The organism is Duffyella gerundensis (assembly GCF_001517405.1).
GTDB classification, from domain to species: domain Bacteria; phylum Pseudomonadota; class Gammaproteobacteria; order Enterobacterales; family Enterobacteriaceae; genus Duffyella; species Duffyella gerundensis.
In genome coordinates, this window is the sequence record NZ_LN907827.1 from 3,039,709 (window position 1) to 3,097,379 (window position 57,671).

Below are 57,671 nucleotides of genomic sequence, written 5' to 3' on the forward strand. Positions count from 1 at the left end.
AGCCACTGCCCTGCACATCCATCATGAAGTTGTCGATCAGTGAGTTGCTGTAGCCCGCAATATAACGTTCATCGATGGCGCCGCTGTAAATCTGCGCACGGCTGGGCAGTTTTCTTCCTTTACTGCGCGGCGGCATGCGGTAGATCGGATACTGGAATTCACCCTGACGGGTATAGCGCGCCTGCACTACCGGCGTGTAATAGCCGGTGAACTGCACGTTACCGTAATTGTCGACGCCTTCCATCTGGAACGCATCCAGCCCGAACTGGCGAAGCTGACGCGTATCGGCGCCCGCCATCAGCCAGCTTTCCACTGCGCTGTAGGTGCTGCTCTGTCGGGAATAGAGCGATGAGGAGGCGAATTTGATCTGCCCCACCTGATCGCCAAAATCTTTGCCGTTCACCGGTCGTCCCTTGGCGTTAGGCTGATTCACCAGCGCCAGCGGTTGATGCAGTTTTCCGTCTTTATATTGCTGACCGCGATCGGTCGGTTTTGACGAACATCCCGCCAGTAGCGCCAACAGCGCGCCAGTAAATGCAAGCTTTGCCCAACGTCCTTTCATTGCGTTCTCTTTATTGCTGATGGTGGCTGATAAATGCAGGCTGAAGATAGCAAAGAGCCGCGAGGATTTAAACGCATCGCCGGGCCGCAACGAGAAATTGCGCAGAAAAAAATCGTATTGTCGATAAAGCCAACACTCTGTTCCCGTTTGTTAATTTATGCAAAAAAAGGGTTGCGTCATAACGCCGAAAGAGTATAGTGCGCTTCCACGGACGCGGGATGGAGCAGCCTGGTAGCTCGTCGGGCTCATAACCCGAAGGTCGTCGGTTCAAATCCGGCTCCCGCAACCAACTCACGAAAGTGAGCGCAGTAAAGAAACAAGCTGTTGTGATGGAAGCAACAGACACGGACGCGGGATGGAGCAGCCTGGTAGCTCGTCGGGCTCATAACCCGAAGGTCGTCGGTTCAAATCCGGCTCCCGCAACCATTTAAACACCCAATCGGGTGTTTTTTTGTATCTGAAATTCGTCATACCACCTGCCGTTCAGGGCTTCCCTGCCCATCTCACTACTTATGCGCCGCGCCCGATGCCACCCAGGCTTTGATGCCAGCCAGAATCGCCTCTGCCACCTGCTGCTGATAACGCGTGGTGCGCAACTTCCGCTCTTCGGCAACGTTACTGATAAATGCGGTTTCCACCAGAATCGACGGAATGTCCGGCGCTTTCAGCACGGCAAAGCCCGCCTGATCAACAGTGCGCTTGTGCAGATGATTAATTTTTCCCATTCTGGCCAACACCTCTTTACCCAGCTTCAGGCTGTCGGTGATAGTTTGCCGCTGCACCATATCCAGCATGGTGTGATCGAGATAGCGATCGCCGCTCATGCTGACGCCGCCAATCAAATCCGCCTCGTTCTGTGACTGCGCCAGAAAACGCGCTGCGGCTGAGGTCGCACCGCGGGTCGACAGGGCAAACACCGACGAACCGCGCGCCGCCCGGCTGGTAAACGCATCCGCATGGATCGACACAAAGAGATCGGCCCGCTGTTTGCGTGCCTTTGCCACCCGGACTTTTAGCGGAATGAAGACATCTTCGTTGCGCGTCATGTAAGCGCGCATCTTCGGCTCTTTGTCGATCAGCGCCTTGAGCCGCCGTCCGATTTTCAACACGATATCTTTTTCGCGCGTTTTGTATTTGCCGTGTGCGCCCGGATCTTCGCCGCCGTGACCCGGATCGATCATGATCACAATCGGCCTGTCGCGCCCCGCTTTGCCTGGCAGCGGCGCACTGACCGGCTGGGTTTTCTCCAGATCGCCCTGGTTATAATCTTTCAGCAACGCGAGCAAGGGGTCGTCATGCGCCACTTCAGTTTGCGCATAGAGATCGACCACCAGTCGATGGCGAATACCGGCCACTGGCGCCAGGGTGAAGATCTTCGGCGCTACGCTGCGCTTCACCTGAAACACAATGCGCACCGTATTGTGATTAAATTGCCCGACTCGCGCCTCTTCAATAAAGGGATCGTCGCTGCGCACCAGTTTGCTCACGCCTTTCAGCACGTGGTTCAGCTGCGCATGCTCAATGTCGATCACCAGCCGATCGGGATTACTCAGGAAAAATTGCTTATATTTCAGCGGAACCGTCGATTCCAGCGTAACGCGCGTATAAGTTGAGGAAGGCCAGATGCGAATAGCCACCACATGGCTGCTGGCCGCCAGACCATCACGACTGATGGTTAACATCCATGCGGCACCAATGCCTTGCAGTAATCGTCGTCGGGATAAAACAGGGGTTGATTCGGACATGCCACTCCATGCTGCTGTGTACGTCTAAAAAATAGCCAACAGAAAAAAAATCAAAGCGGAACTTTAACGAATCTCAATTTTCAAGTCATCCCAAAATTGCCAGAAAATGCAGGTCGTTAGCGCGGCGGAGCGGAGTTAACCGTTGCGCCGCCAGCAGAATTGGCACTTGCAAAAACCCTCATAAAAGAATAAAAATACAAAAAATACGAATAAAAATGCAATGAGGTTGGCCGTGAAGGAACGTAGTACTGAACTGGTTCAGGGTTTTCGCCATACCGTTCCCTATATCAATGCCCATCGGGGCAAAACCTTTGTCATCATGCTGGGTGGCGAGGCGATCGAGCACGAAAACTTCTCCGGAATCGTCAATGATATTGGCCTGCTGCATAGCCTGGGTATCCGGCTGGTGGTGGTTTATGGTGCACGTCCGCAAATTGATGCTAATCTCGCGGCACATCAGCTTGAGCCGCAATATCACAAACATACGCGCGTTACCGATGCGCAATCGCTTGAGCTGGTCAAGCAGGCCGCCGGGCGTTTGCAGCTCGATATTACCGCCCGCCTTTCAATGAGCCTGAACAATACGCCGCTGCAGGGCGCGCATATTAATGTGGTCAGCGGCAACTTTATTATTGCTCAGCCGCTGGGCGTGGATGACGGCGTGGATTACTGTCACAGTGGCCGTATCCGTCGCATCGATGAAGAGGCGATTCATCGCCAGCTGGACAGCGGCGCTATCGTATTGATGGGACCGGTTGCGGTATCGGTGACCGGCGAAAGTTTTAATCTGACCTCAGAAGAAGTGGCGACACAGCTGGCGATCAAACTTAAGGCAGAGAAGATGATCGGCTTCTGCGCCGAACAGGGCGTCACCAATGATGATGGTGAAATTATCTCTGAGCTCTTTCCTGCCGATGCGCAGCAGCGTATTGACGTGCTGGAAACGCGCCACGACTATCTCTCGGCCACGGTGCGCTTTCTGCGCGGGGCGGTGCGTGCGTGCCGCAGCGGCGTGCGGCGCAGTCATCTCATCAGCTATCAGGAAGATGGCGCGCTGCTGCAGGAGCTGTTTTCACGCGACGGTATCGGCACGCAGATTGTGATGGAATCGGCAGAGCAGGTGCGCCGGGCCACCATCAACGATATTGGCGGTATTCTTGAGCTGATTCGTCCACTGGAGCAGCAGGGTATTCTGGTGCGCCGCTCGCGTGAACAGCTGGAGATGGAGATTGATAAATTCACCATTATTGAGCGTGATAATTTAACCATCGCCTGCGCTGCGCTCTATCCTTTCCCGGAGGAGCAGATTGGTGAAATGGCCTGCGTGGCGGTGCATCCCGATTACCGCAGCTCATCGCGTGGCGAAATGTTGCTGCAACGTGTGGAGATGCAGGCGCGCCAGATGGGCTTGAAAAAACTGTTTGTGCTGACCACGCGCAGTATTCACTGGTTTCAGGAGCGCGGCTTTACGCCGGTCGATATTGAACTACTGCCAGAAAGCAAAAAAGAGATGTACAACTATCAGCGCCGATCCAAGGTGTTGATGGCCGACCTGCGCCAGTCGAGCGCCAGATGATAAAAAAAGGCACCCTGTGAGGTGCCTTTTTTATTAGTCTGCCAGCCGCTCCACCAGCCCACTGCGCCGCTGCGTACGCAGCTGAACCGCCCGGCTGAACACCGTTTTATCGCTGTATAATGTCAGCTGTTTACGCGCGCGAGTGATCGCGGTATAGACCAGTTCCCGCGTCAGCACCGGCAGAAACTGGTTTGGCAGCACCAGTGCCGTGTGATCAAATTCCGATCCCTGCGATTTATGCACGGTCATCGCCCATGCCGTTTCATGCGGTGGCAAACGGCTTGGCTGCACGGCTTTGATCGAGCCATCCGGCAGCGGAAAGAAGACCTTCAGCGCGCCTTCACTGTCATACATGGCTACGCCGATATCGCCGTTGAACAGGCCAAGCGCCCGATCGTTGCGGGCGATCATGACCGGACGCCCCGCATACCATTTGCCGGCGCTGAGCGGCTTATCCAGTAGCCGTTTACGCATCAGCGTTTGTACGATGCGCTCATTGAGCCCGGCGACCCCAAACGGCCCTTCACGCAGCGCGCACAGCAGCTGATAGCGACCAAATGCCTCCAGCACCGCTGCAGGCTCTGCCTTCTGCCGCAATAGCTGCACATAATCGTGATAGCCGGTAACCACCTCATCCAGCATCTGCTGATAGCTGTCGGCATCAGCCAGATCAACACGCTGAAGATCGGTAAATCCGCGCTGAAATACCTGCTCTGCTTCAACGGTATCGCCTGCATTGACCGCGCTGGCCAGCTGACCGATGCCTGACTTCGCGTCAAAACGATAGCTTTTTCGCAGCAGACAAATGCTGTCGCGCACCGCTGACACGCTATTGTCGTCAATGCCTTCAACCTTGCAGCCGGTCAGGGCACTAAGCAGCCGCGCACGTTCCACGCTGTAACCCGCTTCGGCGCAGCGGCAGATATCACCCAGCACTGCGCCCGCTTCTACGGATGCCAGCTGATCGCGATCGCCAAGAAAAATCACCCGCGCATGAGTAGGCAGCGCGGCGATCAGGTTAGCCATCATCGGCAAATCCACCATTGAGGCTTCATCGACCACCAGCACATCAAGGTGCAACGGGTTGCCGGCATGATAGCGCAGGCGCTGGCTGTCTGGCTGTGCGCCCAACAGGCGATGCAGCGTGGTCGCTTCGGCGGGAAAGCGCTGCCGCTCTTCTTCGCTGACCGGCAAGCCCTGTAGTGCCTTACCCAGCGATTCCGTCAGCCGCGCCGCCGCTTTGCCGGTCGGTGCGGCAAGCTGAATGCGTAACTTGCCGCCTTCCAGACGGATCATCGCCGCCAGCAGCCTGGCAACGGTGGTGGTCTTACCGGTGCCAGGCCCGCCGGAAATTACCGCGGTTTTTCGGGTCAGCGCCACCGCAGCGGCAATTTTCTGCCAGTCCTGCTCCGCTTCGCCAAACAGCGCATCCAGCACCTGGCGCATGCGTGTGGGATCGGCTTCCTCTGTAGCGGGCGGTGTGGCGATAAATGACGCCACATGACCTTCACTGCGCCACATACGATTCAGGTAAAGACGCTCGCCGCTGAGCACCAGCGGTGCCGGTGATGAGCCATCGCTGACCGCTGGATGTTGCGCCAGCAGATCGCGCCACGCCGTCGGCGCGCCCGCTTTTTGCCACAGGGCACGCGCCAGTTCAGGATGTCGTCCGGCAAACAGGTTATCGACCGTGAGATGCGCCAGCGGCAGACACACATGGCCAGCGCCCGCTTCGGCACTGAGCCAGGCAGCGGCCAGCATCAAAGCAGGCTGCTGTTCGTTAGCCACCATACGGGCGAACTGTACATCAAGCGGCCGCAACAGGCGTTTGGTCAGCGCTTCAATCAACAGGTTATTCATGCTAACTCCACGTCGGTACCGGCAAAAAGCCGATCCAGCGATGTAATCAAATGCGCGTCAGGGCGGGTATAAAAGATGCCGTTATCCGATGCGCTACCATCAATGCCGCGCAAAAAGAGATAGAAGACCCCGCCAAAATGACGTTGATAGTCATAATCGGGCAAACGGTGCCGCAGATATCGATGCAGCGCAAGGCTGTAGAGCTGATACTGCAAATCGTAGCGATGAGAAATCATCGCCTGTGCCATCGCGGTTTGCGTATAGGCTTCGCTCTGCTCACCCAGCCAATTTGATTTGTAATCGAGCAGGTAATATTTCCCCTGCCAGCAAAACACCAGGTCAATAAAGCCTTTCAACATGCCCTGCACCTGACGGAAATCGAGTGGGGGTGCGGCCGCCGACAGCGGATCGTAGTGACGAATCACGCGATCGAGACGATCCGCGGTAAGCATCGCCGAGATAGGCAGATAGAATTCCAGTTCCACCTGACGCTGCTTAGCCGACAGCTGGCGTAACTCAATACCCTCTTCGCCTAACGGTGCTGCCAGCACGCGCTCGGTCCAGCTTTGTAACACCGGCAGCCAGCTCAACGGATAACCCTGCTCTTCCAGCTGCTGGCCCAGCCAGCTTTCGGCAACCGGCTGGGTAAAGTCTATCTGCTCAAACAGGCCATGCAGAAAGGTGCCCGGCGAGGCACCGCGCGGAAAGTGATGCGGTGTCAGCGCCGGTTCGATCACCGCCGATGCATCGCCCACCGCGTCGATATCGAAACGCGGCATCAGATCCAGCGCCACGGTGGGCCCATGCTGCTGCAACGCCGAATAACTGGTTACGCGCCAGTTATCATTTAGCGTGCGGCTCAAACGCAGGCTGCCCAGCGCGCTGCTGGCCGGACGCTCAGGCCGCCATATTTGATCTTCCGGTGCCGGTTCGCTGACCAGCGCCACGTTGTCATTACACATCTGCGTTAAATAATGCATTAACTGACCAGCATCGGCGGCCTCGCCCTGCTGCACCAGATAACCCAGCGCGCTTTTGTGCAGATCGCTGGCACCCTCTTTTTTACGATTGCCTTTTACCAGCGGCGCGATACCGACGCTGCAGTGCCAGACCGCACGCGTCAGCGCCACATAAAGCAGGCGCAAATCTTCCGCCAGACGCTCCTGCTCGGCCAGTTGCTGGCTCTCTTCGCCACCGCGCAGATCAAGCAGCGGCTGAAAAGTTTGCCGATCGTGATAGACCGCGGCGCTGCTTGCTTCACGAAAATTTGCGATAAACGGCAGCCAGACCAACGGATATTCCAGCCCTTTGGATTTATGTACCGTGACGATCTGCACCAGATGACGATCGCTCTCCAGACGCAGCTGCTGATTGCTGGCCTGGCTGTTGGGCTGCTCAATCTGCTGCGCAAGAAAACGCAACACAGCGTGCGGGCTGTCGAGCTGCGCTGAGGCTTCCTGCAGCAGTTCGCCGAGGTGCATCAGATCGGTCAGACGCCGCTCGCCGCTTTCCGACGCCAGCAAATTTTCTGCCAGCTGACGTTTCACCATCATATCGCGCAGCATAGGCAGCAGGCCGCGCTGCTGCCAGAGGCGCTGCCAGTTGGCAAACTCGTCCACCAGCGCATCCCATGCCTGCTCATCGCGGCTCAGCCGATCGATGGCGGCGGCATCCAGCCCTAAGATACTGGTTGCCAACGCGCTGCGTAAGGTTCGCTCATGCTCTGGCATCAGCACCGCCTGCAGCAGCCAGAGCAGTTCGCGCGCCTCCGGAGTGGTGTAGACGCTGTCGCGATTGGAAAGGTAAACCGAGGGAATATTGTAATGATTGAGCGCTTCACGCATGACCGTGGCTTCGCTGCGGCTGCGTACCAGAATAGCGATATCGGATGCCTGCACCGGACGCAGGTCGCCTTGCTTGCCGATCATCGCACTCCGCTGCTGTCCGCCCTGCAACCAGCTGCAAATCTCGCTGGCGCACTGCAGCGCCATATATTGCTGATAGTCGCTGACGCCGACGCCTTCGCCTGGCTGCAGCAGAAACCGTAAGGCGGGCTGTGCCTGACCGTTGATCTCGAAGCGCAGCCCGGCGTTTCTGGCCGCGGCGTTAACCGGCAGAAAGGGAATCTGCTCGAATAAAAACGGGTTTTCCAGCCGCGAAAACAGCTGATTCACGCTGGCAATCATCGCAGGAGAAGAGCGCCAGTTAGTATCCATGGTGTAGTGTGCGCTCACTTCAGAGCGTGCATGCATATAGGTGAAGATATCGGCACCGCGAAACGCGTAAATCGCCTGTTTGGGATCGCCGATCAACAGCAGCGCATGCTCAGGTTGCTGCGCGTAGATTTTACGGAATATACGGTACTGTTGCGGATCGGTATCCTGGAATTCATCGATCAGCGCAACCGGAAAACGGCTGCGAATGGTCTGCGCCAGTAACGCGTTATCTTCATGCTGCAGCGCCTCATCAAGCCGACTGAGCAGATCGTCAAAGCCCAGCAGCGCGCGCAGCTTTTTCTCTTTGCGCGTCATGATGCGAATTTCCTGCAGCGCGCGGGCGATGATCAGATCGCGCAGCGACAGCGGCTCAGCCAGAAAGTCTTCAATGGCGCTAAACAGCGCATGTATCGGCGGCGCGCCCTTTTTGGTTTTCTCATGCAGCGTGCTTTGCTGAAATCGCTCCAGCTCTTTGGGCACACTATACGTTTTGGTTTCCTGTTGCGCCCACTCGCCGATTTTTTCCAGCCAAACCGGCAGGTTTTTACTGCTGTAGCTGCGTTTATCAACGCCGGATTCGTGAATCAATCCATGCAGTGAATCGGCCGCTTCTCGCCACTGCGCTTTGATAGCGACGATACGGGCAATCAGCTTTTCATGTCGCACGGCGAGGGTTTCATCCTCCGCAGGCGGATGCTTGAGCGACGGCGACTCGCCCTGCAGCCAGGGCATCAGGGTAGTCAGCAGCTGCACCGGGCCGGTCCACTCTTCGGCGATCACCTGCGCAATGTCCATCGACAGCGGATAGCAGTGGCGACGCCAGAAATCTGCCGCGGCCTGGCGCAGCAGATGCTGCTCGTCTTCAATCAGCTGCTGGTCAAACAGCATGCCGGATTCAAAGGCGTTCAGGTTGAGCATGCGCTGACAGAAACCGTGGATGGTGAAAATGGCGGCCTCATCCATTTGCCGTTCTGCCGCCAGCAGCAAATTAGCCGCGTCGCTGAGATCTGCGATTTCTGCCATCAGCGCGGCTAATTGAAGATTGCTGCTGCTGCCGCGAACGCAGGCAATGCGCAGCTCGTGAATATTGGCGCGAATACGGCCGCGCAGCTCAGCGGTGGCCGCCTCGGTAAAGGTCACCACCAGGATCTCCTCAACCGATAACGGTCGGAAGTAGCCGTGTTCGCCACCATGCCCTAACAGCAGCCGCAAATAGAGCAGCCCGATGGTAAAGGTTTTGCCAGTTCCCGCGGATGCCTCAATTAATCGTTCATCACGCAGCGGCAAGGTCAGCGGATTAAGCGGCCAGGCAACCTGTTCGCTCATTGCAGCGCACTCTTAACCGGCATCGACTGCTGCAAGTCAGACAGCGCCGCCCAGGTGTGATAATCAGGCAAGATGGCGTAATCTGCCGCGCCCTGATGGCTGCCTGAAACCTGCGACATCATGGTCAGGCCATTTTGGGCGATAACCGCCTGATGGAAGAAATCCGCCAGTGAAGCGGGCGTAACCTGTTTGATCTGTTCTACTGCTTTTTCACGCGTATCGAACTGATAATTTTCCCGGTCAAAATCTTTGCTGTAACGTCCAGCCTCTTCGTCCAGCGTCTGCGGGCGTTGCTGCAGATCGTTGATCATCGCCAGCTGATACTGTGCAAAATCTTTCTGCTGCATGTCACGCAGACGCTTTTCCGCCTGCGGATAAAAAGCCTGATAGCGCTGTAACAAATAAGCGGGCTGCTTAACGTTGCTTTGTAACAGGAAGCCAATACCCCACTGACGGCCTATCGGCATCTGAAACGCGAACACCGCATAACCCAGCTGTTCTTCAGTGCGCAGCTGATTGTAAAACCACGGCTGGATAATCTGGCTGATCATCGAACTGTGCGCGATGCCCTGATACTCGTTGTAACCCAGTGGCGCATAGAGCGCGGCCAGCGCCGAATCAGTGCTGCTGCCTGGCTGCTGCAGGTTGGCTTTAATCGGTTTATCGAAGGCGATGTGCTCACTGTGCCACCAGCCGTCGCCCTGGCAGCCCAACTGTTTTTTCAGTTCGGTGGCAAGAGCGGTCACGCTGTCGGCACGCATATTACCGATGACCATCATTTCAGGCGTCGCCTGCTGGATCAGCTGCTGGCGATAGTGCTGCAGGTCGTCCAGCGTCAGCGTTTTTATCACTTCGCGACGTTCGCTACGCTGGGTATAAGGCAGGCGCGACAACATTTGTGCCGGTTGAATCGCCTGCTCAAAGGCTTTGCCGCGATCGGCGGCATCAAGCTGCTGCAGGTAAAACGACTTCGCTTGGGCAAACTGCGCCTCATCGGGCTGATAGCTGATATAGCCATGCAACATCTGTTGCATCAGCGCTGGCAGATGCTGTGTAAAGCCGCTGGCGTTAAACATGATGCCGTCATCTTCGCTGCTGGAAAAGCTGATCCCCGCGACGTTAGCCTGCGAGTTAAGCTCATCCAGCGCCAGGCCAGCCAGGTAATCGTTTAGGCCAAACAGTACCTGGCTGCGCGCATCGCGCATCGCCGCTTTATTACGTAATGCCAGGGTGATATTGGCTTTTGGCTCACTGGCAAAATAGCGGCTCGGCATATAGAACACGCGCAGGCCCGGCTGGTTTACCAGCTCCTGCGGATGAATATAGGCTTTCTCAAGCGGCGGAATCAGGCTGAAATCATCGGGAATATAGGGGTTTAGCGTGGGCATGGCCAGATGCATGTCATCAGACATCTTTTGCCACTGCGCAAATTTTTCGCTGCTAATCTTATCAACCTGATAAGGCGCATCGACAAAATAGGCGACTTTATTGTGCGGCTCTTTCTCGCCGATATACCAGATACGCGCATGCTGCGGCGTCATCATGGCGAGCCGGGCATTGATCGCCTCGGCATCATACCGATCGGCCAGATAAGGCGCATCGAGCGTGTGCGCTACCGGCACGCGCAGCATCAGGTCAACCAGCCATTCGATATAGCCCATATCGCGGGTTATCGACGGATAACGGAAATCGATATTCAGCACCTTGGCTACCTCATCGAAGTAGCGTTTATCCACGCCCTGCTGACGCAGCAGGTTGATATAGCTGAACACCGCGGCAACGACTTTATCGCGCTCCAGCATGCCTTTGTCGGTAAGGTTAACGGAAATAGCAAACAGACCGCCATTGCGATCGATAACCGGATCGGCTCCGGCATTAATTGCGTCCGCGAGTCCCTGCTTTTGCAGCCAGTCTGACAGCGTATCGCGACTGCGATTACCCAGTAAGTAAGCGATCAGCGTGTCGCTTTTGGTGCGAAATTTATCGCTGTTATTATCGATACGAAACTCAATTTTCAGCTGCTTGCGCGGCTGCGCAGGCACGTAATGAATGATGATTCCCTGCTGTGCATCGGTTGCCGCGGGTACGCTGATCGCCGGCACGCTGGCCTGACGATTGGGCACGCGACCAAAGGTATCGGCAGCGATGTGAGCCATTTCCGGCAGCGGGCGATTACTGTAAATCACCGCTTTCATCAGGTTGGCGGAATAGTGCTGCTGATAAAACTGCTTCAGGGTGTCCAGCAATTTGCTGTCCGGCTTGTCGCGCAGCGTATCCAGATTGCCGCCGGAAAAGCGCGAGCCCGGATGGGCCGGATTCAGGGTTTCGGCGCCCACTTGCTGCATGCGCAGGCCATCGCGGGCACGCGCCATAGTCAGCTCGGCGTTAACCGCATTGCGTTCACGCTCAACGTTAATGGGATCGAGTCGCGGCGCAGCAATGGCATCCGCTAAACGATCCACCGCCGGTGCCAGCGCATCGTTTTCTACTTCAAGATAAAAAGCGGTGCGATAAGAGGCGGTGCTCGCATTGTGGCTGCCGCCATGCATTTTCAGGAATTCCGCGAGGTTATCAGGCTGGGGATAGCGCGCAGACCCCATCAGCACCATGTGCTCCAGGAAGTGCGCCAAACCGAGTTGCGAGTCAGGATCGTCCAGCGAACCAATCGGCAGGGTCAGTGCCGCCAGTGATTTGGGTGCCTGTACATCGGAAACCAGCATGACCGTCATACCGTTATCCAGGCGAATCGCCTGATATTGACGGGTATCTTTATCGCTTTTATTGATGGTTTCATTGATGGGTTGCCAGCCATCGGCAGCGCGCGCGCTGATTGCAACCAGGGAACAACATAACAGACTGATAATCCAGACAGCGTTCTTGCGCATTACAACCTCTTCTTAACCCTGGCATTACCCGGCGCTGTGCCACCGGGCAATAAAGTACAACAAACCGACAAAACGTTATAAAGTCACATTACAACAACCTGCTGGCGATGTCCGCTATTGTGTAAGAAATACTGTTTATTCGTCCAGCCGCGCCTGACGTAACGGCAGTAGCCAGCGTGTTGCCTGGCGGGTGATTTCCACAATGTGCTCTTCATCCAGTTGACGAATCAGCCGTTGCAGATAGGGATCGCTGCCCTCACCTTCTACCTGATAATTTCCGCTCCACGCCAGCAGCAGTTTGCCTCGCGCTTTCGCCAGGGTTGCATCGTCGCTCAGCAACTGACCCGATTTTTCATCAAAGCACGCTTCAAGCCAGGCGCCGCCGCTGGCGGGTAGCAGCAGTAAAGGCTGGCTCATGCCCTGCTTAAAACCGATAACGTACGCTTCAAGCTGCTGTTTCGCCACTTCCGCCGGAAGCGCTGCAAACTGCCAGGCGCTCTGTTTGCGGCCAAACATTCGGCTGTTCCCCGTGCCGCCAAGCGCGCAATAGATCAGGTGTTCCAGCCAAAGAATCAGACCATCTTTTAGCGTCAGTACGCCGGGACGCCAGCGTAACAGGCCATCGTCCTGCACCTGCGCCAGCCAGCCGGTTAGCTCAACGCCATCCACCGGCAAGGCAATTTCCCAACTGCTGCTGCTGCGACGATGGGACTTAACCTGCTCTGCCAGCTCCAGCATCTCCTCCTGCTGCCCGCGCCAGAACAGCTCACCAAAGGCGCCATAGGGCAAGGCGCCAGCAGCACGGTAATGCGCAAACAGCTGCTCACTGTCCTGATCCTCAATCAGCGCATTGAGCAGCTGCGCGTTGATCTGATAGCGATCCAGCGTTTCGATCACAAAGGGTTCGGCGTCCGGTAGCTCGCTGGACTCCAGCGCAAAGCTCACGCCCAGCCGTTGAGTAAAGAAAGCACGCACCGGATGACGCCAGAAGCTCAGCAGCTGCTCTGCGGTTATCTGGGTTAATTCTGGCGCTGGCAATGGCTGAATAAAGTCAGGATGTGGCTTACCGGCAGCACTGGCCGCGGGCAGCCACTCAGCGGCAAAGCTGCGAAACTCTTTTTCCACCGCAAAGTTGTCGGCGTCAAAAGGTGTGCGGCTGTGCAGATGATGCAAATGTCGACTGACCTTGCGGGCGCTGCTGTCAACGTCCAGCGCTTCATCACCCTGCAAACAGAAGCTCTGGGTAATGTAATCGGTCAACTCGGTGACCAGCACCGACGGAAAACGCTCGCTGTTATCCTGAATCGATCGGCCAATGTAGCTGATATAGAGCTGTTGCTGCGCAGAGAGCAAGGCTTCAAGAAAAAGGTAGCGGTCATCATCGCGGCGGCTGCGATCGCCTTTTTGCGGCTGCTGGCTCATCAGGTCAAAACCCAGCGGCGGTAACGTGCGTGGATAAACGCCATCGTTCATCCCTAACAGGCAGACCACCTTAAAAGGAATAGAACGCATCGGCATCAGCGTACAGAAGTTCACTGGCCCGGCGAGGAAACGCTGGCTGATGCGCTGCTGATCGAGTCGCGAAGTCAGTTCATCACGCAGCAGCGTTATCGGCACCGGCGCGCTGTAGCTCACCTCAATGCCAAAATTGATGCACTGCTTCCACTGCTCTTCGATAAGCGCCAGCGCAACCTCGGTGTCCGCATCGGCGGCAAAAAAATCGTCGAGTATTTCCCGACAGAGCGGCAGCCATTCGGTCAGAATGCGCGGCGCACGGAGCCGTTGACGCCACTGGTTGAGCTGCATCAGTAAATCGGCAAGGTTGCCCGCCAACTCGGCTATCAGTCCGCTGGACTCGTCATAAGGCAGAATACCCTGCCAGTCGCCATGATGGCTCTCCATCGCGTACCCCAGCAGCATGCGCGTGATGCCGAACCGCCAGGTGTGCTGCCCGGTAGCGGGCAGTTCAAGCTCACGTACGTTCTCGTCATCCAGCCCCCATCGCACGCCCGATTCTGCCACCCAGCGCCGCAAACGGCGTAAGCCATCCTCATCAATAGAAAAACGCGCCGCCAGCGACGGCACTTCCAGCAGGGCCAGCACCTCTTCAGAGGCAAAGCGGCTGTCGGGCAGCGCCAGTAGCGTCAGGAATGCCTGAATCGCCGGGTGCGCCTGACTGGCGCGCCGATCTGAGAGCGCAAACGGCAGGTAACGCTCGGGTGGCGCGCTGCCGAAAACGGCCTGGATAAAGGGTGAATAGGCGTCAATGTCCGCCACCATTACGATGATGTCGTGCGGCGTCAAAGCCGGATCGGCTTCCATCATCGACAGCAGGCGATCCTGCAAAACTTCAACTTCACGCTGCGGGCTGTGGCAGACATGAATCACGACGGAGCGATCGTCAGCACGCAGCAGGCGCTTGTTGTGGCTGCTGTCCAGCTCCTGTGCGGTCAGGCCGATGCGCGCATGATCTTCCAACTCCAGCAGGTCGTGCTGCATGGCGTGCAGCAGATTATCCTCGCCGACATCGACAAAGGCATCCACCTCATTGGCTTCCATTTGCGCCAGCAGAAACAGATTGTCGCGGCCCAGCTTGCCCCATGAGGCAAGCAGCGGATTAGTGAGCTGCTGCTCACCCAGCTCATTGAACAGTACGCTGGCATCGGCCGGTTCACGAAACAGGCCGCGTTCGCTTTGAGTCTGATAAACGCGCCGCTGGCGGCTTTGTAGCCGTGCCAGAAACGCATAATCCTGGATATCGCCCCAGTAATGACGGCAGGGATTGGTGAACAGCAGATGGATATCGATGTGTTTGCCCAGCGCCTTTAATGCCTGCAGATAAACCGGCGGCAGGGCTGAAATTCCGCAGATAAACACACGTTCCGGCAGGTTTGCAGGTCGCTCATTGCTGTTTTCCAGCGTGCGGATAAAGCGTGAATAGAGGTTGGCACGATGCCACTCGGGTTGCCCGAGCGCCGCGGTATAGCGCACCAGCTCTGCCCATAATGGCGCCTGCCAGCGCTGCACGTCGCCCAGCCCGTCTACTAACTCGCCTTTTTCCCAACGGTTAAGCCATTCCGCCCGATAAACCAGATACTGGTCAAAAAGATCGGCTACCCGTGAAGCAAGCTGGAATAATTTTCGCTGGTCGCCATCGTCATGTAAATAACTGCGTAACGAAACAAACTCTTCGTGATGCAGCATTTCCGGCAGGATGGACATCAGCTTCCAGCCCATGCTCGCTTTATTGAAGGCGCTGACCTCGGGGATGCCCGGCAGCACACGGACAAACATCTCCCAGATAAATGAGGCGGGCAGCGGAAAGTGCAGGTTAGCAGCAATGCCAAAACGCTCGGCAAGCTGCATCTGTAGCCACTGCGCCATGCCCGGGCTCTGCACCAGCACCACTTCCTGCTGAAAAGGGTCGCTTAACGGTTTATTTTCAATGAGATAGCCAGCCAGCGCTTGTAGCATATCAAGCTGATTGGAATGGTAAACCGTAAACATGGAGACTCCTGTTTTGTGCTGCCGGATGTAGCAAATGCGCCGTCACTTTAGCGCGATAATGACTGGATGGAAATGCAGTATCGGCATTAACCCCTGGGTTATTTCCGGGTTTACTTATCACATCGTAACTGGCGGATAGTGGCCTGCCGCTGAAGCGGGCTGCGCACATCGGCAATCAGCCAGCGACAGCCATCCGGTCCCGCCAGCTGACGAAACTGGCTGCTCCAGCCGGGCTTTTCATAGCCCTCAAGGCGCAGTACAGCCAGCCGCCAGGCTTCCCGCTGTTGCCACTGCGCCATAAATCCCTGCGCCAGACGCTGCTGATAGTGCAGCAATCCCAGCGATGCCACCGCAAACAGCAGCATGGCCACCAGTGTCTCGATCAGGCTAAAGCCCGCCTGCTCACTGCGCATCGTCACAGGCCTGTGCTGGCGACAACGGACAGTAATCGATCCATCCGCCGGGTAGCGCGTCCAGGCGGTTGCCATTTGTTCTGACCCAGTGCCACAGCCGCAAAGCAGGGACATCATCGCCTGGCAACAGCGCCTGCTGTGCAGCGGGCTCGCCGAACAGCAGTGCCTGCGCATCCTCCTGATGCAGCAGACAGGCACGCCACTGATATTCAACCTGTGTGCGGCATGACCATCCTTGCAGCTGAGGCCAGGCCTGCTGTAACCCCCAATTCAGTGCTGACTGCGCCTGATGAAAGTCACGCACGTGCTGCTGCTCGTCCGCCACCAGCGACAGCGAGAGATCAAGCTGCCGCTGCATGGCATGAAGCATCAGGGTTGCCAGCATCACCAGCATGATGGTCATGCCCAACACCGCACCGCCCTGCTGCGACCGCATCACAAATTGCCTCCATAACTCCACTGCTCGGTCTGCTCGCGCAACTGAGGAAACTGGCGCACATGGCCACTGAGCACGATGCGAATCGTCTGCTGCTGCTGAAGCAGCTGCAACTCATCAAGCACCACAATGCGCGGATCGGAAATACGTTCCCAGCCGGTGCCTTCACAACCGCTGGCACCGCGCAACACCTCAAGGCTTTGGTTACGTAATCGATATCCCCAGCGTTCACTTTCTGCATGCTCGCTGCCCTCCCATTTACCGTTACTGTTTTCATCCCACCGCACCAGCAAGCAGCGCGGTTGAATCTGTAGTGCTTCGCCGCTGCAAACGCCATGACAATATCCAGCGCGACGCACGGCTTTTTCCATCAGTAGCACCAGCTGTAACAGCTCTTCCTGCAGCTGCACGCGAAGCTGTAGCTGCAATGCGTCGCGCTGTAGCAGCGGCAACATTTTTCCCACCGCCATCATCAGCACACTGCTTATCGCCACCGCCAGCAGCATTTCAATGAGGCTAAATCCCTGCTGTTTCACTGGCAGTTTTCCTCCTGCGGCTTGCACTGGCGGATTCGACCAAAGGCCGAAATGATGATGCGTCTGGTGCCTGCCTTACCGCTTAATTCAAGATGGCCCGCTTTTGCCGTATTGCGCACGCCGTAAAAACCCGGCTCGCCGACGATTTTGCTGATGACGACATCTGCATAGGGCAACACCAGCTGCATTCGCTGTGACGCTACGCAACTCTCTGGCTTTTTTCCGCTCCCCAGGCAACCCGGATTACCGTCAATCAGCCACACGCTCTGGCCGCTGTTGTGCCAGTTAGCCCAGGATCGAAGACGCAGCAGAAATTGCTGCACCTGCCGCGAGCTCTCCTCCAGCCGCTGTATCTGCTGCCAGTGCTGCCAGCCGCTGAATGCGCCGCCGGTAAGCACCGCGGCGATAGCCAACACCACCATTAACTCGATCAATGTAAATCCCAGCTGCGATGTTCTGTTCATAGCCAGCGACATTACGCCGATAAAACGCGATGGAAATAGGTCAGATCACAAAGCATAAGGTCGCTTCCAGCACATTCGCGTCAGCAGCACCGGCTTACCTTTTTCTGCGAGGCATGCCGCAAAAACCACTGAATCGGCACGCACAAAAGCCGCCCGCTAATGGACTGAGCAGGTAAACAAAAGCAGCAGGCTCACAAAGACAGAAAGTCAGGATTCAGGATTCAGGATTCAGGATTCAGGATTCAGGATTTCAGGATTTCAGGAAAAGCAGAGCATCAAGCCCGCAAGCCCGCAAGCCATTAAATAAGGCTCGCTGCGGCAGATATCCGACCTTTCAGAGCGTTATTGCGGGTATCGGAGAGAGCCGTAGAGGATCGCCCGGCAGAAGGCGAGAAAAGAGTAAGAAGCTCGGCACAGCGCCCCTGCTGTTTTGAGCAGCGCCTGCGCGGCTAGGGCATTGCAAGCCTTTGAATGAGATGGGAAAGCTGATCATGAATATTCGCGAAGGAGTAGGATTTACAGAAACGGTATGAGGGGGAGTGCCTGTCGGAGAGCTCAGGCAGAGGCGATGGTCGCTCTGGGCTGAACTCTCCGACAGCAATGTAACAGTTTAAAGCATCTGACTTTGGGTGCGATCCTGACGGCCTGTGAATTCATCGCCGTCACTCTTGCATCCGGTTCTTAAATCGCGACTGGCGCTTTGATCGCCGGATGATATTCGTAGCCTTCAATCACAAAATCTTCAAAGCGATAATCAAACAGTGAATCAGGCTTACGGGTAATAACCAGCTTCGGCAACGGATGCGGTTCACGGCTCAGCTGCAGTCGCGCCTGTTCCAGATGGTTGCTGTATAGATGCGTATCGCCACCGGTCCAGACAAAATCCCCCACTTCGAGATCGCACTGCTGCGCCACCATATGCACCAGCAGCGCATAACTGGCGATATTGAACGGCAAACCGAGGAAGACGTCGCATGAGCGCTGATAGAGCTGGCAGGAGAGCTTGCCATCCGCAACGTAAAACTGGAAGAAAGCGTGGCACGGCGCCAGCGCCATCTGATCCAGCTCGCCGACGTTCCATGAAGAGACGATGATGCGGCGAGAATCGGGATCCGCTTTCAGCTGCTGCATGACCTTGCTGATTTGGTCAATTTCAGTGCCGCTGGCGGTGCCCCAGCTGCGCCACTGTTTGCCATACACCGGACCTAAATCGCCGTTCTCATCTGCCCACTCATCCCAGATCGACACCTTATTCTCTTTCAGGTAGGCAATGTTGGTATCACCCTGCAGGAACCACAGCAGTTCATGCACGATAGAGCGTAAATGGCAGCGCTTGGTGGTCACCAGCGGAAAGCCTTCCTGCAAATTGAAACGCATCTGATGACCAAAAATAGAGAGCGTGCCGGTGCCGGTACGATCGTCTTTTGGCGTGCCTTCGGTCAGCACTTTGTTCATTAATTCCAGATACTGTTTCATTTTTCCTCACGTAAATGTTGCTGCGGACGGCGGCGATACGCCCAAACCATCATGATAATACCGGCGAGGATCATCGGGATAGAGAGAATCTGCCCCATACTGATCACGCCGTCAAACAGGCCAAGCTGCGCGTCAGGCTGGCGGAAGAATTCCACAATGATGCGGAAGGCGCCATAGCCAATCAGGAACAGGCCAGAGACGCTGCCCATCGGGCGCGGCTTGCGAATAAACAGGTTGAGAATGACGAATAGCACGATGCCTTCCAGCAGCAGCTCATAGACCTGCGACGGATGGCGCGGCAGAACGCCGTAGGTTGCCAGCAGCGACTGCCATTCCGGGTGGGTTGCCGCCAGCGCAACGTCTTCGCTGCGTGAGCTGGGAAACAGCATCGCCCATGGCAGATCGGGTGCCACACGGCCCCACAGTTCGCCGTTGATAAAATTACCCAACCGACCGGCACCCAAGCCAAAAGGAATCAGTGGTGCAATAAAATCAGCGACCTGGAAGAAGTTACGTTTGGTGCGACGGGCGAACCAGAGCATCACAACAATGACGCCAATCAGGCCACCGTGGAACGACATGCCGCCATCCCAGACTTTAAACAGATAAAGCGGATTTTCCAGAAACAACGGCATGTTATAAAACAGCACATAACCAATACGGCCGCCGAGAAATACGCCCAGGAAGCCAGCATAGAGCAGGTTTTCCACTTCATCTTTTGTCCAGCCGCTGCCGGGCTTGTTGGCGCGACGCACGGCCAGCCACATGGCAAAAAGGAACCCCACCAGATACATCAAGCCGTACCAGTGCAACGATATCGGACCGATGGAGAAGATCACCGGATCGAACTGCGGAAACGCAAGGTAGCCGTTACTCATTTTTCACCATTATTTTTCTGCCCTGAAAAGGGGCGATTAAAGGATTAAGCTAAGCGGAATATAAGGCTGCGCACTATAGCACAGCCTTTTTTATGGCGACGCGCGCAAATGTAAACGTCGGTCAACGGCCACCGCGAATCAGGCCGCCTAGTCCACGTCGTTCCATAAACATGGCAACCTGCTGACGCACTTCACTGGCGGTTTGCGCACGCAGCGCTTTACCGGCCATCTGTTGCGCCTCTTCCAAATCGGTATGGCGCAGCAGATATTTCACACGCGGGACGTTCTTGCCGTTCATGCTGAGATGAAAATAGCCGAGGCCGACCAGCAGCATCACGCACATCGGATCGCCCGCCATTTCACCGCATAAGCAGAGCTCCAGACCCGCCTGCGCGGCGTCCTGAGCAATGCGGTGCAGCGCCTGCAGCATCGCCGGATGCAGCGAATCATACAGGCTGGCAACGCGCGTATTGTTGCGATCCACTGCGAGCAGATACTGCGTTAAGTCGTTGGTGCCGACCGAGATAAAATCGACGCGGCTGGCGAGATGGCTAATCATATAGAGCATGGAAGGCACTTCAATCATCACGCCGATGCGCGGCCGCGGAATGCGGTAGCCGATCATCTCTTCCACTTCACGACCGGCGCGATCGATCAGTTTTTTCGCCTCATCAATCTCATCAATGCTGGAGATCATCGGCAGTAAAATGCTCAGGTTGCCGGTTGCCGCATTGGCACGCAGCATAGCGCGGACCTGCACGAGGAAAATTTCCGGCTGATCCAGCGTTAAGCGAATGCCACGCCAGCCAAGACATGGGTTCTCTTCGCTGATCGGCATGTAAGGCAGCTGTTTATCGGCGCCGATATCGAGCGTACGCAGGGTCACCGGCTTATGGTGAAACAGCTGCAGCATGCCCTGATACTGCGCCACCTGCTCCTCTTCCGTCGGGAAGCCGCTTTGCAGCATAAAAGGAATTTCGGTGCGATAAAGGCCGATGCCATCGACCCAGCTGTCGAGTGCGCGTTCATGCTCGGCGCTGAGACCGGCATTCAGCATCACCTGTACCCGCTGGCCGCTTTTCAGCTCGCCAGGCTGCTCGACCACGCCTTCAGCTACTTTGCTGAGCGCGTTCTCTTCAACAATCAGCCGCTGATATTCCTGCAGCAGTACCGGCTCCGGGTCAATCAGCACTTCACCGCGATAGCCATCTACCACCAGCAACCGCTTGTTCAGCAGCTCAGGCTGAATGTCTGCGCCCATCACCGTTGGAATGCCCATGGCACGTACCAGAATCGCGGCGTGCGAGTTGGAGGCGCCATCGCGCACGACTACGCCCGCCAGCCGCTCCTGCGGCAGTTCAGCCAGCGTGGTGGCGGTCAGTTCATCCGCAACGAGAACAAAACGTTCCGGCCAGGCGTTGGTGCCCTGCAGCGTATCATCGAGGTGAAACAGCAGGCGCTGGCCGAGCACGCGCAGATCGCCGGCGCGCTCGCGCAGATAGTTATCCTGCAGCCGGGCAAACTGCGCCGCGTACTGCTCGATCACGGTTTTAACCGCCCATTCCGCCACGGACCCCTGCTCAATCTCGGCAAAGAGATCTTTTTTCAGGCGCGCATCGCTGAGCAGGTGCGAATAGAGATCGAAAATTGCCGCACTCTCTTTCTGCACGCTGGCGGTGAAGCGTTTACTGAAGCGGCGGAATTCGGTCGCCGCCTCGCCCATTGCCAGCGTCAGGCGTTCGCGTTCGCTTTGAATATCGAGCGTGGAAGCCTGTGTGACCTGATCGAGGGAGGGCTGCGTGGTATCAACCCAGCCGGGTGCCACCGCCACGCCGGTCGCGGCGGCGATAGCGCGAATACGCGTCTGTCGAAACTGGCCAAATAGCTGGCCAAGCTGAGCCTGCGACAGCAGCGTGCCCAGCTGCGTAGCCAGCGTAACCAGAAACGACTCTTCGCTTTCATCAAACTGACGGTGTTCACGCTGCTGAACCACCAGCACGCCAGAGAGCTGGCGACGGGTGATTATCGGCACGCCGAGAAAAGAGCGATAGCGCTCTTCTTTTACTGAGGGAATGTATTTAAAACTGGGATGGCTCTGCGCATCGGCAAGGTTGATCGGCTCAGCCAGACGGCCAACCAGACCCACAATGCCTTCATCAAACGCGAGCGTGATGGTACGGCCACGGGGCTTTTTCAAACCGCGCGTGGCCATCAGGTAATAACAGCGGCGATCGTGATCGGCGAGGTAAACCGAGCACACCTCGGTGTTCATCGCAAAGCAGATCTCATTTACGAGAATTTCGAGCGCTTCACTCAGACGTGGCGCACCGGCAACCTTCTCTACAATTTCGCGCAACTGAGTGAGCATAATCTGGGTCGACTAACCTCTTTTACGCCGCCAGGCAGGCGCATTACGCTGAACTGTATTCTCCTGCATCGGCATAACCACGGTAGAGAACTCTTTCATCACGCGGCGATATACGTCGCGCTTAAACGAGACAACCTGCCGTACCGGATACCAAAAGCTGACCCACCGCCAGCCGTCGAATTCTGGCGTACTGCTGGTTTGCATATTGATATCCGCTTCATTACACATCAACTGCAGAAGAAACCATTTTTGTTTCTGGCCGATACAGACCGGCTTTGTATCCCAACGCACCAAACGCTTCGGCAACTTGTAGCGTAACCAGTTACGGGTTGAGGCAAGAATACGCACATCTTTGCGATGCAAACCCACTTCTTCAAAAAGTTCGCGGTACATCGCCTGTTCCGCCGTCTCACCAGGATTAATACCGCCCTGAGGAAACTGCCACGAGTGCTGACCAAAACGTCTGGCCCATAAAACTTGTCCCTGCCTGTTACAGATTACGATACCTACATTCGGGCGGTAGCCATCATCATCGATCACTGGACTACCTCAAACTAAAATTCAGATAGCCTGATTGTTTCATACTCCTTACAGACGGTAAACCACTGGTTAAGCGCACCGACAGCGGATAACACAGGGATAACTCACAGAAAAAGTCATACTTATAAACAGAGGCAGCTAAATCTGTGCGATCTTATGCACGTTTTCTGTGGATAGCTTTGTGCAGAACAGGGTAAAGAATGGGATCAACCTGTTCGCCGTCGCAAGCTAACCCCAAAGAGGCAACGATAAAACTCTTTATTATTCAGTAAAATGAGGTTTTATCCACGCAGTTACCCCCGTCTTGTGGATCGCTTTTTGGCGAGACAGATCGGTTAGTGGTGAAAGATCGACCAGTGGCGATGTTATCCACAGCAATTGCCAAAAAGATCGGCACTCAGGAGCAAAAACTGTGCAAAAAGGTGTTCGTCAAGCCTGTAAATCGAACCAGTAGCGGCAACATTGGCCGGTTATCCCATTTTTCTGTGGATAAACCGGTGTAAGATCCTGTTCATTGTTGATGACAAGCTGGTAAAAGTGTCACGCCATATAAAACAGTTGCATGAATGATCGATGAAAAACACATGATTTATCATGCTATTATTTTTCCTTAAACCGCACTGGCGCCCTGTATAAAACGCGCCATGATAAACTGATTGATTTTTGAACAGCACCAGGCTTGCTTATGACTCCCCTTTTACTGCCCGCAGGACCACCTGAAAGTGAAGCCGAACTGCTGACGCGTGCACGGCTGTTGGCTGGTTTGACTCTGAGCGAGGTGGCCGAACAGGTCGGCATAGTGCAACCGCGCGATCTGAAAAGAGATAAAGGCTGGGTTGGTATGCTGCTGGAAACCGCGCTGGGCGCCAGTGCCGGCAGCAAACCGGAGCAAGATTTTGCCCATCTCGGCGTTGAGTTGAAAACCATTCCGATCGACAGCCAGGGAAAGCCGCTGGAGACCACCTTTGTCTGCGTCGCGCCGCTGACCGGCAACAGCGGGCTGACATGGCAGCGCAGCCACCTACGGCATAAACTGTCGCGCGTGCTGTGGATTCCGGTTGAGGGCGAACGCACTCTTCCACTGGCGACGCGGCGCATCGGTTCTCCTTTGCTGTGGAGCCCGAACGCCGAAGAAGAAGCTGAGCTGCGCCGTGACTGGGAAGAGCTGATGGACATGATCGTATTGGGCGAGGTAGAGCAAATCACCGCGCGCCATGGTGAAGTCTTACAAATCAGGCCAAAAGCGGCCAACAGCCGTGCCCTTACTGCCGGCACAGGTAAAGATGGCCAGCCAATCATGACGTTACCGCGCGGATTTTATCTTAAGAAGCGTTTTACCGCTGCGCTGCTGGCGCGCCACTTTCTGCTTTAAAGTTGGTTAACCTGCTGATTTTCCTCTCTCCTGACGCCAAACTGTGCTGTGCTGGCAGCGTTGACATTGTCAAGAACAACCCATGCTTAGCGCCTATTTTAAGAATGGTGCGATTAAACTGCGCGCGCAAATGGATTATTACTACACTGTTGAGAGTATCAGTGAGGGAGAATCAGGAATGAGGTGGATGTCTGGCGTCGTATTAGCGACGGTAACGTGTTTGTTAGGTGGTTGTAGTAGCGATTATGTGATGGCAACCAGGGATGGGAAAATGATCATGACCGACGGCAAGCCGGAAATTGATAAAGAGACCGGGCTGGTGAAATATACCGATCAGTCAGGTCATGAAATGCAGATCAATAGTGATGAAGTCTCAACCATTATTGAACGCTAAGTTCCTCATTCATCGCCTGTTATACCTTTCAGCTATAGCAGGCGCATTTCCCGATAAATCCCCCCTTCCCCCACTGCGATGACGCGGTTATAGTCAAAAAAGCCCCGATCAGCACTGCGTTATCTATTACATAAAGAAAAAGGAAGCCGGCAATGCAATATCACCGTATCCCCCACAGCTCGCTGGAGATCAGCCAGCTGGGATTAGGCACCATGACGTTTGGTGAGCAGAACAGCGAAGCCGACGCCCACGCACAACTCGATTTAGCCCTGCGCAGCGGGATCAACCTGATCGACACCGCAGAAATGTATCCTGTGCCACCGCGTCCTGAGACCCAGGGCCTGACGGAAAAGTACATTGGCAGCTGGATTAAAGCGCGCGGCAACCGCGACAAAATTGTGCTGGCCAGTAAAGTGGCCGGTCCATCACGCGGTAACGATGCCGGAATTCGCCCTAATCAGGCTCTGGATCGTAAAAACATTCGCGAAGCCCTTGATGCCAGCCTGAAGCGGCTCAATACCGATTATCTCGATCTTTATCAGCTGCACTGGCCACAGCGGCAGACTAACTGTTTCGGCAAGCTCGGCTATGAATATGTCGACGGCGCCGTGCCGGTGACGCTGCTGGAAACGCTGGAAGCGCTAGCTGAACAGGTGCGCGCCGGTAAGATTCGTTACGTCGGCGTGTCCAATGAAACGCCATGGGGCGTGATGCGTTATCTGCAGCTGGCCGAAAAACATGAGCTGCCACGCATCGTATCGATTCAAAACCCCTATAGCCTGCTCAACCGCAGTTTTGAAGTTGGCCTGGCGGAAATCAGCCAGCATGAAGGCGTGGAGCTGCTGGCCTACTCCTGTCTGGCCTTCGGCACGCTGAGTGGCAAGTACCTGAATGGTGCTAAGCCAGCCGGTGCCCGTAACACGCTGTTCAGCCGTTTTACCCGCTACAGCGGCGATCAGTCACAGCAGGCGATTGCCGCCTACGTCGACGTGGCCCAGCGTTTTGGTCTCGATCCGTCGCAGATGGCGCTGGCCTACGTGCGGCAGCAGCCGTTTGTTGCCAGCACCCTGTTGGGTGCCACTACGCTTGAGCAGCTGCAGTTGAATATTGACAGCTTTAACCTGACGCTGAGTGAAGAGGTGCTGCTGGAGCTGGAAGCGGTGCACCGCCGGTATACTTACCCGGCACCATAAACAGAGGCCAGGGGATAGCCTTGCCGGCGGGCTTTTTTGCCTTGCAGGCGGGCTTTTAGGGTCAGTGTCTTAAGGTCAATGTCTTAAGGTCAATGTCTTTAAGGTCAACGTCCATTTCGTTCTGCCCTTCGGGCCGCCCGAGCAGGGGCGGCATGCGCCCCGCCCCTGCACCCCGGCTATCCGGCAAACACAACCGCCCGCCAAAAGCGGGTTCCCTCAGCAAAACCCTTTTCCTCACGGACCGGACGCGATTCGCTCCCAGCTCAACGCGCCCTCTCGCCGCATCCCTGCGGCTCGCCCTGGAAAACGCTTTTGCCTCGGCGTTTGTGATGCCTCCTCAAAGTCAAAACCCAGGTCAAAACCTAAAAAACAAAGAATAAAAACACGTCAAAAGTACTTTAAAAACACTTCAAGAACGTTTCAAAGGCACTTCAAAATTAAAGGTGCGGCTGCACTTTGCTGCCGCATTATTTAGATGTCATTTTATCCAGCATTCAACACAAAGCTCGGACCTAAGTTATCAATTATTAAGGTTAAAAATTAAGTTACGCATTAAAGAGTCAGCTTCCTTGCTGGTTGGTCAGTTAGTTGGTTAGTTGGTTAGTTGGTTAGTTGGTTAGTGGGTATATGATTTTATTTTTAAGTTTTATTTTAAATTCTTGTCTTAGTCTTTTAGGTTTTGACTTGGGGGTTGACCTTGAGGAGGCATCACCACCGCTGAGGAGGTGAACATTTTAGGATGTCCCGCCATGGATGGCGGGACAAGGGAGCGCTGAGCGGGGAGCGAATCGCGAGCGGTCCGTGAAGAAATGTGAGCCGACGAGGGTACCCGCTTTAGCGGGCGGTTGTGTTTGCCGGATAGCCGGGGTGCAGGGCCGGGGCGACTGCCGGCCCTGCTCGGGCTGCCTTCAGGCAGAACGAAATCGCTTTTGACCTTAAGTCATTGACTTTAAGCCTTTGACCTTAAGACATTGACCTTAAAGGCCGCCCGACCTCGGGCAACACCAGACGGCCCTGGGCCGTCACACTCGCTTCCGACCACTCACCCATAATATTGTTATCGCCACGGCAAACAGCACGCCGAAGCCGACACCGGTGGCAACCGGCGAAGCGCCCAGCTTCACCGCCAGCGAGTAGAGCGCCAGCATAATCAACATGGCGCTGTTTTCACCGAGGTTCTGCACCGCAATCGCGTTACCCGCGCCAACTGACTGCTTGCCGCGCTCCTGCAACAGCGCATTCAGCGGCACCACGAAAAAGCCGCCGAGTACGCCAATGACCACCAGCACGCCGTAAGCAGGCAGTAGCTGATGTTGCAAAGAGAACGCGACAACCGCAACGCCAATCAGCACGCCCGCAGGCATACAGCGCGCCACAGTTTTCAACGTCACCAGTTTGGCCGCGGCCGCGGCGCCAAACACGATGCCAATCGCCACCATGGCGTTAAGCAAGGTTGGCGTTTTGTTATCGCTGATGCCCAACGCCGCCGGAACCCACAGCACCAGCAGAAAACGCAACGTAACGCCAGCACCCCAGAACAGGCTGGTGCCCAGCAGCGAGAAACGCGTTTCACCGTTATGCCACAGCACACGGCAGGCGCTGAAAAACTGCTGCGCCATCCGTAGCGGATGCCAGCTTTGCCCAGGCCGGGCGGAACGCAGTTTCGGGATCAGCAGATTCGCTGCCACCGCAATTGCATACGCCACCACACAGGCGACGATCGCGCCGGTAAGATTCCAGTCGGCCAGGATGCCACCGGCTACCGAGCCCACCAGGATGGCGGCGATGGTTGAAGCTTCCATCAACCCGTTGGCCTTCACCAGCTTATCGCCGCGGGTGATTTCGCCAAGAATGCCATATTTTGCCGGTGAATAAGCCGCCGCACCGATGCCCACCAGGCTGTAGCCGAGAAATGGATTGGCGCCAAACACCATCGCCAGCGTACCCAGCAGTTTTAACCCGTTGGCGAACATCATCACGCGCCCTTTAGCAAAACTGTCGGCTAACTGGCCGACAAAAGGCGCGAAAATAATGTAGGTGGCGACGAAAACCATCTGCAACACCGGCTGGCTCCAGTCGGGATAGAGCTGATTTTTCAGCACCGCCAGCGTGGCAAACAGCAGTGCATTGTCACCAAAGGCCGAGAAAAACTGCGCGACGATCACCGCCAGCATGCCGCGTGACAACAGCGGTGAATCGGGTTGCGTAACAGAACTCATGCCGGATCCGCCTCTTGTTCTTCAGCCATTTTTTTCAGCGCCACAAAGTCCGGCTTGCCGCTGCCGAGCATCGGTAACTGCTTCAGATAACGAATATCGCGCGGCACCGCCAGCTCACTGTTGCCCAGCTCACGCGCCGCTTGTTGCAGCTGACTACGTTGCAAAGCTTCATCGGTCGTGAACAACACCAGCGCTTCACCGCGGCTGCCGTCTGGTTTAATCGAGGCCGCATGCTGTTTCTCTGGCGACGCCTTCAGCGCCAGCTGCTCCACGCTTTCCAGCGATACCATCTCGCCAGCCAGTTTGGCAAAGCGCTTCATCCGGCCCTGAATCTGGCAAAAGCCGCCTTCATCAAAGCTGACAATATCGCCGGTGTCATACCAGCCTGCTTCCATCTCGCCTTCACCATTATCCGCCACCGGTGCTTCCAGCACGCCCGGATTCTCCACGCGCAGATAGCCTTTCATGATGTTCGGCCCGCGCAGCTGTAACTTACCGCCCTGCTCAATGCCTGGCACCGAAATCAGCCGCGAATCCATCGCTGGCAGAATACGGCCAACGCTGTGCACTTTAGCCGCCATCGGTACGTTGATCGCCACCACCGGCGCGCATTCTGTTACGCCATAGCCTTCGAGAATGCGGATGCCAAAACGATCCTGCCACAGCTGTCGTGTGCCTTCCTGCAGCTTCTCCGCACCCGCCACCACGTAGCGCAAGCGGGCAAAATCGTAAGGATTGGCAAAGCGCGCATAGTTGCCAAGAAAGGTCGAGGTACCGAATAGCACGGTGCAGTTACGGTCGTAAACCAGCTCAGGAATGATGCGATAGTGCAGCGGGCTGGGATAAAGAAAGGTTTGTGCACCGGTCATCAGCGGCGTAAACAGCCCCACGGTCAGACCAAAGGCGTGGAACAGCGGCAGCGACGCCATAAAACGATCGCGCGGCGTGAAATCGGCCACGGTACGAATCTGCTCCACGTTAGCCAGCAGGCTTTTATGCGAATGTACCACCCCTTTCGGATTACCTTCGGAGCCGGAAGTAAACAGCACCATCGCGGCATCTTCCGGTTGCTGCGCCACGGTGGCACGGCGCGGCATCAGCAGATGCAGCAGGATCCATAGTTTATCCTGACGGGTAATGGTCTCTTTCAGATCTTCGAGATAAACCCACTGTACGTCGCTGAGCGCCTCCGGCAGATGCTGTAATTTGCCTTTTTCCAGGAACTGGCGTGAGGTAAAGACCGTTTTGATCTCTGCTGCCGTTAGCGCCACGCGCAGGCCGTTAACGCCCGCGGTGTAGTTGAGCATGGCCGGGATGCGTCCGCGCAGTGAAGCGCCAAAAATGGCCGCGGCGGTAACCGTGGTGTTCGGCAGCAGCAGGCCAACGTATTCGCCCGGCGCGCTGTAGCGCTCCAGAATGCGGCCAACGCCCAGCGATTTTTTCAGCAGCGACGTATAGCTGTCGGGTTTGAAATTGATATCTTCAATACAGGGTTTAAACCAGCCGTAGCGATCGCGCGCGCTAAGCAGCGCTTCGTATAGCGTTTCCCGTGGCCGCACTGCCATGCGTGCTTCCATCATCACATGATGCAGATGTTCACCGGCTAACAGACGACGCTGCCGCGCGGTGGCGGCTTCCGGCATCGGAATGGTGGTGGACGGCAACAGCGTCAGCGTAATGCGGGGAAACAGCCGCCGCTTAAAGGTGCCGCCCAGGCGACCAAAAGGCGTAAACTCCGCCCCTTCAATGCGCATTGGCACCACGCTGGCCTGCGATTTCGCCGCCACAAAACCGGCACCGCTATAGATTTTCATCAGCGAACCAGTGACGCTAATCCGCCCTTCCGGAAAGATCACCACCGGCTGACCGGTACGCAACGTTTTGATCAGGCGTTTAATCGACAGCGGATTGGTGGGATCCAGCGGCACAAAATCGATCACCGGCTTCAGCAGGCGCATAAACCATTTGTCGCCAATCGACGAGTAGACGGCAAATACCGGCTTGATCGGCAGGAACAGCGCCAGCAGCATGCCATCCAGGAAGGAGACATGGTTTGGCGTAATCAGCACTCGTTCTTTATGCAGCGCCGAGAGATCGCCCCGTAGCTCAACCCGCCACAGCAAACGAAAGATAAATCGAAACAGACTAAACAGCATGCCAGCTCCTTGAGCATCAGATTCGCATCAGCCATGCAGGATATAGCGTTCACTGGCATTGTTAAAGCTGTACGCACCCCCCGCTCCGCCCGTTGCCACGCCACCACACGATAATATGCTACCCACCACGTGCACGCGGCATAATGGCCACACGCCGCTGACTCATCATTTCCCAGCGGCCTCCCGATGCAGCCAGCTATCCCCCATCCATCCGCCCATTTATCCGATCATTCCGTCAGCCTCAATACGCCACACGGCCTTCGCCTTCGCCTTCGCCTTTAGATTTGGATTTGGATTTGGATTTGGATTTGGATTTGGATTTGGATTTGTTTTAAGACTTTGCTTTTAGTCTGTTTGTTTTTGACCTGGATTTTGACCTTGAGGAGGCATCACAAACGCCGAGGCAAAAGCATTTTCCAGGGCGAGCCGCAGGGAAGCGGCGAGAATAAGCGTCGCGCCGGGAGCGCGTCGCGCATGGTCCGTCGGAAAAGGGTTTTGCTGAGGGTACCCGCTTCAGCGGGCGGTTGTGTTTGCCGGATAGCGCGGGTGCAGGGCCGGGGCGACTGCCGGCCCTGCTCGGGCAGGCTTTAGCCTGAACGAAATGGACCTTGACCTTAAGACATTGACCCTAAAAGGCCAGCCCGCCAGGGCCCCCCTCACCCATGCCCATACAACGCATCCGGCGGAATATTCATATGCTTCAACACCGGCCCAATAATATTGCCAAACACCGGCGCCGCCACCGAACCACCAAAGTGATCGCCTGCGGTAGGATGGTTAATCATGATCACCAGCGCCACCTCCGGATGGCTGGCAGGCGCGACGCCAACGGTATAGTTGATATAACCGCCGTCATATTTGCCACTGGCGCCCATTTTCTCTGCGGTACCGGTTTTGATCGCCAGCCGATAGCCAGGCACCGCCGCACGCACACCGGAGCCGCCGGGCAACGCATCGCTCTCCATCATGTGAATCACATCCTTCACCGTTTCCGGGTTGGCCACCTGTTTGCCAATCACCGGCGGCGTAACCTTGGTGATCGACAGCGGACGGTAAACACCATAGGCACCGATAGTGGCGTATTCGCGGGCGATCTGCAGCGGCGTAACGCGCAGGCCGTAACCAAAGGAGAAGGTCGCGCGCTCGATGTCAGCCCAGCGCTGGCGATGCGCCGGGAAATAGCCGACGCTTTCACCGGTCAGCCCTAAGCCGGTGGGTTTGCCAAGACCAAACGCCTGATAGGTATTGACCAGCGCTTCGGCAGGCATCGCCAGCGCAATATGCGATACGCCAATGTCGCTGGATTTTTGCAGAATGCCGGTCATGGTCAGTCGCGGCCAGTGGCCGACGTCGCGGATCAGATGGCCGTTAACACGGTAAGGCGTGGTATCAATCACCGAATCGGCGCGCACCAGATGGCGCTCCAGCCCTTCCATCACCACCAGCGGTTTCACCGTCGAGCCAGGCTCATAGCTGTCGTTAATCGCCGCGTTGCGCATCTGCGCCGGTGAGGCATCGGCATAGTTATTCGGGTTAAAAGAGGGATAAGAGGCCATCCCGAGAATTTCGCCGGTATCGACTTTCACCAGCACCGCTGCGCCGGAGTCAGCTTTGTTTAACAGCACGCCATCGCGCAGTTTGCTGTAGAGCGTGTACTGATCGAACTTGTCGATGCTCAGCTGCACGGTCGGCGGCTGTTTTGGCGGTTCATAATCGATCATGGCAATAATGTTGCCTTCGCCATCCTGACGGTATTTCTCCACGCCCGGCTCGCCCTGCAGCAGCTTATCGTAACCGTGCTCCAGCCCGTTCAGCCCTTTATTATCGGCACCGACCACGCCAAGCAGCGGCGCGGCGGCTTCGCTCATCGGATAAAAGCGGCTGTCATTGTAAACGCTGCTGATGCCTTTCAAATGCAGCTTGCTGATGTCCTTGGCGATACCCAGCTCGATTTTGCGGCCAAGATAGAGAAAGCGCTTGCGCGGATTGGCCTGAATTTGCGCGGCGATCGCCTCAGGTCGTTCATTCAGCGCGTTGGCGAGATATTGCCACTTGGCGTTGGTGAAATCGGGATGTGCCTCGAGCACGCGCTGTGGATCGGCGATGATATCGCGTGCCGGAACGCTCAGCGCCAGCGCCTCGCCGTTACGGTCCAGTAACGTGCCGCGATTGGTGGGCAACGTCACGGTACGCAGCGAGCGCTGATCCGCTTCGTGTTCCAGCATCGGATGGTTGATCAGCTGGAGATCGCCCACGCGTGCCAGCAGCAACACCAGGCAGGTCAGCACGCCGAGGCAGATCAAGCGAAAACGGAACGGATTAAACGGCGCTTTGATCTGGTCTTTTCCAAGAAATTTTTTTATGCGAGGCATGTCGATGGCTGCGGCAGATGAGGTAACTGGCTGGAAGTTATAAAGAATATCACTGCGGGTTTACAGGAAAACTGTGTTTCGATTCGTTAGCATCGAATGAAACGTGCGCGTTATCAACGCGTTAGCAGGGCCAGGAAATTTCAGGCAAAAAAAACCTGCGCATCTGCGCAGGTCGGTGTAATCAAGAAAACTTTTGATGTTCACCCATCAATACCTCTGGGACTTAAAATGTAGCAACCGATGCCTTGCCCTCGCCATCACATATTCGCAACAGTTACCCGCAAAATGTAACCAGCCATGTGATCCTTAACTGAATTTGCGACTGGCCGCTTTTTGCGCCTGCACAAGACAGCTCATGGCGTTGGGTCCCTGGGTCAGCGATGAGGTGCCGATATCCAGCGTCAGCACGTTAGGATTGCCGGCGCGATCGTGATCGTGCCAGGCCTGGCCAAAGCCGGGATCGAACCAGGCACCGGTGGCGATGAGCACCACGCCAGGCGTCACGCCGTCGGTCAGCCTTACGCCCGCCAGCATGCGACCACGATCGTTAAACACCTCAATTTCATCGCCGTCTGCCAGCTGGCGCGCTGCGGCGTCGTCATGATGCATCCACAGCGTTTCGTGCCCGGCGGTTTTGTTGCCCTGTACGGTGGCGGTGGCATCCATCTGACTGTGCAGCCGATCGCCGGGTTGAATGGAGATCATTTGTAGCGGGAAGCGCTCGCTCAGCGCGCTGCCCAGCCATTCCGCAGGTTCGCGCCATTCAGCGTGACCGGCAAAGTCGCTCAGCGCATAACCGGCGATGGTTTCGCTGAACAGTTCAATTTTGCCGCTGGCGGTTTTAATCGGATTAGCCTGCGCATCGGCGCGAAAATCTTCCATAAAGACATAGGGTTTATCGCCCTGTGGCACCTCAACATAGCCCTGCTGCCAGAACGCCTCGAACGACGGCCATGCCAGCCCTTTCGCCGCATGTGCCCGCGCGCAGCGCTGATAGAGATGCTCAATCCACTGCATTTCATTGCGTTTTTCGGTGAAGGTATCGCGATAGCCGAGTCGCTCAGCCAGATCGGCAAAAATATCGAAGTCGTTACGCGCCTGATGCTGAGGTTTGATCGCCTGATGCATCGCCAGCACAAAACGATCCCGCGAGGAGCCGCCAATGTCGTTGCGTTCCAGCGTGGTGGTCACCGGCAGCACGATATCGGCCATCTGCGCAGCGGGCGTCCAGACAATATCCTGCACGATAACCGTATCGGGACGCTGCCAGCCTGCCACCAGCCGGTTGAGTTGCTGATGATGATGGAACGGATTGCCGCCCGCCCAGTGCACCAGATGAATATCGGGATAGCGGTGCGTTTCGCCCTGAAAAGCGTAAGGCTCGCCGGGATTCAGCAGCATATCGCTGATACGTGCTACCGGAATGGCCAGCCCGGCCGGATTAACGCCGGTGGACATCAGCGGCGCCGGCCCTTCAATGCGTGGATTACCGACGCTGTTCATGGAGCCGTGACCGAACGAGAAGCCACCGCCAGGCAGCCCCGGCTGGCCGAGCATGCTGGAGAGCGCAATCATCATCCAGTAAGGTTGTTCGCCGCGATGGGCGCGCTGCACCGAATAGGAACAGGTGATAAAGCTGCGTTTGCCACACAGCTGCTGCGCCAGCTGGCTGATGCGTGCCGCCGGAATACCGGTAATCGCGCTGGCCCACTGCGGCGTTTTTGCCACGCCGTCGCTTTCGCCGCTGAGATAGGCACGCAGCTGCGGCCAGCCAACGCAGTGCGACTGCAGAAAGGCGTTGTCCACGGCGCCGAGCCGTTCAATCTCCCAACCCAGCGCCAGCATCAGCGCCACGTCGGTGTTGGGACGAATCGGGATCCACTCCGCATTCACAAATGCCGGGCAGTCATCACGCATCGGGCTGATATTGATCACCGGCGTGCCTTTTGCCGCCAGCCGTTGCAGTGCCGGTTTCAGGCTGTGCTCGCCCGCGCCGCCTGAGGCAACCTGCGCGTTCTTCAGCGCCAGACCACCAAAAGCGAGAAAAATCTCGGCGTGTTCCACCACGCTCGGCCAGTCGGTAACGCGACCGGTCAGCGGCATATAGGTGCCAATCACGTAAGGCAGAAAGAACTGCGCCGCGCCCCAGCTGTAGTTGCCCAGCTGATCGACGCCGCCGCCGCCCTGAAAATAGAAACGACGCACCAGCGTGCGCGCATGGTTTACGCGTCCGGCGGAAGACCAGCCGTACGAGCCGGTGAAAATCCCTTCCGCACCGTAGCGATCGCGCACACGGCGGTTCTCTTCTGCCACCAGATCGAGAGCGGTTTCCCAGTCAACGGCGACAAAATCTTCGCGCCCCCGCAGCGTGCGATCGCTTTTTTCGCGCGATTTAAGCCAGGAACGACGCACCATCGGCTGACGAATACGCTTATCGGAATAGACTAACTCCGGAATGGTATTGAGCATCGGCGAGGGATCGCTGTCGGCAAAAAAGGGCTCACAGCCAACCAGACGATCGTTGTCGGTTACGGCGGTAAAAGCGCCCCAGTGGGCAAGATGCGGCACGCGTTTTTTCATAGTCAATTTCTGGCAGGCGGGAGAACAGGAGCCACAGAATAGCATTTTTGCGCCGCGTCGCCAGCGTTGCCGCCCGCGCAACATGCCGCTGAAACTCACCGCTTTTGCGACGAAACTGGCATTCTGTTGGCTTGAACCAGACACGCTTTTCCGTAACACTGGAGCCATGTGTAAACGTTTACCCAGGATGTATGCAAACGCATGGCCACGATAAAGGATGTAGCCCGTCTGGCGGGCGTGTCGGTCGCAACGGTTTCGCGCGTGATTAACAATTCGCCGAAAGCCAGTGAGAGTTCCCGTCAGGCCGTCGGCAGCGCGATGGAAGCGCTGCAATACCATCCCAACGCCAATGCACGCGCGCTGGCACAACAATCCACCGAAACCATCGGCCTGATTGTGGGCGACGTTTCCGACCCTTTTTTCGGCGCAATGGTCAAAGCGGTGGATGAAGTGGCCGGAGAGACCGGCAACTTTTTGCTGATTGGAAACGGTTATCACAACGAGCAAAAAGAGCGGCTGGCAATTGAGCAGCTAATGCGCCATCGCTGCGCGGCGCTGGTGGTCCACGCCAAGCAAATTCAGGACAGCGAACTGATTGCGCTGATGAAGCAGATTCCCGGCATGGTGCTGCTGAACCGGCTGCTGCCGGGGTTTGAATCACGCTGCATTGCGCTGGACGATCGCTACGGTGCCTGGCTGGCAACTCGCCATCTGATTCAGCAGGGGCATCAGAACATCGCGTTTATCTGCTCAACGCACCATATTTCCGATGCGGAAGATCGGCTACGCGGCTATTACGACGCGTTACGCGAGCACGATTTGCCCTGCAACGATCGGCTGGTAGCTTTTGGCGAGCCGGATGAACGCGGCGGCGAACAGGCGATGACCGAGCTGTTAGGCCGCGGCAAAACCTTCACCGCCGTTGCCTGTTACAATGATTCGATGGCTGCCGGTGCGCTGGCGGTGCTCAGCGATAACGGTATCGTGGTGCCCGAGGCGATGTCGCTGATCGGCTTCGACGATGTGCTGGTTTCCCGTTACGTGCGTCCTCGCCTGACCACCATCCGCTATCCGATTGTCACCATGGCGCAGCAGGCCGCCGCGCTGGCCCTCGCGCTGGCAAACGGCCAGCCGCTGCCGGAAGTGACGAATATGTTTAGCCCAACGCTGGTGAGACGGCATTCCGTTAGTGGACCGGGATAAGGGGGGATTAGCCTTGAGGCGGCGGGCCTTTTAAGGTCAGCGACCGGGGATTAGCCTTGAGGCGGCAGGCCTTTTAAGGACCAGGTCAAAAGCCAGGTCAAGGGCCATTTCGTTCTGCCCTTCGGGCCGCCCGAGCAGGGGCGGCAGTCGCCCCGGCCCTGCTCGGGCAGGCTTTAGCCTGTACGAAATCGCTTTTGACCTGGCCCTGCTCGGCCTGCCTGAAGGCAGTACGAAATAGCTTTTGACCTTAAGAAGCCGCCTGCCAGGCACAACGCAAAGCCGCCCGCTTTCGGGCAAACCCGCTGCCCTTTCTGGCCCAGCCCCCACTCCTACATCAGCTTGCCCTGGAAAATTGGCACCGATTCAAACAGATAACCATCGAAATCCGGAGCGTTAGCATCCGAGATTTCAAGCAGCGTGTTTTTTACATTTTCCAGGTGCTGCCACATCGCCTGCCATGAACCCATCACGTCGCGGCGTCGCAGCGCGGCGAGAATAGTCTGGTGCTCACTCAGCCACTTAAGGCGATAGCTGCGGGTTTCAATGTGCGCACGGAGCTGTTGCCATAAGGGATTGTTTTCATGATGGCGCCAGACGCTGGTCACGGTATCCAGCAACATCTGATTTTGCGTGGCGCCCGCCAGCAGCAGATGAAACAGCTTATCGTTATCCTGGCTGCTGTCGTTCATGGCGATGGCACGCTGTTCCTGCTCCAGCGTGCGGCGCAGATTCTCAATATCCGCTTTGGTCGCCATGCGGGCAGCAAAGGCGGCGATGTTACTCTCCAACAGCTGACGCGCCTGTAGCATCTCAAACGGGCCAACGTCACTGCGAAAAAAGGCCTCTTCTTCATCACTGGTGGCGGAAGGAATGCGCATCACATACACGCCGGAGCTTTGCCGGATATCAACGGTGCCCTCCAGCTCCAGCATCAATAACGCTTCGCGCACGATAGTGCGGCTGACGCCCCAAGTTTCGGCAATGGCGCGTTCGGTCGGCAAGCGCGAGCCCACCGCATACATGCCATCGATAATTTGCTGGCGCAGGTGCTGGCCAATCTCCTGATACTGCTTCTTTTCTTGCGGCACTGCACCCTTCTCCACGTGATCACCTTAACCCTTAACGAACAGATAAAATCGTCAGCGCATATGATGATACGTTATGCGCCGCCTGGCTGCGGCAGCGCATTATGACGATGAAGCGCTAGTTTACCAAAGCCAGCGCCTGATCGAGTACTTTTGCACCATTGAGCGTGCCGTAAGCCACGGAATCGATCACCGCGATGGGAATCTGATGGCTGTCGGTGAGTTTGCGGTTCTCCTCCAGCTTGAAGCGCACCTGCGGCCCAAGCAGCACCACCGCCACCTCGCCGGGATTGTTTTCCAGCTCTTCGCGCAGGTTCTGCTCCGGAATGGCATAAATGTGATAGCTCAGGCCACGGGCGGCCGCCTCTTTTTCCATCCGCGTCACCACCATTGAGGTAGACATGCCTGCAGCGCAGGCGAGTACGATACGTTTCATGGGTAACTCCTTATTTATCCTCATCATCCAGCGTGAGGGTTAACTGTCGGCTGTCGCGCAGCGTGCGGAACCAGTGCGCGGATTTTTTCATCCGGCGCTGACGTTGATGCTCAAGATCGATCTCAATCAGGCCGTAGCGATTTTTAAAGGCGTTCATCGGTGAGACGTTGTCCGTAAACGCCCACAGCATGTAACCCAGACAGTTACAGCCCGCTTCGCGTGCCAGCAGTGCCTGGTAAAGATGCTCAGCGATAAAATTGATGCGGTAATCGTCCTGAATTTCGCCATTTTCCTGACGAAAACGCGCTTCATTTTCGATGCCCATACCGTTTTCGGCGATAAACCACGGAAAATTGCCATATTCCTGCTTCATGCGCTGCGCCATATCCCAGACGATGCGCGGCTGAATTTCCCAGCCGCGTGACGGGTTCATCCGTCGTCCCGGCAGCTCAAAGTGCTCGTAATAAAAGGCGGGATGAAAAGGCGTTTCCGCATGCCAGGCGCGCGACGGCGCTTTTACCCGATGCGGATAATAAAGATTCAGCCCAACCTCATCGACGCGATGTTCGGCGATCAGCGCCAGCTCTTCGGCAGTATAATCCCATTGAATATCATGTTTTTGCAGCAGCGCCATCAGCTCGGCGGGATAAGCGCCTTTGATCGCCGGATCGAGAAACACGCGGTTGTAGAACAGATCGTAGATCTCCGCCGCCTGCTGATCGTGGGCGGCCGCAGAACGCGGATAGGTCACTTCGGGATTGAGAATCGTACCGACGCTGCCGCTGTAGCCCTGTTCACGAAACAGCTTCACCACCTTCGCCGTGGCGAGATTTTTATGGTGGTTCCACTGCATCCAGGTGTGGGTGTTCTGCTGATAAGGCCAGCGCAGCGCATCGAGATAGACCCGCGTCTGCACCACAATCGGCTCGTTAAACACAAACCAGCGCGAAACGCGACCGGCATAGCGGGCAAAAACCTGGTCGGCGTAACGGGTAAACAGCTCAACCACATGTTTGGATGCCCAGCCGCCGTACTGTTCCAGCAGCACCGCCGGCAATTCGTAATGCTCCAGACAGAGCATCAGCTCAATGCCCTGCGCCTCCAGCGCATCGATCAGCCGATCGTAATAAGCCGCATACTCTTCATCTACTGTGCCCTGTTCGTAGTCGGTGAGAAAACGCGACCAGTTGATCGAGGTGCGGTAGTGCGTCAGCCCGGCGGCCTTCATCAATGCCACATCTTCCTCGAAGCGGTTAATGAAATCGGTCGCCACCGCCGGGCCGTAGCCGTTGTGCCAGACGTGGCGGTCCTGCTTGTACCAGGCGTCGAGATAAGAATCCTGGCCTGCTTTTTTGCCGCTCCAGCCTTCGGTTTGCCAGGCGGAGGCCGCCGCACCGAGAATGAAGTCGTCGGGAATGGCTATCTGCTGCTTGCTCATGATATCTCCTTAGTTTTGCACGGCATCAGTCTGCGCCAGCTTCGCCTCGGCGGCTTCTGCACGGCGCGCGGCAACTTTGACAAACGGCAGGTAAATCAGCACCGACACCACAATGCAGACAATTTGAGTTAAAACCGCGCCCATCGATCCGGCAGTAGAGAGCCAGGCGTTAATGATTGGCGGCGTGGTCCAGGGCACCATCACCACCGCTTTACCGGCAAAACCCATCGCGGTGGCGAAGTAGCCGATCGATCCGGTGATCAGCGGCGTGATAATGAACGGGATCGCGAGGATCGGATTTAGCATGATCGGCATACCAAAAATCACCGGCTCATTGATGTTGAACAGACCCGGTCCGATGGAAAGTTTGGCAATTTCCCGCATCTCTTTGCGTTTGGTGGCCAGCAGAACCGCGCTGAGCAGGCCAATGGTCAGGCCGGAACCGCCAATGCTCATGTAAACATCCCAGAATGGCATAGTGATGATGTTCGGCGCCTCAATGCCCTGCTCGAAGGCGTTCATATTGACCAGAATGGCGCCGAGCAGCAGCGGCTCGCGAATCGGTTTGACCATTTGATTGCCGTGAATACCGATCACCCAAAACAGCTGGGCAACGAACATCAGCAGCAGAATGCCCCATAGACTCTGCACCACCGATTCCAGCGGCTCCTGCACCACTTTGTACACCGCATCATAGAGATACATGCCGGTGACGCGGTGGAAGATAAAACCAAAAACGGCGACGGCAGAGACGGTGATCAGCGACGGAATCAGCGCGGAAAACGAGGCGGCAACGTTGGGCGGCACGGTGTCAGGCATTTTGATCTTTAAGCGATCGATGTTCTCCAGCCGACAGTAGATCTCCACCGACAGAATGGCGATGAACATGCCGAGAAACAGGCTCTTGGTATCAGAAAACTGTTTTGCCAGCACGTCGGTCACCAGCTGCATTTCACCGTTGACCATCATCTGCAACGTGGTCGGCGTAACGGAAATAAAGCAGATGATCGCCAGCAGGCCGGGAAACAGCGTTTTAATACCGTTGATGCGGCCCAGTTCGATACCAATTAAAAACACCGCGCCAATATTGAGAAAGCTCAGCGTGGCGTAGTTAATGCTGCTGGTGATCGGCTTCAGGTCGGCCAGAAAGCTCAGTGACGCGAAGCTGGCGAGACCATTTTTCGGATCCAGCACCATGTTGGAGATCAGCACGGAAAAAGCACCGACGATGATCACCGGCATCAGGGTGATAAACGACGCTTTGATCGCCATGATGTAGCGATAACTGTTGAAGCGGGTAGCGAAGCTGCCCAGCGAGTCAATAAGTCGATCCTGTAGAGACATCATTCATACCTCAGGTAAGAGAGTTGGCATCCCGTTATGTGCCTTCTACGGATTCCTTTCGCGTGGCATACCAAAAATAACCTGCGCAGCGTTTTTTTCTGTGACAAGGCTCCCGGAACCGATTTTTGGTATTCCGGTACGATGAATATTCCAATATTGGCATACCAATAGCGAGAATGGCGTATGGATTATGAACAGGTGATGATGGAACTACTGATCAGCGCGGGTGAAGCGCGATCGCAGGCGATGATGGCGATTCAGTTTGCGCGGCGACGCGCCTGGCAGGAAGCGGACGATGCGCTACTGGCTTCAGCGGCGGCGGCGAAAGAGGCGCACAAGGTGCAGACGGCGCTGATTGGTGCAGATGAAGGCGAAGGCAAGGTGCCGGTGACGCTGATCCTGGTTCATGCCCAGGATCATCTGATGAACGCCCTGCTCTGCCGCGATCTGGCAGAAGAGCTGGTGTTATTGCGAAAAGAGATGGCGCAGCCGCCTTGCTGAGAAGGCGGTCTGGCTTACAGCTCCAGCGCTAACAGCTGTTGGATGGTCTGCGCGCGGCGGATTTCTCGCACTTTGCCGCCGTCGAACAGCACTTCCGCAATCAGCGGACGGCTGTTGTAGTTTGAAGACATGGATGCGCCATAGGCACCGGTATCGTGGAACACCAGATAATCATCCACCTTCGCCGATGGCAAAGCACGCGGCGCAACCATGCCGCCTTCAAGCTGGGTAAAGACGTCGCCTGATTCGCACAGCGGACCGGCCACCACGCTGTCGACGGTGGCGTTCTCATCCAGGCTGCGACCATCGGCAGGCAGCAGAGAAATATGGTGATAGCTGCCGTAGAGCGAAGGCCGCATCAAATCATTAAAACCGGCATCCACCAGCACAAAGTGTCGGCTGCCCATCGCTTTCACCGCCCGCACCTGCGAGACCAGTACGCCCGACTCGGCAACCAGAAAACGGCCCGGTTCGATTTCCAGCTGCACCGCATGGCCGAGATGTGCCGCCACGCGATCGCGCGCGGTGTTCCACAGGCCATAATAGTGTTCGGTATCAATCGCCTCTTCGCCATAATGGTAAGGAATGGAGAGCCCGCCACCCGCGGAGATCGCTTTGGGATCGGCCCCGCTGGTGATAATCATATCCACCATCGCATCGCACACCTGCTCAAGATGGGCGTAATCCACGCCGGAGCCGATATGCATATGAATCCCTGCCAGATGCAGGCCGTAGCGCTGCACCGCCGCCAGAGCTTCCGGCAGATCGCTGTGCCAGATGCCGTGCTTACTGTTTTCGCCGCCGGTGTTGGTTTTCTGGCTGTGGCCGTGACCAAAACCAGGATTTACCCGCAGCCAGACCGCATGACCAGCCGAAGCCGTACCCAGCTGATGCAGCATGTCGATCGATCCGGCATTCACCGGCACCTTCAGTTCAACAATGCGCGCCAGCGTGGCGTGATCCAGCAGGTCAGCGGTAAAAACGATCTCATCGCCGCCCGGCTGAAAACCGGCAGCCAGCGCCCGTTCAACTTCACCCAGCGAAACGGAATCGACCTTGACGCCCGCTTCACGCATCAGACGCAGAATATGAATATTGGAGCAGGCTTTCTGGGCAAAACGCACGGTATCAAACTGCTGTAACTGGCTGATACGCTGCCGAATAATGTCGGCGTCATAGGCCCAGAAAGGCGCATTGTAGCGCTGCGCCAGCGGCAGCAGGTTGTCACGGTTAAGGGCGGTGTCAGTATTATTCAGCGGGCGCGGCATGGCTTTCTCCTGTCAGTATTCGGTTATTACGCCATAAAAAAAGCATGCTGAAAAATATCTGTTTATCCAGTATCTATTCATTCAGGATATGGTTAGATCGAGACAACTTGCAGGCTTAGGGTAATAATCTTCTGCTCCACGGATGCGCAATGACCAATAAAAACAACTGGCGACAAATCGAGATTTTCCACGCTGTGATGACCAGCGGCAACCTGACGCAGGCGGCGGAGATGCTACACACTTCACAGCCCACGGTGAGCCGCGAACTGGCGCGCTTTGAACAGCAGATCGGCCTGCAGTTGTTTGAGCGGGTGCGTGGACGTTTGCAACCTACGCTTCAGGGGCTGCGGCTGTTTGAAGAGGTGCAACGCTCGTGGTACGGGCTGGATCGCATTATTGATGCCGCCGCGGGTCTGCGCCATTTTCGCCAGGGCGAGCTGTCGATCGCCTGCCTGCCGGTGTTTTCCCAGTCGCTGCTGCCGCGCGTTTGCCAGCCATTTTTACAGCGCTACCCCGATGTCAGCATGAACATTATTCCGCAGGAGTCGCCGCTGCTGGAAGAGTGGCTCTCGGCGCAGCGTTACGATATTGGCCTGACGGAGACGCACAGCACGCCCGCCGGAACCGAACGCCTGCCGCTGCTGACCTGCAACGAAGTGTGCGTGCTGCCGACCGGCCATCGGCTGGCGCAGGCGGAACGGTTGTCGCCCGCTGACTTTGCCGACGAACATTACATCAGCCTGTCGCGCACCGACAGCTATCGTCAGCTGTTGGATACGCTGTTTCTTGAGCATCGGGTGGAACGGCGAATGGTGATGGAGACGCACAGTGCGGCATCGGTGTGCGCGATGGTGAAAGCGGGCGTGGGCGTATCGGTGGTGAATCCGCTGACGGCGCTGGATTACGCCGACAGCGGGGTGATCATCAAGCCCTTCAGCGTGGCGGTGCCGTTTACCGTCAGCCTGATTCGGCCTCTGCATCGGCCCGCCTCGGCGCTGGTCGATACGTTTATCAGCTGGCTACAGCAACAGTGCAGCCAGCTGCGAGAGCAGGAACCGGCGCTACGCTTTTAAGCGTGCGCGGTCTCGCCCGGACCGCGTGAACGGCGAAAGGTGATTAAACAGACCAGCAGGCCGAGCAGCGCCATCGCCGCCGCCGCAACCGGCACCGCGGTCAGGCCGTAGCCGCCGCCAATGACCGCGCCGCCCAACCAGGCACCCACCGCATTGCCGACGTTAAAGGCGGAAATGTTCAGCGTCGAGACCAGGTTAGGTGCCTCTTTGCCGTGGCGCACGACGTTGATTTGCAGCCCCGGTACGGTGGCGAACGTGGCCATCGCCCACAGAAACAGCGTGATCTCTGCCAGCCACAGCGCGTGGCTGGTCCAGCTAAACAGCAGCGAGAACACCGCGATCAGCGAAAAGCTGAGGATCAGGCTGGTAGAAACCTTGCGGTCTGCCATTTTGCCGCCGAGGATATTGCCCACCGTCAGGCCCGCGCCGATCAGGAACAGCGTCCAGCTGACGCCGCGATCGCTGATGCCGGTCACTTCCAGCAGCAAGGGCGCAATGTAGCTAAACAGGGCAAACATTGCGGCGGCAAAGCAGGCGGTCATCAACAGCGACAGCCAGAGTTTGCCGTTAGCCAGCGCACTGACTTCGCTGCCCAGATGCACCGGTTTCTCCTCTTTATTCACTGGCAGGCTGATAATTAGCGCAATAAAGGCCAGCACGCCGATCACCGAGACCGCCCAGAAAGTGGCGCGCCAGCCAAACAGCTGACCAAACCAGGTGCCGAGTGGCACGCCGAGCACGTTCGCCAGCGTCAGGCCGGTAAACATCAGCGCTACCGCAGAAGCCTGTTTGTTGGGCGCGACCAGGCTGGCGGCAACCACCGCACCGATGCCAAAGAAGGCGCCGTGGCAGAGCGCGGTAATCACCCGGGCGAGCATCAGCAGGTTATAGGTGTACGCCAGCGCGCAAAAGATATTGCCGACGATGAAGATCACCATCAGCAGAATCAGCGTGCGCTTACGCGGCAGCGAGGCGGTCAGCAGCGCCATAATCGGCGCGCCAATCGCCACACCCAGCGCATAACCGCTGATCAGCCAGCCTGCTGACGGAATCGATACCTGCAGATCGCGGGCGACCTCCGGCAGCAATCCCATGATGACAAACTCCGTGGTGCCGATAGCAAATGCACTCAGCGCCAGAGCCAGTAGTGAAACAGGCATAACACACTCTCCCAAAAAGATAAAAACAGGCCACCCCGACCGCAGCAGAGGTTCCTGTGCAGCATAAATGACGGTATAAATAGTTGATCTTGATCACGCGCGACATTAAAGCATAGCCGTCGTTGCGCATATACCCGGATAACGGCAAGGCAATGTTGCTTATCGCGCAACAATGCAGCAGTTGAACGTGATGATGCGCACCGCGCTTAACTGGAGCAGGACCCATGTGCATGCCGATTCAAAGGGTTAAGCTCTGGTTCAGGCTGGTGCTGTTGCGTTTTATGGGTCGTGATTTGCCTTAAAGATCGGCGCAGGCCGTGCCGATATCCTGTGGTTAACAGCAGCAATTGATAAACGGGAGAATGCATGTATCTGCGCGTGGCCATTATGGCGGTCTGTCTGAGCGGCTGCTCGGTCGGGCATTATGAGTACAGTAAAGAAGCGCAGAAACGGGTCGATATGACGGTCACCGGTATTCCTACCGTGCTGGGCCTGGGCACACTGGGCACCACCATTCCCCTGACGGCGGATTACAGCCTCACCGCGGCGCACGTGGCCAAGTTTTCGCTCTATAAGGTTAAGGCGTGGCATCCGGAATGCGATATCGCCGTGGTCTACCACAAAAACAGCGAAAAGGATCTGCCGCCGCGCTTTCGTAACAGCCATATCGGCGAACGGGTCAATTTCTACGGCTACAGCTTTATCTCAGCTATGCCGGTCAGCTCCAGCGGCACAAACCTGATTAACACCGGCCTGGCAAACAGCTGGAACAAGCTCAGCTGCGTGGTGGTGGCGGCCAACGCGGGCGTGGTTAAAGGCATGTCCGGCGGCGCGGTTTACAACGCTGATGACGATACGCTGGCTGGCGTGATCGTGGGCTACAGCAGCCATATTGATGACAACGCCAGCGGCAAAACGCTCTACAAAGATGTCGCGCTCTACGTGCCTTACCTGCAGTTCAAAGGCTGGCTGGACACGGTGTTAAAAAGCTAGTCGTCCTGCGGTTTATCCGGCAGGCCGGAATGCCCGCCCATGATCTGCGCCGGTGGATTGAGCCAGCGATCTTCTCGCGTGGCGGCATAAGCCGGGTTCAGCGGATAGAAAATGCGGTTCTCCGGCTTGTTGGCTTCGCCTACCACCAGCAGGTGCGCTTCCTCTTTGCCGTTGTTGATAAAGGTGTGACAAACGCCGGTGCCCGCGGGAAAAGCCACCGCATCGCCGGGCTGGAGCGCATAAAGTTCACCGTTGATCCAGGCGTGTGGCGATCCCTGCAAAACATAGACAAACTCCTCTTCGGCGCTTTCCGCATGCGGATAAGAGAGCCGACGCCCCGGCAGCAGACGCTCATGATGAATGCCGAGCCGCGTCAGGCCCAGCGCCCTGCCCAAGGGTGCGCCAATCGACATCCGCTCGTTGCTGTCGGGATAGTGCGCGTGATCGTCGCCTTCCAGTTCATGCCAGTGGCGAATGCAATCCGGTCTGTTCGCTGACATCATCACTCCTGAGGGTTAGTGGCCCGAACATAAAAAAGCCAGCCCGCAGGCTGGCTCAATACTTTACGCGTTACCGATACCGTTACTTGCTGGTTGGACGCAGCGCCGGGAACAGGATCACATCGCGAATAGTATGGCTGTTGGTAAACAGCATAACCATGCGATCGATACCGATGCCCAGGCCAGCCGTTGGCGGCAGGCCGTGCTCCAGTGCGGTCACGTAATCTTCATCGTAGAACATCGCTTCATCATCGCCTGCATCTTTGGCATTCACCTGCTGCAGGAAACGCTCTGCCTGATCTTCCGCGTCGTTAAGTTCCGAGAAGCCGTTGCCGATTTCGCGGCCGCCAATGAAGAACTCAAAGCGATCGGTGATTTCAGGATTCTCATCATTACGACGCGCCAGCGGAGAAACCTCGGCCGGATATTCCGTAATGAAGGTTGGCTGAATCAGGTGCGCTTCCGCGGTCTCTTCAAAGATTTCGGTCACGACGCGGCCAAGGCCCCAGCTCTTCTCGATCTTAATGCCCAGCGAAGCAGCAATCGCCGACGCTTTTTCCATATCATCCAGATCGGCAAGGTCGGTTTCCGGACGGTATTTCTGGATCGCCTGCTTCATGGTCAGCTTCTCGAACGGCTTACCGAAATCAAACTCCTGGTCGCCGTAAGGCACCACGGTGCTGCCCAGCACATCCTGCGCCAGCGTGCGGAACAGGCTTTCGGTCAGTTCGATCAGGTCGCGGTAATCCGCATACGCCATATAGAGTTCCATCATGGTGAACTCTGGGTTATGGCGCGGCGAAATGCCTTCGTTACGGAAGTTACGGTTGATCTCAAACACGCGATCAAAGCCGCCAACCACCAGACGCTTCAGGTAGAGTTCCGGCGCGATACGCAGATACATATCGATATCAAGCGCGTTGTGATGGGTAATAAAAGGCCGCGCTGAGGCACCGCCAGGAATCACCTGCATCATCGGCGTTTCCACTTCCATAAAGTCGCGCGACACCATGAACTGACGGATGCCCGCCATGATCTGCGAACGAATTTTAAAGGTGTTACGCGACTCGGCGTTGGCGATCAGATCGAGATAGCGCTGGCGATAGCGCGTTTCCTGATCGGCCAGGCCGTGGAATTTATCCGGCAGCGGACGCAGCGCTTTGGTCAGCAGGCGCAGCTCGCTACAGTGAATCGACAGCTCACCGGTTTTGGTTTTGAACAGCTTGCCACGTGCGCCGAGGATATCGCCGAGATCCCATTTCTTGAACTGCTCGTTGTAATAACCTTCCGGCAGATCGTCACGGGAAACGTAGAGCTGAATGGTGCCGCCGACATCCTGCAGGGTGACGAACGACGCTTTGCCCATAATACGGCGCGTCATCATGCGGCCCGCTACGCTGACCTCAATGCCCAGCGATTCCAGTTCCTCGTTCTCTTTGCCATCATGGCTGGCGTGCAGCGCATCGGACAGGCTGTCACGACGGAAATCATTGGGAAACGCCACACCCTTCTCACGCAGCGCGCTGAGTTTCTCGCGACGCGCCTTTAATTCGTTATTTAGCTCAACGGCGGCGTCAGCATTCTGCGGTTGTTGTTCAGACATGTCGGTTCCTTATAGCCCTGCTTTCAAACTTGCTTCGATAAAACGGTCCAGATCGCCATCCAGCACCGCCTGCGTGTTACGCGTTTCTACGCCGGTGCGCAGATCTTTGATGCGCGAATCATCCAGTACGTAAGAACGGATCTGGCTGCCCCAGCCGATATCAGATTTATTATCTTCAGCGGTCTGTTTGTCAGCATTTTTCTTTTGCATTTCATATTCATACAGCTTGGCACGCAGCTGCTTGAAAGCCTGATCTTTGTTCTTATGCTGAGAGCGATCGTTCTGGCACTGCACCACAATGTTGGTCGGTAAGTGCGTAATACGCACCGCTGACTCGGTTTTGTTCACGTGCTGGCCACCGGCACCGGATGCGCGGTAAACGTCGATGCGCAGGTCGGCTGGGTTGATTTCGATATCGATGTTGTCATCCACTTCCGGATAGATAAACACCGAACTGAATGAGGTGTGACGACGGCCGCCGGAATCGAACGGGCTTTTACGTACCAGGCGATGGACGCCGGTTTCGGTGCGCAGCCAGCCAAAGGCGTAGTCGCCAATCACTTTGATGGTGGCTGATTTGGTGCCCGCCACTTCGCCGTCGGACTCTTCGATGATTTCGGTTTTGAAACCGCGCGCTTCCGCCCAACGCAGATACATACGCAGCAGCATGCTGGCCCAGTCCTGCGCTTCGGTGCCGCCGGAACCGGCCTGAATATCCATGTAGCAATCGGCGCTGTCATATTCGCCGGAGAACATGCGACGGAACTCAAGCTCAGCGAGTTTTTTGTCGAGCGTTTCCAGCTCGGCAACCGCTTCATTGAAGGTCTCTTCGTCGTCGGCTTCTACCGCCAGCTCGAGCAGGCCGCTGACATCTTCCAGCCCCTGACGCAGCTGATCCAGCGTATCCACGATCGCTTCCAGCGAGGAGCGCTCTTTGCCCAGCGCCTGAGCGCGTTCAGGTTCGTTCCAGACGTCCGGCTGTTCCAGCTCGGCGTTTACTTCTTCGAGGCGTTCTTTCTTGGCATCGTAGTCAAAGATACCCCCTGAGCACGTTGCTGCGCTCGCTAAGGTCCTGAATACGATTTTTGACCGGATTAATTTCAAACATGATTTCGGATCTTTTTCGCAGAAAGTCGATAATGTAACGGCGAAGTTTACCTGAAATGGTGGGTAGTTTGTAGCGCTGCTTTGCCCTTCTCACGGCATTCTGCCGTTAAAAAACAGCAGAATGCCGACATGGGCTGAGCGGAAGGTTACAGCGGACGCAGGTGTTCGATAATCAGCTGCACGCTGCGGTTACCGCGGAACTCGTTAATGTCGAGACGATAGGCGAGTTCAACCTGGCGCACGCTGTTGTCGGGCCAGATCAGCGGATCGATATTAAAGGCGATGCCATCCAGCAGTGGCCCGCCGCCCAGTGGCTCCACCATCACTTTCAGATGACGTTCGCCAACCAGTTTTTGCTGCAGCAGCTTGAACTTGCCGTCAAACAGCGGCTCCGGGAACGCCTGGCCCCACGGGCCGCCATCACGCAGCAGCTCGGCGGTGGCCAGCGAAAACTCCTGCGGCTGCAGTTCGCCATCGGACCAGATAATGCCCTGCAGCGCTTCGCCATCAAGCCATTCGCCCACCAGCGCGCTGAAACGCTCGCTAAATTCCTCAAAGCGTTCGCTATTCAGCGACAAGCCAGCCGCCATAGCGTGACCGCCAAACTTAATGATCAGGCCCGGACAGAGCGTATCCAGTCGCTCCAGCGCATCGCGCAGATGCAGCCCGGCAATCGATCGGCCCGACCCTTTTAGCGTGCCGTCGCCCGCTGGCGCAAAGGCGATCACCGGCCGATGAAAGCGATCTTTCAGCCGCGATGCCAAAATACCCACCACGCCCTGATGCCACTCCGGATGGTAAAACGCCAGGCCCAACGGCAGCGTTTCGTGCGTATTTTCCAGCTTGTCGCACAGCGCCAGCGCTTCTGCCTGCATACCGCGCTCAATCTCTTTGCGCGTCTGATTCAGCGCATCAAGTTCGCTGGCCAGCATGCGCGCCTGCGCCACATCGTTGGTCAACAACAGCGCAACGCCCACTGACATATCGTCCAGCCGCCCTGCTGCATTCAGCCGCGGCCCGAGCGCAAAGCCGAGATCGCTGGCCGCCAGCTGATGCGCTTCACGATTGGCGACCTCCAGCAGCGCGCGAATGCCTGGCCGACATTTACCGGCGCGAATACGGCTCAAGCCCTGCCAGACCAGAATGCGGTTGTTGGCATCCAGCGGCACCACGTCGGCTACCGTGCCAAGCGCTACCAGGTCGAGCCATTCCGCAAGGTTCGGCATCGGTCGCGCATCACTGAACCAGCCCTGTTCACGCAGGTGCGCACGCAGAGCCAGCATCAGATAAAACGCCACGCCAACGCCCGCCAGCGCGCGCGAAGGAAAATTGCAGTCAGCCAGATTAGGGTTAACGATCGCCTCAGCGGCTGGCAAGGTGTCGCCCGGCAGATGGTGATCGGTGATCAACACCGGAATCCCTTTCTGATGCGCCAGCTCCACGCCGCTGTGGGAAGAGATGCCGTTATCCACGGTCAGAATCAGCTCAGCGCCGCGTGCCGCCGCCTGCTCCACCACTTCCGGGCTCAGACCATAGCCGTCATCAAAGCGGTTCGGCACCAGATACTGCACGTTCGCGCCGCCCATGCTGCGCAGCGCCAGCACGCTCAGCGCGGTGCTGGTGGCGCCATCGGCATCGAAATCGCCCACCACCATAATGCGCTGCTGGCTTTGCAGCGCCTGATGCAGCAGCCTGACGGCGCTGTCGATGCCGCTGAGCTGCTGCCATGGCAGCAGATTTTTCGCGCCGCGCTCCAGCTCCTCAGGCTGACGCACGCCGCGCAGCCCGTAAAGGCGACGCAGCAACGGATGCAGCTCAACGGGCAGCGTGTTGTCAACGGCTTCGCGCCGCCGTAATTCAGAAGACCCTTTCACGCAGACTTAACCACCACTTTTTTGGCTATCCAGCACCTGTTTCAGCTCTTTCGGTCCCTGATAGCCCGGAATCATCATGCCATTTTCCAGCAGCATGGCTGGCGTGCCCTGAATACCGTACAGAATGCCCAGCTTGTACTGCTCATCCAGTTTGATATCGCAGGCGATTGGCGAGACGGCATTGCCTTTCATCGCTTCATCAAAGGCTTTGTTACGATCCGCCGCACACCAGATCGACTTCATCTGTTTTTCCACCTGGCCGTTCAGACCTTCACGCGGAAACGCGAGATAGCGCACGGTGATGCCCAGCGCGTTGTAATCGGCCATCTGCTCATGCAGTTTGTGGCAGTAGCCGCAGGTGATGTCGGTGAACACGGTGATCACATGCTGCTGCTTCGCCGCTTTATACACGATCATCTCTTTGCTCAGCGCATCGACCTTTTTTTGCAGCAGCTGGTTGGTGACGTTGACCGGCTGCGCGCCGCTGACGTTATACAGCGGACCCTGAATGAAGTGTTTGCCATCTTCAGTGACATAAAGCACGCCGCTTTCGCTCAGCACCGTTTTTATGCCGGGCAGCGGCGACGGCTGAATTTCGGTCTGCTGCAGGCCCAGTTTTTTTAGTGATTGTTGGATGGCCGCATCGTCTGCGTGGGCGACATTCGTCAGCGAAGCCGCCAGTAAAGAGAGAACTGCAATACGCTTATACATCCTGATTCCTTGTGTTCTGGCTATGCGCGTGGATGATGCTGTTGATGAAGTTGACGCAGTCGCTCGGTGGCAACGTGCGTATAAATTTGGGTGGTCGACAGGTCGCTGTGGCCTAACAACATCTGTACGACACGCAGGTCGGCGCCATGGTTCAGCAGATGAGTGGCAAAAGCGTGCCGTAATACGTGAGGCGAGAGCTTTTCGCTATCGATACCCGCCAGCGTGGCATAATGTTTGATGCGATGCCAGAAGGTTTGCCGGGTCATTTGTTGCGCGCGATTGCTGGGAAACAGGACATCCAGCGTGCGACCATTGGTCAACCAGGGGCGACCGTGTTCCAGATACTGCTCCAGCCAGTGCACCGCCTCTTCGCCCAGCGGCACCAACCGTTCTTTATTGCCTTTACCAATCACGCGCACCACGCCCTGGCGCAAACTGACGTCGCTGAGCGTCAGGCTCACCAGCTCGGTGACGCGCAGCCCGGTGGCGTAGAGCAGCTCAAGCATCGCTTTATCCCGCAGCTCAATCGGCTGATCGGTTACCGGCGCCTGTAACAGGCGCCCCACCTGCGCTTCACTGAGATCTTTCGGCAAACGCTGCGGCAATTTGGGCGCCGCCAGCAGCGCGCTGGGATCGTCATCGCGCAGCTTTTCACGATAGAGATACTGAAACAGCCGGCGCATGGCGCTGAGCAGCCGCGCCGAACTGGTAGCTTTATAGCCGCCTTCGATACGCTCAGCGAGGAACGCCTGCAGATCAGCCGCGCCAGCCTGCAACAACGTGAGCTGTTGATGCGCCAGCCAGCCGGTCAGCGTCTGCAAATCCTGCCGATATGAGGCAAGCGTATTTTGCGCCAGATTACGTTCGATCCAGAGCGCATCCAGAAATTGCTCAAGCAGTTCAGTATCTTGCACAGTTAAACCACGCGTGAAGGATGTGAATTTGTGCTCATTATGCCTGAATTCCGCCCCTGTCTGGTACACTTGCGCCAACGGTACGTCAATATGAGCTCTACCCGCATGAAAATTGGCCTCTTCTATGGCTCCAGCACCTGTTACACCGAAATGGTCGCGGAAAAGATCCGTGATTTTATCGGTGCCGAGCTGGTGACCTTACACAATGTGAAAGACGATTCTCCGGCGCTGATGGCGCAGTACGATCTGCTGATTCTTGGCATTCCCACCTGGGATTTTGGCGAGCTGCAGGAGGACTGGGAGGCGATCTGGCAGGAAATTCCCGCAGTGAATTTGCAGGGAAAAATCGTTGCGATGTACGGCATGGGCGATCAGTTTGGTTACGGCGAATGGTTTCTTGATGCGCTGGGCATGCTGCACGATTTGCTGACGCCAATGGGCGTGCGCTTTGTGGGCTACTGGCCGCTGGCAGGCTATGAGTTCACCAGCGCGCGGCCGTTAACCGCTGACGGCACACAGTTTGTCGGCCTGGCGCTCGACGATGTTAACCAGTTTGAGCTCAGCGATGAACGCATTGAACAGTGGTGCGAACAGATCCTGACCGAAACGGCTGAGCTGCTGTAGCGTTCGTTATCTGCTCAGCTTGCCTGCTCAATATGCAAGACTAAACAGGCGAATCAGCCGGGCCAGCCGTCAGAATCTGATAGCGCAGCGCGCGCCATTCCGCCTCGCTCATGCTGTCACGCATCAGCCAAAACTGCTGCTGCCCCGCCTCACCGCGTAAACGCAGCAGGATCGCCGCGTTCAGGCAGCAGGTTGCCGGGCAGAGCCGCCAGTGGCGCTGCTGCCAGCGCCAGTCATCATTCTCTTTCCATACCAGCGCGCCGCAGCGCCGCTGTAGCACGTGATGATGGCGTCGCCACTCATACATCACCGCGGCCAACAGCAGCAGGTTCAGTAACCCGTAGCTCAGCTGCCACGGCGGCAATAGCGTCACCAGCAGCGCCGCTGTCAGAAACAGCCCATGGCTCCAGCGCTGTGCCAGCACGGAGGCCTGTAGATCAGCGCGCCACCGGACCACGTTGCTGGTTCCGTTGCTGAATCAGGCGCACCATGCGTTTTAACTCTTCATCAGCGGGTTCGCCGTGATTCATCATCCAGTTAAACAGATCGGGATCGTCACTCTTTAACAGGCGAATAAACAACTGTTTATCCTCATCATTCAGTGAATCATATTCATATTCAAAGAACGGCATGATGGAAATATCCAGTTCAAGCATGCCGCGACGGCAGGCCCAGTGAATGCGTGATTTTTCGTGAATATCCATAAGCTCAGTCATCCGCAACGAAAATAATGGCGCTCAGTGTAGCGGTTTTTTAGCACGCTGCCGAAGCCAAATTAGCGCTTTGCGGCACGCCTCGCAGCTGGCATAAGCGCGGCTCATGACGTATCACGCCTTTTGTGCGCCCTTTTCCGGAAACAGGTTGCAAAGACGCGATGCTCTTTTAACATGAATACCATTGTCGTACATTGCCAGGATACTTTTATGCCACGCTTTAGCTTACCGCCACGTCAGCCCGCCGCCTCGGCTCGCCTGCCTTTAACGTTGATTTCTCTGGAAGAGTGGGCGCTGGTCAGCGTGCAGGGCGCAGACAGCACCTCTTATCTGCAGGGCCAGCTGACGCTGGATGTCGCCGCACTGGATGCCAGTGCGCATAAACTCGCCGCCCACTGTGATGCCAAAGGCAAAATGTGGAGCAGCCTGCGGTTGTTTCATCGCGGTGAGGGTTATGCGTATGTTGAGCGTCGCAACCTGCATGAAACGCAGATTGCTGAACTAAAGAAATATGCCATTTTTGCCAAAGTGACCATTGCCGCCGATGAAGATGCGGTGCTGGTTGGCGTTGCGGGTTTTCAGGCGCGTGCCGCGCTGACCGGGCTGTTTGATACCTTGCCTGATGCCGCGTCGCCGGTGGTGCAACAGGGTGAAAGCACGCTGCTGTGGTTTGAACAGCCAGCCGAGCGCTTCATTATTGTTACCTCGCTGGAACAGGCGCAGGCGCTGCAAAACAAACTGGCCGGTGAAGCGCAGCTCAGCGACAGCGCGCAATGGCTGGCGCTGGATATCGAAGCGGGACTGCCGATTATCGAAGATAAAAACAGCGTGCAGTTTATTCCTCAGGCGACCAATCTTCAGTCGCTGGACGCGATCAGCTTTAAAAAAGGCTGCTACACCGGCCAGGAGATGGTGGCACGCGCCAAGTTTCGTGGCGCCAACAAGCGCGCCCTTTACTGGCTGGCAGGCAGCGCCGGTCATGTGCCGGTAGCAGGCGATGCGCTGGAGATGAAGCTGGGTGAAAACTGGCGCCGCACCGGCACCATTCTCAGCGCCGTGCAGCTCGATACCGGTGAAGTATGGGTGCAGGCGGTCATGAACAACGACCTCGAACCCGCTACCCCGTTTCGCCTGCAGGGCGATGAAGGCGGCGCACTGGCGATCAAACCGCTGCCTTATGTGATTGAATAACGGATTCAGGGGCCATACGGCCCCTTTTTTACATCACGTATAAATAGATAGCGAGGAAATGGCACAGGCTGCCGCCGAGCACAAAACCGTGCCAGATGGCGTGGTTATAAGGGATACGTTCCGAGACGTAGAAGATGACCCCCAGCGAATAGATCACGCCACCTGCTGCCAACAGCCAGATACCTGCCGCCGGTAGGATCAGCGCCAGCTGATAAATCACCACCAGCGAAAGCCAGCCCATCAGCAGATAGGTTATTACGGAAAGTTTTTCAAAACGGTGCGCTATGGTGAATTTGAAAATAATGCCCGCCAGCGCCAGACCCCAGATCACCACCATCAGGCCGTGCGCCAGCGGAGATTTTAATCCTACCAGCAGGAAAGGCGTGTAGGTCCCGGCAATCAGCAGATAGATGGCGCAGTGATCGAACTTTTTCAGCCAGTACCGCGCGGCCGGATGCGGAATGGAATGATAGAGCGTGGAAGCCAGAAAAAGCAGAATCATGCTGCCGCCGTAGAGGCTGTAACTGACGATAGCCACTGCGTCAGCCTGCGCCGCCCAAGCCTGATTCAACAGTAGCACCAGGCCGATAATGCCAAACAGACAGCCAATGCCGTGGCTGATGCTGTTGGCGATCTCCTCCGCCACAGAATATCCCTGCGCGGGTAATGGGGTTTTCGCCATAGGTTCCTCAAATGCTGTTATCGCGCCGCAGGATGCAGCACGAATAGCCTATCTGAGAATTATTTCAGTGTACACGTGTACGCCGTAATATTTTGTGTAGCGCGGTAACGGAAAGCGCGCCGTGCGCCACAGACGATATCAGCCATGCCCTAAAGTCTGATAAACTCGCGCCTCATTGCTTCAGGAAACGCTTTTGTTATGTTCACTCATACCGCACTGGCTTCGCTAAACGATCTTGAAATGCAGGTTTATCAGGTGGTTATTAAGCAATCGGAAAATGTGATGTACATGACGATTCGCGAACTGGCCGATGCGGCAGGCGTATCCACCACCACCGTGCTGCGCTTCTGCCGCAAAATGCAGTGCGAGGGTTATGCTGAATTTCGTGTGCGCCTGAAGCTCTATCTTGAGCAGGAACAGCAGCCGCCTATTCATTATGGCGTGAATGAAATCGTCAGCTTTTTTAAAAGCATTAATAACGATGAGTTTGAGCATTTAATAGCACAGGCGGTTGCGCATATTATTGACGCGCGGCGGGTTATATTTGTTGGCGCCGGCACATCAGGCACACTGGGTAAATATGGCGCACGCTTCTTCTCTAATATCGGTAAATTTAGTAGCCACATTGATGACCCTTATTTCCCGGTTAATAGCGATATGTATAAAGATGCGGTGGCGATTATTTTATCCGTGTCGGGTGAAACGCCGGAAATATTGCGCCTTGCCAGCCAGTTCAGCCTACATCGCTGCAAAATCATTAGTTTGACCAACAGCGAAAACTCCTCGCTGGCCAAAATCGCCGATTTCAATCTCTCTTATCACATGCCCCTTATTCGCGTAAACGGCGGCTTTGATATCACGACCCAGGTGCCGGTGCTCTATATTCTGGAAACCATTGGCCGTCAGCTGGCGCAATATCTGCCGAAATAAAACAGCCTGTTTTTTCAGTGTGACAAATTACAAATTGTCTCCGGCGTTATATCGTGACATTCAATTCCGCTTTGCTAAACTCGCCGCATTAACAGAAAAATGTTATCAGTCCAGCAAAATAAATGAGGGGTTTGATGAGCCAGTTTCAGCAGTTACCAAAAGATTTCCTCTGGGGCGGCGCGGTTGCCGCACATCAGGTTGAAGGCGGTTGGGATCAGGGCGGCAAAGGCGTCAGCATCGCTGACGTGCTGTCCGGCGGTTCACACGGTGTCGATCGCGTAATGACCGATGGCGTACAGCCCGGTTACAGCTACCCCAATCATCAAGGCGTGGAATTTTATTCCCGCTATAAAGAGGATGTGGCGCTGCTGGCAGAAATGGGCTTTAAATGTTTTCGCACCTCCATTGCCTGGACGCGCATTTTCCCGAATGGCGATGAGCAGGAGCCCAACGAAGCTGGCCTGCAATTCTATGACGATCTGTTTGATGAACTGCTGAAGCACGGCATTGAACCGGTGATCACCCTTTCTCACTTTGAGATGCCTTACCACCTGGTTAAGCATTATGGCGGCTGGCTAAACCGTGACGTGGTTGATTTCTTCGTACGTTTCAGCGAAGTGGTGATTGCGCGTTACCAGCACAAAGTGAAGTACTGGATGACCTTCAATGAGATTAACAACCAGCGCGACTGGAAATATCCGCTGTTTGGCTACTGTTGTTCTGGTGTGGTGTTTACCGATCATGAAAAGCCTGAGCAGGCGATGTACCAGGTAATGCACCATCAGTTTGTCGCCAGCGCGAAGGTGGTGAAACTGGGCCATGCGATCAACCCTGACTTACACATTGGCTGCATGATCGCCATGGTGCCGATCTATCCATTCTCCTGTCATCCCGATGATGTGATGTATGCCCAGGAAGCGATGCGTCATCGCTATGTCTTCAGTGATGTACAGATGCGCGGCGCATGGCCTACCTATGCACAGCTGGAATGGGCGAAAAAAGGCTATCAGATCGACATGGCGCCAGAAGATGCACAGACGCTGCGCGATGGCTGCGCGGATTACATCGGCCTGAGCTATTACATGAGCAATGCGGTCAAGGCCGATGCCGAGGGCGATGCCTCCGGCGTGGCTGACTTCAAAGGCAGCGTACCGAACCCGCATGTGAAAGCCACCGACTGGGGCTGGCAGATCGATCCGGTTGGCCTGCGTTATGCGCTGTCGGCGCTGTATGAGCGCTATCAAAAA

45 protein-coding genes and 2 tRNA genes (2 of these 47 only partly in view) are annotated in these 57,671 nt (G+C 56.4%); 14 read left to right on the plus strand and 33 right to left on the minus strand.

Annotated elements, in window-relative coordinates:
• Positions 1-562 carry the beginning of a murein transglycosylase A gene (mltA, locus tag EM595_RS14055; RefSeq protein WP_067435497.1) on the minus strand. 587 nt of this gene lie to the left of the window's left edge, so only the first 562 of its 1,149 coding nucleotides appear in the window; its start codon is at positions 560-562; the stop codon falls past the left edge of the window.
• Positions 563-774: 212 nt separating this feature from the next.
• Here mltA and EM595_RS14060 point away from each other — a divergent pair.
• Together EM595_RS14060 and EM595_RS14065 are read left to right on the plus strand one after the other, a co-directional pair.
• Positions 775-851: transfer RNA gene (locus tag EM595_RS14060), tRNA-Met, on the plus strand.
• A gap of 60 nt (positions 852-911) precedes the next feature.
• Positions 912-988 (plus strand) — tRNA-Met (locus EM595_RS14065).
• Positions 989-1,068: 80 nt separating this feature from the next.
• Here the strand turns inward: EM595_RS14065 and amiC are convergent.
• Entirely contained in the window at positions 1,069-2,307 is a 1,239-nt protein-coding gene (gene amiC / locus EM595_RS14070) for an N-acetylmuramoyl-L-alanine amidase AmiC (protein WP_067433316.1), read from the minus strand.
• Positions 2,308-2,527: 220 nt separating this feature from the next.
• On the opposite strand from amiC, the gene argA reads away from it, so the two are divergent.
• Positions 2,528-3,883: an amino-acid N-acetyltransferase gene (gene argA, locus EM595_RS14075; protein WP_173645377.1), complete on the plus strand. Its 1,356-nt coding sequence runs from the start codon at positions 2,528-2,530 to the stop codon at positions 3,881-3,883.
• A gap of 33 nt (positions 3,884-3,916) precedes the next feature.
• Here argA and recD read toward each other — a convergent pair whose 3' ends face one another.
• The 12 genes from recD to rppH all read right to left on the minus strand — a co-directional run bounded on the left by recD (position 3,917) and on the right by rppH (position 22,788).
• Positions 3,917-5,743 carry an exodeoxyribonuclease V subunit alpha gene (gene recD / locus EM595_RS14080; protein WP_067433320.1) on the minus strand — a complete coding sequence of 609 codons (1,827 nt, stop codon included), beginning with the start codon at positions 5,741-5,743 and terminating at the stop codon, positions 3,917-3,919.
• Complete coding sequence (gene recB, locus EM595_RS14085; RefSeq protein ID WP_067433323.1) at positions 5,740-9,285, minus strand: exodeoxyribonuclease V subunit beta; 3,546 nt, start codon at positions 9,283-9,285, stop codon at positions 5,740-5,742. Before recB ends, recD begins: the two co-directional genes overlap by 4 nt.
• The gene (gene ptrA / locus EM595_RS14090; RefSeq protein ID WP_067433326.1) at positions 9,282-12,170 is read right to left on the minus strand and encodes a pitrilysin; all 2,889 of its coding nucleotides are present in this window, start codon (positions 12,168-12,170) and stop codon (positions 9,282-9,284) included. Before ptrA ends, recB begins: the two co-directional genes overlap by 4 nt.
• Before the next feature lie 135 nt (positions 12,171-12,305).
• On the minus strand, positions 12,306-15,677 hold the full coding sequence (gene recC / locus EM595_RS14095) for an exodeoxyribonuclease V subunit gamma (RefSeq protein ID WP_067433329.1): 3,372 nt from the start codon (positions 15,675-15,677) through the stop codon (positions 12,306-12,308).
• A 110-nt stretch (positions 15,678-15,787) separates the two neighbouring features.
• Positions 15,788-16,090, minus strand: a complete 303-nt coding sequence (locus EM595_RS14100) for a prepilin-type N-terminal cleavage/methylation domain-containing protein (protein WP_067433332.1) — start codon at positions 16,088-16,090, stop codon at positions 15,788-15,790.
• Positions 16,080-16,526, minus strand: coding sequence for a DUF2509 family protein (locus tag EM595_RS14105; RefSeq protein ID WP_067433335.1), 447 nt, complete (start codon positions 16,524-16,526; stop codon positions 16,080-16,082). Before EM595_RS14105 ends, EM595_RS14100 begins: the two co-directional genes overlap by 11 nt.
• Positions 16,526-17,062, minus strand: coding sequence for a prepilin peptidase-dependent protein (locus tag EM595_RS14110; protein ID WP_067433338.1), 537 nt, complete (start codon positions 17,060-17,062; stop codon positions 16,526-16,528). Before EM595_RS14110 ends, EM595_RS14105 begins: the two co-directional genes overlap by 1 nt.
• Entirely contained in the window at positions 17,059-17,538 is a 480-nt protein-coding gene (locus EM595_RS14115; RefSeq protein WP_336470208.1) for a prepilin peptidase-dependent protein, read from the minus strand. Before EM595_RS14115 ends, EM595_RS14110 begins: the two co-directional genes overlap by 4 nt.
• A 669-nt stretch (positions 17,539-18,207) precedes the next feature.
• Complete coding sequence (thyA, locus tag EM595_RS14120) at positions 18,208-19,002, minus strand: thymidylate synthase (RefSeq protein ID WP_067433343.1); 795 nt, start codon at positions 19,000-19,002, stop codon at positions 18,208-18,210.
• Positions 18,999-19,880, minus strand: coding sequence for a prolipoprotein diacylglyceryl transferase (gene lgt, locus EM595_RS14125; RefSeq protein WP_067433346.1), 882 nt, complete (start codon positions 19,878-19,880; stop codon positions 18,999-19,001). The genes thyA and lgt overlap by 4 nt, the downstream gene beginning before the upstream one ends.
• 121 nt (positions 19,881-20,001) lie before the next feature.
• The gene (gene ptsP, locus EM595_RS14130) at positions 20,002-22,248 is read right to left on the minus strand and encodes a phosphoenolpyruvate--protein phosphotransferase (RefSeq protein WP_067433349.1); all 2,247 of its coding nucleotides are present in this window, start codon (positions 22,246-22,248) and stop codon (positions 20,002-20,004) included.
• Positions 22,249-22,260: 12 nt separating this feature from the next.
• Entirely contained in the window at positions 22,261-22,788 is a 528-nt protein-coding gene (rppH, locus tag EM595_RS14135; RefSeq protein ID WP_067433352.1) for an RNA pyrophosphohydrolase, read from the minus strand.
• Positions 22,789-23,473: 685 nt separating this feature from the next.
• On the opposite strand from rppH, the gene mutH reads away from it, so the two are divergent.
• The 3 genes from mutH to EM595_RS14150 all read left to right on the plus strand — a co-directional run bounded on the left by mutH (position 23,474) and on the right by EM595_RS14150 (position 25,747).
• A complete protein-coding gene (gene mutH, locus EM595_RS14140) occupies positions 23,474-24,160 on the plus strand; it encodes a DNA mismatch repair endonuclease MutH (protein WP_067433355.1) in 687 nt (228 codons plus the stop codon).
• 178 nt (positions 24,161-24,338) lie between these two features.
• The gene (locus tag EM595_RS14145) at positions 24,339-24,554 is read left to right on the plus strand and encodes a YgdI/YgdR family lipoprotein (RefSeq protein WP_173645403.1); all 216 of its coding nucleotides are present in this window, start codon (positions 24,339-24,341) and stop codon (positions 24,552-24,554) included.
• A 152-nt stretch (positions 24,555-24,706) separates the two neighbouring features.
• Positions 24,707-25,747, plus strand: a complete 1,041-nt coding sequence (locus tag EM595_RS14150) for an NADP(H)-dependent aldo-keto reductase (protein WP_067433358.1) — start codon at positions 24,707-24,709, stop codon at positions 25,745-25,747.
• A gap of 1,022 nt (positions 25,748-26,769) precedes the next feature.
• On the opposite strand, the gene lplT is transcribed toward EM595_RS14150, so the two are convergent.
• The 4 genes from lplT to EM595_RS14170 form a co-directional block, all read right to left on the minus strand.
• A complete protein-coding gene (gene lplT, locus EM595_RS14155) occupies positions 26,770-27,966 on the minus strand; it encodes a lysophospholipid transporter LplT (protein WP_067433361.1) in 1,197 nt (398 codons plus the stop codon).
• Positions 27,963-30,122, minus strand: coding sequence for a bifunctional acyl-ACP--phospholipid O-acyltransferase/long-chain-fatty-acid--ACP ligase (gene aas / locus EM595_RS14160; protein ID WP_067433364.1), 2,160 nt, complete (start codon positions 30,120-30,122; stop codon positions 27,963-27,965). The genes lplT and aas overlap by 4 nt, the downstream gene beginning before the upstream one ends.
• 656 nt (positions 30,123-30,778) lie before the next feature.
• Positions 30,779-32,494, minus strand: coding sequence for a penicillin-binding transpeptidase domain-containing protein (locus EM595_RS14165; RefSeq protein WP_067433367.1), 1,716 nt, complete (start codon positions 32,492-32,494; stop codon positions 30,779-30,781).
• A 306-nt stretch (positions 32,495-32,800) separates the two neighbouring features.
• The gene (locus tag EM595_RS14170; RefSeq protein ID WP_067433370.1) at positions 32,801-35,074 is read right to left on the minus strand and encodes a molybdopterin-dependent oxidoreductase; all 2,274 of its coding nucleotides are present in this window, start codon (positions 35,072-35,074) and stop codon (positions 32,801-32,803) included.
• Positions 35,075-35,275: 201 nt separating this feature from the next.
• On the opposite strand from EM595_RS14170, the gene galR reads away from it, so the two are divergent.
• Positions 35,276-36,277 carry an HTH-type transcriptional regulator GalR gene (gene galR, locus EM595_RS14175; RefSeq protein WP_067433378.1) on the plus strand — a complete coding sequence of 334 codons (1,002 nt, stop codon included), beginning with the start codon at positions 35,276-35,278 and terminating at the stop codon, positions 36,275-36,277.
• A 329-nt stretch (positions 36,278-36,606) separates the two neighbouring features.
• Here galR and EM595_RS14180 read toward each other — a convergent pair whose 3' ends face one another.
• The 4 genes from EM595_RS14180 to EM595_RS14195 form a co-directional block, all read right to left on the minus strand.
• The gene (locus tag EM595_RS14180) at positions 36,607-37,380 is read right to left on the minus strand and encodes an FCD domain-containing protein (RefSeq protein WP_067433381.1); all 774 of its coding nucleotides are present in this window, start codon (positions 37,378-37,380) and stop codon (positions 36,607-36,609) included.
• A 100-nt stretch (positions 37,381-37,480) separates the two neighbouring features.
• Positions 37,481-37,798, minus strand: coding sequence for a PTS sugar transporter subunit IIB (locus tag EM595_RS14185; protein ID WP_067433384.1), 318 nt, complete (start codon positions 37,796-37,798; stop codon positions 37,481-37,483).
• Between the two features lie 10 nt (positions 37,799-37,808).
• On the minus strand, positions 37,809-39,236 hold the full coding sequence (locus EM595_RS14190; RefSeq protein WP_067433387.1) for a glycoside hydrolase family 1 protein: 1,428 nt from the start codon (positions 39,234-39,236) through the stop codon (positions 37,809-37,811).
• 9 nt (positions 39,237-39,245) lie between these two features.
• Positions 39,246-40,580: a PTS sugar transporter subunit IIC gene (locus tag EM595_RS14195; protein ID WP_067433390.1), complete on the minus strand. Its 1,335-nt coding sequence runs from the start codon at positions 40,578-40,580 to the stop codon at positions 39,246-39,248.
• A 183-nt stretch (positions 40,581-40,763) separates the two neighbouring features.
• On the opposite strand from EM595_RS14195, the gene EM595_RS14200 reads away from it, so the two are divergent.
• Positions 40,764-41,081 (plus strand): PTS lactose/cellobiose transporter subunit IIA, encoded by a 318-nt coding sequence (locus EM595_RS14200; RefSeq protein ID WP_067433393.1) that lies wholly within the window; start codon positions 40,764-40,766, stop codon positions 41,079-41,081.
• Between the two features lie 14 nt (positions 41,082-41,095).
• On the opposite strand, the gene lysA is transcribed toward EM595_RS14200, so the two are convergent.
• On the minus strand, positions 41,096-42,349 hold the full coding sequence (lysA, locus tag EM595_RS14205) for a diaminopimelate decarboxylase (protein ID WP_067433396.1): 1,254 nt from the start codon (positions 42,347-42,349) through the stop codon (positions 41,096-41,098).
• 149 nt (positions 42,350-42,498) lie between these two features.
• On the opposite strand from lysA, the gene EM595_RS14210 reads away from it, so the two are divergent.
• Positions 42,499-43,422: a LysR family transcriptional regulator gene (locus tag EM595_RS14210; protein ID WP_067433400.1), complete on the plus strand. Its 924-nt coding sequence runs from the start codon at positions 42,499-42,501 to the stop codon at positions 43,420-43,422.
• On the opposite strand, the gene EM595_RS14215 is transcribed toward EM595_RS14210, so the two are convergent.
• Entirely contained in the window at positions 43,419-44,582 is a 1,164-nt protein-coding gene (locus EM595_RS14215) for an MFS transporter (protein ID WP_067433403.1), read from the minus strand. The two genes, EM595_RS14210 and EM595_RS14215, sit on opposite strands and share 4 nt — an antisense overlap.
• A gap of 366 nt (positions 44,583-44,948) precedes the next feature.
• On the opposite strand from EM595_RS14215, the gene EM595_RS14220 reads away from it, so the two are divergent.
• Complete coding sequence (locus EM595_RS14220; RefSeq protein WP_067433406.1) at positions 44,949-45,575, plus strand: hypothetical protein; 627 nt, start codon at positions 44,949-44,951, stop codon at positions 45,573-45,575.
• On the opposite strand, the gene EM595_RS14225 is transcribed toward EM595_RS14220, so the two are convergent.
• The 6 genes from EM595_RS14225 to xerD all read right to left on the minus strand — a co-directional run bounded on the left by EM595_RS14225 (position 45,572) and on the right by xerD (position 52,284).
• Positions 45,572-46,075 carry a cupin domain-containing protein gene (locus tag EM595_RS14225; RefSeq protein WP_067433409.1) on the minus strand — a complete coding sequence of 168 codons (504 nt, stop codon included), beginning with the start codon at positions 46,073-46,075 and terminating at the stop codon, positions 45,572-45,574. The two genes, EM595_RS14220 and EM595_RS14225, sit on opposite strands and share 4 nt — an antisense overlap.
• An 82-nt stretch (positions 46,076-46,157) precedes the next feature.
• A complete protein-coding gene (gene lysS, locus EM595_RS14230; protein WP_067433412.1) occupies positions 46,158-47,678 on the minus strand; it encodes a lysine--tRNA ligase in 1,521 nt (506 codons plus the stop codon).
• A gap of 9 nt (positions 47,679-47,687) precedes the next feature.
• Positions 47,688-48,786 (minus strand): peptide chain release factor 2 gene (prfB, locus tag EM595_RS20700; RefSeq protein ID WP_157883892.1). Its coding sequence is split into 2 segments (ribosomal slippage): positions 47,688-48,710 and positions 48,712-48,786, totalling 1,098 coding nucleotides; the frame shifts between segments, so codons are not numbered across the junction.
• A gap of 145 nt (positions 48,787-48,931) precedes the next feature.
• Positions 48,932-50,659 carry a single-stranded-DNA-specific exonuclease RecJ gene (gene recJ / locus EM595_RS14235; protein ID WP_067433415.1) on the minus strand — a complete coding sequence of 576 codons (1,728 nt, stop codon included), beginning with the start codon at positions 50,657-50,659 and terminating at the stop codon, positions 48,932-48,934.
• Between the two features lie 6 nt (positions 50,660-50,665).
• Positions 50,666-51,370, minus strand: a complete 705-nt coding sequence (gene dsbC, locus EM595_RS14240; RefSeq protein ID WP_067433419.1) for a bifunctional protein-disulfide isomerase/oxidoreductase DsbC — start codon at positions 51,368-51,370, stop codon at positions 50,666-50,668.
• Between the two features lie 20 nt (positions 51,371-51,390).
• On the minus strand, positions 51,391-52,284 hold the full coding sequence (gene xerD, locus EM595_RS14245; RefSeq protein WP_067433422.1) for a site-specific tyrosine recombinase XerD: 894 nt from the start codon (positions 52,282-52,284) through the stop codon (positions 51,391-51,393).
• A gap of 105 nt (positions 52,285-52,389) precedes the next feature.
• On the opposite strand from xerD, the gene fldB reads away from it, so the two are divergent.
• Positions 52,390-52,908: a flavodoxin FldB gene (fldB, locus tag EM595_RS14250; RefSeq protein ID WP_067435506.1), complete on the plus strand. Its 519-nt coding sequence runs from the start codon at positions 52,390-52,392 to the stop codon at positions 52,906-52,908.
• Between the two features lie 40 nt (positions 52,909-52,948).
• Here the strand turns inward: fldB and EM595_RS14255 are convergent, their stop codons facing one another.
• Together EM595_RS14255 and sdhE are read right to left on the minus strand one after the other, a co-directional pair.
• Positions 52,949-53,365 carry a protein YgfX gene (locus tag EM595_RS14255; protein WP_067433425.1) on the minus strand — a complete coding sequence of 139 codons (417 nt, stop codon included), beginning with the start codon at positions 53,363-53,365 and terminating at the stop codon, positions 52,949-52,951.
• Complete coding sequence (sdhE, locus tag EM595_RS14260) at positions 53,346-53,612, minus strand: FAD assembly factor SdhE (protein ID WP_067433428.1); 267 nt, start codon at positions 53,610-53,612, stop codon at positions 53,346-53,348. The genes EM595_RS14255 and sdhE overlap by 20 nt, the downstream gene beginning before the upstream one ends.
• Positions 53,613-53,831: 219 nt before the next feature.
• Here sdhE and ygfZ point away from each other — a divergent pair, with 219 nt between their 5' ends.
• A complete protein-coding gene (gene ygfZ, locus EM595_RS14265; RefSeq protein ID WP_067433431.1) occupies positions 53,832-54,812 on the plus strand; it encodes a tRNA-modifying protein YgfZ in 981 nt (326 codons plus the stop codon).
• Positions 54,813-54,840: 28 nt separating this feature from the next.
• On the opposite strand, the gene trhA is transcribed toward ygfZ, so the two are convergent.
• Positions 54,841-55,494: a PAQR family membrane homeostasis protein TrhA gene (gene trhA / locus EM595_RS14270; protein WP_067433433.1), complete on the minus strand. Its 654-nt coding sequence runs from the start codon at positions 55,492-55,494 to the stop codon at positions 54,841-54,843.
• Between the two features lie 198 nt (positions 55,495-55,692).
• Here trhA and EM595_RS14275 point away from each other — a divergent pair, with 198 nt between their 5' ends.
• Positions 55,693-56,424, plus strand: a complete 732-nt coding sequence (locus EM595_RS14275) for a MurR/RpiR family transcriptional regulator (protein WP_067433436.1) — start codon at positions 55,693-55,695, stop codon at positions 56,422-56,424.
• 134 nt (positions 56,425-56,558) lie between these two features.
• Positions 56,559-57,671, plus strand: partial view of a 6-phospho-beta-glucosidase gene (locus EM595_RS14280; protein WP_067433437.1) — the 5' portion only. The gene runs 327 nt beyond the window's last position; 1,113 of the gene's 1,440 nt are visible here — the first part of the coding sequence; its start codon is at positions 56,559-56,561; the stop codon falls past the right edge of the window.

Coding starts and splice junctions, on each gene's coding strand:
- amiC (WP_067433316.1), bottom strand. CDS start 2,307: ATGTCCGAATCAACCCCTGTTTTATCCCGACGACGATTACTGCAAGGC.
- argA (WP_173645377.1), top strand. CDS start 2,528: ATGAGGTTGGCCGTGAAGGAACGTAGTACTGAACTGGTTCAGGGTTTT.
- recD (WP_067433320.1), bottom strand. CDS start 5,743: ATGAATAACCTGTTGATTGAAGCGCTGACCAAACGCCTGTTGCGGCCG.
- recB (WP_067433323.1), bottom strand. CDS start 9,285: ATGAGCGAACAGGTTGCCTGGCCGCTTAATCCGCTGACCTTGCCGCTG.
- ptrA (WP_067433326.1), bottom strand. CDS start 12,170: ATGCGCAAGAACGCTGTCTGGATTATCAGTCTGTTATGTTGTTCCCTG.
- recC (WP_067433329.1), bottom strand. CDS start 15,677: ATGTTTACGGTTTACCATTCCAATCAGCTTGATATGCTACAAGCGCTG.
- EM595_RS14100 (WP_067433332.1), bottom strand. CDS start 16,090: ATGCGCAGTGAGCAGGCGGGCTTTAGCCTGATCGAGACACTGGTGGCC.
- EM595_RS14105 (WP_067433335.1), bottom strand. CDS start 16,526: ATGCGGTCGCAGCAGGGCGGTGCGGTGTTGGGCATGACCATCATGCTG.
- EM595_RS14115 (WP_336470208.1), bottom strand. CDS start 17,538: ATGTCGCTGGCTATGAACAGAACATCGCAGCTGGGATTTACATTGATC.
- thyA (WP_067433343.1), bottom strand. CDS start 19,002: ATGAAACAGTATCTGGAATTAATGAACAAAGTGCTGACCGAAGGCACG.
- lgt (WP_067433346.1), bottom strand. CDS start 19,880: ATGAGTAACGGCTACCTTGCGTTTCCGCAGTTCGATCCGGTGATCTTC.
- ptsP (WP_067433349.1), bottom strand. CDS start 22,248: ATGCTCACTCAGTTGCGCGAAATTGTAGAGAAGGTTGCCGGTGCGCCA.
- mutH (WP_067433355.1), top strand. CDS start 23,474: ATGACTCCCCTTTTACTGCCCGCAGGACCACCTGAAAGTGAAGCCGAA.
- EM595_RS14145 (WP_173645403.1), top strand. CDS start 24,339: ATGAGGTGGATGTCTGGCGTCGTATTAGCGACGGTAACGTGTTTGTTA.
- EM595_RS14150 (WP_067433358.1), top strand. CDS start 24,707: ATGCAATATCACCGTATCCCCCACAGCTCGCTGGAGATCAGCCAGCTG.
- lplT (WP_067433361.1), bottom strand. CDS start 27,966: ATGAGTTCTGTTACGCAACCCGATTCACCGCTGTTGTCACGCGGCATG.
- aas (WP_067433364.1), bottom strand. CDS start 30,122: ATGCTGTTTAGTCTGTTTCGATTTATCTTTCGTTTGCTGTGGCGGGTT.
- EM595_RS14165 (WP_067433367.1), bottom strand. CDS start 32,494: ATGCCTCGCATAAAAAAATTTCTTGGAAAAGACCAGATCAAAGCGCCG.
- EM595_RS14170 (WP_067433370.1), bottom strand. CDS start 35,074: ATGAAAAAACGCGTGCCGCATCTTGCCCACTGGGGCGCTTTTACCGCC.
- galR (WP_067433378.1), top strand. CDS start 35,276: ATGGCCACGATAAAGGATGTAGCCCGTCTGGCGGGCGTGTCGGTCGCA.
- EM595_RS14185 (WP_067433384.1), bottom strand. CDS start 37,798: ATGAAACGTATCGTACTCGCCTGCGCTGCAGGCATGTCTACCTCAATG.
- EM595_RS14190 (WP_067433387.1), bottom strand. CDS start 39,236: ATGAGCAAGCAGCAGATAGCCATTCCCGACGACTTCATTCTCGGTGCG.
- EM595_RS14195 (WP_067433390.1), bottom strand. CDS start 40,580: ATGTCTCTACAGGATCGACTTATTGACTCGCTGGGCAGCTTCGCTACC.
- EM595_RS14200 (WP_067433393.1), top strand. CDS start 40,764: ATGGATTATGAACAGGTGATGATGGAACTACTGATCAGCGCGGGTGAA.
- lysA (WP_067433396.1), bottom strand. CDS start 42,349: ATGCCGCGCCCGCTGAATAATACTGACACCGCCCTTAACCGTGACAAC.
- EM595_RS14210 (WP_067433400.1), top strand. CDS start 42,499: ATGACCAATAAAAACAACTGGCGACAAATCGAGATTTTCCACGCTGTG.
- EM595_RS14215 (WP_067433403.1), bottom strand. CDS start 44,582: ATGCCTGTTTCACTACTGGCTCTGGCGCTGAGTGCATTTGCTATCGGC.
- EM595_RS14220 (WP_067433406.1), top strand. CDS start 44,949: ATGTATCTGCGCGTGGCCATTATGGCGGTCTGTCTGAGCGGCTGCTCG.
- EM595_RS14225 (WP_067433409.1), bottom strand. CDS start 46,075: ATGTCAGCGAACAGACCGGATTGCATTCGCCACTGGCATGAACTGGAA.
- lysS (WP_067433412.1), bottom strand. CDS start 47,678: ATGTCTGAACAACAACCGCAGAATGCTGACGCCGCCGTTGAGCTAAAT.
- dsbC (WP_067433419.1), bottom strand. CDS start 51,370: ATGTATAAGCGTATTGCAGTTCTCTCTTTACTGGCGGCTTCGCTGACG.
- fldB (WP_067435506.1), top strand. CDS start 52,390: ATGAAAATTGGCCTCTTCTATGGCTCCAGCACCTGTTACACCGAAATG.
- sdhE (WP_067433428.1), bottom strand. CDS start 53,612: ATGGATATTCACGAAAAATCACGCATTCACTGGGCCTGCCGTCGCGGC.
- ygfZ (WP_067433431.1), top strand. CDS start 53,832: ATGCCACGCTTTAGCTTACCGCCACGTCAGCCCGCCGCCTCGGCTCGC.
- trhA (WP_067433433.1), bottom strand. CDS start 55,494: ATGGCGAAAACCCCATTACCCGCGCAGGGATATTCTGTGGCGGAGGAG.
- EM595_RS14275 (WP_067433436.1), top strand. CDS start 55,693: ATGTTCACTCATACCGCACTGGCTTCGCTAAACGATCTTGAAATGCAG.